We start from the raw sequence: 56,240 nt of genomic DNA on the forward strand, positions 1-56,240 counted from the left end.
AACTCGCCGGGTTCGAGGCCCTGGCCCGCTGGCGTCATCCCGACCGCGGCCTGGTGCCGCCGTGCGAGTTCATCGACCTGGGCGAGAAGAGCGGCCTGATCCGGCACATCGACTTGGTCATCATGGCGGATGCCTGCGCGCTGCTGCGCCGGACGGCCGGCGGCCGCCCCCTGCCCTTCCTGAGCGTCAACCTGTCGTCGCAGCATTTCACGGACATGGATGTGGTGACGGGCTTGGCGGAGCGGCTGGCGACGACCGGTTTCCCCGCCGAACGGCTGAAGGTCGAACTGACCGAGACGGCGCTGGTCCACGATCCCCACCAGGCCTACGAGGTCATGTGCAGGATCAAGGACCTCGGCGTGACCCTGGCGCTCGACGATTTCGGGACCGGTTACTCCAGCCTTTCCTACCTGCACAAGTTCCCGTTCGACGTGCTCAAGATCGACCAGTCGTTCGTCCGGGCGCTGGGCGAAGAGGGACGCACCCATCACATCGTCGAAACCATCATCACCCTGGCCCGCCGCATGGGCATGGAGGTGGTGGCGGAGGGAGTCGAGACGGCCGACCTGATCCGGCCGCTTCGGGAACTGGGATGCACGTTCGGCCAGGGCTATCATTACAGCCGGCCGGTCCCGGCGGACGTCATGGGCGGGATGCTCGACCAAAGGCGTTGATCGGGCATCCCGCCCATGACGTCCGCCGGGTACCCGATTTGAACCCAGGCCCGTCCATAATTTCAGCGCGTCCCGCCGCCCGTTTCCAGGAAAATGCCTGGGCGGAACCAATGGGGAGGCTCGGACATGGGAATCGCTGGTAGGATTCCGCCGATGCTGCTGGCCGGCCTGATGATGGCCTCGTCGGCGTCGGCGGCGGACATGACGCCGGCCGACCGGGCGCCGGTCGGACGGGTGGTGCGACAGGAAGGCAGCACCGTGATCCTGCGCGACGACATCCGGTCCCCGTTGCTGATCGGCACCTCGGTCTTCACGTCGGACGTGATCGAGACAGGCTTCTCCTCCCGGGTCACGGTCCAGTTCAGAGACGGCAGCAGCCTTGTCACCGGGCCGGAAAGCCGCGTCCAGGTCTCGGACTACACGATCGATCCGCAGGGCGGGCGGACGTCGGCGCTCTTCTCCATGCTGTCCGGCATCGTCCGTGCCGTGGTCGGTCAAGCGGGGTTGGGCAGCTTCGCGGTGCAGACCGACACGGCGGTCGCGTCGGCCCGCTCGACCGAATGGACGGCGGAGATCACGCCGGCCGGCACCGCGGTGCTCGGCCTGGAGGGAGTGGTCGAGGTGCGCAGCCGTTCGACTGGGGCGGCCGTCACCCTGGCGCCGTCCCAGGGGACCGACGTGGCGGCGGGACGTGATCCGACGCCGCCCGTCACCTGGGGAGCGCCCAGGGTGGACCGGACCCTCCGCCTCGTCGGCCCGGCCAACCGTTGAGCGATGGGCAGGCGGAGTTCCTGGCTGCTGGCGGCGCTCGCCGTCCCGCTGGTCCTCGCCGGGCTCCGGCTCGCCGATGCCGAACCCGGATGGCTGCAAGGGCTTGAAGGCCGGAGCCTGACGCTGCGCTACGGGTTGCGCGGGCCGCTGAAGCCCTCGGGCACCGTGGCGCTGCTGATGATCGACGACAGGACGCTGGCGGAGCATGGCCGCTGGCCGCTGTCCCGGCGGCTGATCGCCGACGCCGTTCGCCGGCTGGCGGCGGACGGCGCGCGCGTCGTCGCGATCGACCTGCTGTTTCCCGAACCCGAGGCGCCGCTGCCGGCCGAGGTCGCCGACATCCTGGACGACGCCCGCAGCCGGATGCCGCGGTCCGCGGACGGGCTGGCCGTCCGGATCGACCGACTGCTCGAAGCCGCCGACCCCGACGGTGCCCTGGCGGCCGCGCTGGGATCCACCGGGATCGGCGTGCTGGGCTTCGCCTTCGGCTTCGACCCGGACGGCACCGCACCGGCCGGCGGTGCGGTCCCCGACGCGCTTCGGAATGCCGCGTTCCGCGTGGTGCGGGAACCGGCGATCCCGGACCACCGCGACGACCATCCGGCATCGGTCGTCGTTCCGGTGCCCGTCCTGGCCCGGTCGGCGGCGCTCGGACACCTCACCGTGCGGATCGAGGCCGACGGCGTGCTGCGCCACGACCAGTCCGCGATCCGCTTCGGCGACGCCTGGTATCCGAGCTTGCCGGTCGAGGCCGTCCGGCGGTATCGCGGCCTGGATGCAGACGATGTGGCTCTCCATGTCGGGCACGGTATCCGGGTCGGACCGGACTTCGTCGCCACCGACCGCCGGATGAGGCTGCCGGTCAACCATTACGGCCCGCGCGGGACCATCGAGACCCGCTCGCTGGCCGACCTGTTGGCCGGTCGAATCCCGCCGGGCAGCTATCGCGGGCGGATCGTGCTGATCGGCGCTTCCGCCCAAGGCGTCGGCGACAGCTTCCACACCCCGTTCGGCCGCGCGCTGCCGGGCGCCGAACATCTCGCCACGGTGATCGACAACCTGCTGACCGGACGGACGCCGAAGGATCGATCCTCCCTGCTGCCGGCCGATATCGCCGCGATCCTGGGCGGCGGGCTGCTGGGAGCAGCGCTCGGGTCCGCTCTGGCGCCGGTCGCCGCGACGGCCGGCACGGCGATCCTGGTCGCCGGCTGGCTCGCCGCGACGGCGGTGCTGTTCGCCACGGCGGACCTGTGGCTAGCAGTGACCTCGCCGGTGCTGGCGGCGGGGCTTGGCTTCGCCCTGTTCGCCGCACGCCGCTCCCAGGTCGGCGAGCAGGCGCGGCGCCTGGCCGAGCGGCAGCGGCGCAACCTGATGCGCTATTTTTCGCCGGCGGTCGCCGAACGGCTGATGAACAGCAACCGGCCCGGACTGGAGGACCGGATCCAGCCCGTGACCATCCTGTTCGTCGATCTGGTGGGGTTCACCGGGATCAACGAGCGCCTGTCGCCCCGTGAGGCGATGGACGTGCTGCGCGGATTCTACGGCCATGTCGAAGCGGCGGTGCTGGACCGGGGCGGCGTGGTCGACAAGTTCCTGGGCGACGGCGCGATGGCCATATTCGGCATCCCCGAGCCGACACCCCACGACGCCGGGGACGCCCTGGCGGCGGCACGGCAGATCGCCGACGGTATGGAGGACTGGAACCGGGAGCTTGCGTCCGTGGGCCTGCCGGCGCTGACCGTCGCGATGGGGCTGCACCTGGGGCCGGTCCTGATCGGCGACACCGGCGGCACGAGGCAGTTCACCTTCACGATCATCGGCGACGCGGTGAATGTCGCGAGCCGCCTGGAAGCCCTGACCCGCGAACTGGGCGTGACGATCGCGGCCTCCGACGCGGTGATCGAGGCGGCGCGCTCCACCGCCGGGAGCGCGGCGGTGGAGGGCTTCGTCGAACTGCCGCCCCGGCCGTTGCGCGGGCGGGAACGTCCGATCGGCGTCTGGAGCTGGCCGGCCCCGGTTGGAACGGCCGCGCCGCACGGCCTGTTATCGCCACCGGATCAGACCCGGTGAAGGACAAGAAAGATGACGGAAACCCTGCCCGGCGACATGCCGGACGATGTAGACCAGTGCGTCCAGCAGGTGCTGGAGACCGCCTGCCGCCAGGAGATCATGATCGCCACGGCGGAAAGCTGCACCGGCGGCCTGCTCGCTTCCCTGCTGACCGACATCACCGGTTGCTCCCATGCCTTCGAACGCGGTTTCGTGACTTATACCAACGACGCAAAGAACGAGATGCTGGGCGTTCCGCCGGCGCTCCTGGAAGATCCCGGCCCGGTGTCGGAAGAGGTCGCCCGCGCCATGGCGGAGGGTGCCATCGCCAATTCCCGCGCCCATCTCAGCATCTCCATCACGGGTTTCGCCGGCCCCGCCGGTCCGGACGACGAGCCCGGTCTCGTCCATTTCGCGATGGCGCGCAAGGGACTTCCGACCCGGCACCGGGTGGAGCATTTCGGCGATCTCGGCCGCGGCGGGGTCCGCCTGGAATGCGTCCGCACCGCCCTGTCGATGCTGCGCGCGGAACTGGAAGGCGTCGGCGGAACTCGGCAAACCGTGCCCCAGACCTCCTGAAAGCCGAAAGGGTTAACCATCCCGGATCGGTTGACCCCCCTCCAGACCGCCTCCAGAGTGGAAGCCATCCTGAAACCGATCGCTGAGGCAGTCCGCTGTTTCATCATGCGGTCAGGGCAAACCCGTGACCACAAAGGCAAAATCGGCACGGGAACATAGCTTTCCTTGAGGGAGGAAACGGAATGACAGTCTTTCGCAGGGCATCGTGCGCGGCGGTGCTGGCTCTCGCCTTCGGCATGTCCCAGCCGGCGCAGGCCCAGGAGACGTTCAAGGTCGGCATCGTCACCTTCCTGTCCGGTCAGGCGGCGGAGAGCTTCGGCGTTCCCGCCTGGAACGGCGGCAAGGTCGTGATCGAGGCGCTCAACAAGGGCGAGGCGCCAGCCCCTTACGACAAGGTCGGTTTCGGCGGCATGACCATCGAGACCGTCGTGGTCGACGAGGCCGGCGGCGCCACCAAGCAGGTGCAGGAGTTGCGCAACCTGTACCAGCGCGAGAACGTGGACGTGGTGATCGGCTATGTCAGCTCCGGCGACTGCCTCGCCGTGGCGCCCGCGGCGGAGGAACTGAAGCGGCTGCTGATCCTGTACGACTGCGGCACGCCCCGGATCTTCGAGGACGGCAAGTACGAATACGTGTTCCGCACCGCCTCCCACGCCACCATGGATAACGTGGCCCTGGCCCGGTACATGAAGACCCAAGGGGTTAAGGCGGGCACCGTCAGCGCGATCAACCAGGACTATGCCTGGGGCCACGACTCCCGGAACGACTTCCTGGCCGCCATGGAGCAGCTCTATCCCGGCTTCAAGGCGGAGGCCGACCTGCTGCCGAAGTTCGGCGCCGGCCAGTACGGCACGGAGATCTCGGCCCTGGTCCGCCAGGGCTCGGACGTGGTCCATTCCAGCCTGTGGGGCGGCGACCTCCAGGCCTTCATCCTCCAGGCGGGCCCGCGCGGGCTGTTCAAGCGGAGCCAGGTGGTGCTGAGCGCCGCCGACCACGTGCTTCCCTCCCTGGGCGACAAGATGCCCGACGGTACGATCATCGGCGCCCGCGGCGCCTATGGCCTGCTGGCCCCCAAGAGCGACCTGAACGACTGGTTCTGGAAGGTCTACCAGGACGCCTACGACGTCTATCCGGTCCAGGCCCCCTACCGCATGGTCCAGGCGATCCTGGGCCTGAAGGTCGCGGTCGAGAAGGCGATGGCCGAGAACGGCGGCACCAAGCCGACCAAGGAGCAGATCGCGGCGGCGCTGAAGGGCTCGGAGTGGCATTCCCCGGCCGGCACCATCCGCATGGCGCTGGGCGACGGGCACCAAGCGATCCAGCAGACCGCCATCGGCCGCACCCGCTTCGACGAGGGCCGCAAGATGGTCGTGCTGGACGACATCCAGAACTTCAAGGCCGAATGCGTCAACCCGCCCCCCGGCCAGAAGAGCATCGAGTGGATCAAGGCAGGCTTCCCCGGCGCGCAGTGCGACTGACGCCGCGCAGCTGAAGGCGCCTTCCCATGGATCTCGCACTGACCATTCTCCTGGATGGGCTGATCTACGCCTCGTGGCTCTTCATCGTGGCGCTCGGCCTGACGCTGGTATTCGGCGTCCTCAAGATCCTCAACATCGCCCATGGCAGTCTCTACGCCATCGGCGCCTACGCGGCGGCCAGCTTCGTGGCGTTCTTCGCGTCGCTCGGGCTGGCGCCGGAATGGTCGCTGGTCGCCATGCTTCTGGCGGCCGTCGCGGTCGCGGTCGTCGTCGGCCCGCTCCTGGAGCGGGGCCTGCTGCGGCTGTTCTACGGCCGGGACGAGGTGCTGCTGGTGCTGGTCACCTACGCCCTGTTCCTGATGCTGGAGGACGTCACCAAGCTGATCTGGGGGGTCAACCCCTACTACGTCTCCGAGCCCTACACCCTGTTCGGCGATGTGGAGTTCGGCTCGCTGTTCTATGTCGGCTACGACCTGATGATGATCGTCCTGGCCGTGGTCTGCGGCCTGGGCGTCTGGTTCGGCCTGAACCGAACGGTGACCGGCAAGATCGTGCTGGCCGTGATCCACAACGAGGAAGTCAGCGCCAGCATGGGGGTGAACGTCAACCGCGTCTATGTCGCGGCCTTCACCGTCGGCGTCTTCCTGGCGGCGCTGGGCGGAGCCTTCACGGCGCCGATGATCTCGGTCCAGCCGGGGCTCAGCGTGGGCGTGATCATCCTGAGCTTCGCCGTCGTGATCATCGGCGGGCTGGGCAGCATCGAGGGGGCGGCGATCGGCGCCGTGGTGGTCGGCCTCGCCCGCGCGGCAGCGGTCCACCTGATGCCCGACGCGGAGCTTTTCAGCATCTACATCGTCATGGCGGCTGTCCTGATCTTCCGACCGGAAGGCCTGTTCCAGCGCGTCTCCGCCCGCAAGATCTGACCGGCGGGAGCCCCTTTCCGATATGAGTGACATGACGCGCCGACCCTTTCTTCCGGCAGCCCTGGCAACATCCGCGACCGTCGCGGCGCTGCTCGCGGCCGGACTTCTCATGCCGCGCTGGCTCCTTTTCCTGGGGACCATCGCCGCCTCCTACGGCATCGTGACGCTCGGCATCGTGCTGCTGATGCGGAGCGGCGTCGTGTCGTTCGGCCAGGGACTGGTCTATGCGGCCGGCGGCTATGTCGCCGGCCTCGCCCATACCCGGCTCGGCATCACCGACGCCGTCCTGCTGATGCTGGTCGGCGGAACGGCGGCGGCGCTGGCCGGCGCCGTGGTCGGGCCGCTGCTCGCCCGCTACCGGGGCATCTTCTTCTCCATGCTGACCCTGGCGCTCTCCATGGTGCTCTACGGCGCCCTGGTGAAGTCGCCCGCGATCGGCGGATCGGACGGCTTCAATGTCGGGCGGCCGACGATGCTGGGCTGGACGCCGCCGGACGCCTATGCGGACTATTCCATCTACGCGCTGGCGATGGTCGTGACCGGCATCTTGGCCTTCCTCGCCACGGTCTATTTCCGCTCGGCCCGGGGGCTGGTGTCGCTGGCGATCCGCGACAACGACCTGCGGGTGGAATATCTGGGCGCGTCCGTCCAGGCGGCCATCGCGGTCAACTTCACCCTGGCCGCGGCGCTGGGCGGGATCGGCGGCGCGTTGACGGTGATGGCGCTCGGCCACATCGATCCGAACTTCGCCTATTGGACCACGTCGGGCGAGTTCGTCTTCGTGGCGATCCTGAGCGGTCACCATGGGGTGGTCGCGGTGTTCATCGCCTCCGTCCTGCTGGAACTGGTCCGGTCCTTTTCCAGCCTGTACTTCCCGCACATGTGGCAGTTCTCCCTGGGCCTTTTCCTGCTGCTGGTGATCCTGTTCCTGCCGCGCGGCATCGGCTCGCTGTGGTCCAAGCGGGCCGCGACGGCGGGACGGAGCCGCGCGCCTGCCGTCCGGTCCGCCCGCGGGGAGGCCGTGCCATGACCTCGGTCCTGTCCGCCCATGATCTGGGCAAAAGCTTCGGTGCCGTCGTGGCCGCGTCGGGACTGTCGATGGAGGTCCCCGCCGGCCAGCGGGTCAGCCTGATCGGCAGCAACGGTGCGGGAAAGACAACATTCGTCAACATGGTGACCGGGTACCTGAAGCCGGACAGCGGGCGAATCCTGCTGGAGGGCCGCGACATCACCGCCCTGGCGCCCCGGCGGATCAGCCGCATGGGAGTCAGCCGGTCGTTCCAGATTCCGCAGCTCTGCATCGAGTTGACCGCGCTGGAGAACATGCTGGTGGCTCTCGCCGCCTCCGATCCGGGCGGCCGCCTGTCGTTCTGGAAACCCGCCCATGCCGACGACCAGCGGATCCGGGCGGAGGAACTGCTCGACCGCTTCGGCCTCGCCGAATACGCCGACCGGCCGGTTTCCGAACTGGCCGGCGGCGTGCGCAAGCTGCTGGACATCGCCATGGCCCTGACCGGCCGCCCGCGCCTGCTGCTGCTGGACGAACCGACCAGCGGCGTCAGCGCGGAGGAGAAATTCCCGATGATGGAGACGGTGATGGGGGCGCTGGCCCGCGAATCCGTCACCGTCCTGTTCGTGGAGCACGACATGGATATCGTGACCCGGTACGCCGACCGCGTGGTCGCCTTCTTCAACGGCCGCATCATCGCCGACGACCCGCCCGACCGGGTGCTGGACGATCCCGAGGTGCAGCGGTACGTCACGGGGACCGCCCGGTGACCGGCGAAATCCTGGCCGTGGACGGAATCCACGTGACCATCCAGTCGGTCACCGCGCTGCGCGGGTTCGGCATGACCGTGGCGCCCGGCGAGATGATCGGGCTGGTCGGCCGCAACGGTGCCGGCAAGACCACCATGATGCGGACCATCATGGGCCACCTGGCCCCGGTCCAGGGGCGGATCAGCATCGACGGGACCGACCTGCGCACGGTCGCCCGCCACCACCGCGCCGACCTGGGCATCGGCTACATGCCGGAGGACCGCGGGCTGATCCCCGCCCTGACAGTGGAGGAGAACATCCTTCTGCCGACCTGGGTGACCAAGCGGCTGGACGACCGGCAGCGGCTCGACTTCGTCTACGGCATCATGCCGGAGTTGAAGGCCATGCGGGAGCGCAAGGCGCTGCTGCTGAGCGGCGGCCAGCAGAAGATGGTGGCGCTGGGCCGCGCCCTGGCGGTCGGCACCCGCCTGCTGCTGCTGGACGAGCCGTTCGAGGGCGTGGCCCCCGCGCTGTCGCAGCGCTTGTCGGAGGTGATCTCCGCCCTGAAGGGCAAGGATCTGGCGGTGGTGATTTCCCAGTCGGATCTGAACCATTCCCAATCCCTGTTCGACCGCGAATACATCATCGAGCGTGGCGCCAACGGGACCATGCGGGAGAAGGCGCACTGATGGCTTGGCCCGACGATCCATTGCCGGCGACCCGGATGGAGGCCCATTTCGGCGACCGGGTCGTCCGCTGCTTCACCGGGCGTCCCGGCAGCCTGATCGCCATGCTGGCGGATGCCGTTGATCGCAACCCGGACGGCGACGCGGTCGTCTGCGGCGACAGGCGCCTGAGCTACCGCCGGCTTGGCGAGGAGGTGGACAGCCTGGCCGCCGGCTTGTCGGAGCGCGGCATCCGGCCCGGCGACCGGGTAGCGCTTCTGCTGGGCAACCGGGTGGAGTTCGTCACCTCGCTCTACGCCGTGGCAAGGCTCGGCGCCATCGCGGTGCCGCTGAGCGTGCGGGAGCAGAAGCCCGGCCTGGAGTATGTGCTGGACGACTGCGGCGCCGCGATGGTGATCCACGAGGCGGACCTGACGGACCGGCTGCCGGACATCGCGGGGCTGATGCGGGTCGCGGTGCCGACCGAGAGGCTGCATTCCCCCGCCCCGCCGCCGCCCATGCCGACGGTGCGGGAGGAGGATACCGCCGTCATCCTCTATACCTCGGGCACGACCGGCAAGCCCAAGGGGGCGATGCTGACCCATCTCGGCATCTGTCATTCCGCTCTCCATTACGAAACCTGCATGGGCCTGACCGCGCGGGACCGCTCGGTTCTGGCGGTCCCGGGCAGCCACGTGACCGGGCTGATCGGCATGGTCGCGGCGATGCTGCGCGTCGCCGGCGCGCTGCTGATCCTGCCGTCCTTCAAGGCACGCGACTTCCTGGCCCTGGCGGCGGCGGAGCGCATGACCCACACCATCCTGGTGCCGGCCATGTACAATCTATGCCTGCTCCAGCCGGACTTCGCCGAATTCGACCTGTCCGCCTGGCGGATCGGCGCCTTCGGCGGCGCCCCGATGCCGGACGCGACCATCGCGGCGCTGGCCCGCACGGTGCCGGGCCTGACCCTGATGAACGCCTACGGCGCCACCGAGACCACCTCGCCCGCCACGATCATGCCGATCGGCCACACGCCCGGGCGGCTGGACAGCGTCGGCCGCGCGGTGCCCTGCGCCGAGATCCGCGTGATGGACGCCGAGGGGCGCGAGGTCCCGGCCGGCGAGACGGGCGAGCTGTGGATCCGGGGTCCGATGGTGGTGAAAGGATACTGGAACAAGCCCGAGGCGACCGCCCAGGGCTTCACCGCCGGGTTCTGGCATTCCGGCGACATCGGCTCGGTCGATGCGGACGGTTATGTCCGGGTATTCGACCGCATGAAGGACATGATCAACCGCGGCGGCTACAAGATCTTCAGCGCCGAGGTCGAGAACGTGCTGAGCCACTTCCCCGGCGTCCAGGAGGTCGCGGTCGTCGGATACCCCTGCCCCGTCCTGGGCGAACGCGTCCACGCCTTCATCGCGGCGGAGGCCGCGATCGACACGGCGGCCTTGCGGGCGTTCTGCGCGGAGCGCCTGTCGGACTACAAGGTGCCGGAGGGCTTCACGATCGAGTCCGGCACGCTTCCGCGCAATCCGAACGGGAAGGTGATCAAGCGGACATTGCGGGAGAGGCTATTGCATAACGCGGGGTCATAGCCCCGCCTTCGTTCTGAATTTGTTCTAAATCCGCGTTTATGTCAAGGCGTTTTCGGGTGAATGGGAACGACTCGATGGCGATCCGTTTCCGAAGCGACGGCGCGATGCTGTCGAACCCGAAGCTACTGGGCGACCACCCAGTTTTCCGTCCGCAGGCCGGCGTAGCAGGCGAAGTCACCGACATTGTTGGTCACCAGCGTGACGTCCAGTGCGATCGCATGGGTCGCGATGAGCTTATCCAGGGCATCGCGCTTACGGTCGGGGGCTGAGAGACGGACTGGACCATAGGCCCGTCCTGCAGCCTGATCAAACCCCATGACCGGAATATCCTGAACGAGGATCTCGAGAGCAGCCTCATTCTGAGCCATTCGATCACCCGACACGGACACACCGTAAGCCAGCTCAGCATATGTGATGGCCGACATGACGACCTCGCCGACTTTACACTGGGCGAAACGTTGACCGACCGAGGGTGGATGTTTCTTTATCAGGTAGATGCAGATGTTCGTGTCGAGCATGAACTTGGGTTTCACAGCGTGTTTCGCTCACTCTCGCTGTTGTCGCCCCGACCTTCCGCCATGAAATCGTCCGAGAAGGCGCTGAACTTCTCCATCACCGTGTCCAATTTGCGTGCCACCGGACGAATGCGAAGTTCATCACCGACCCGTTCGATTTCCACATCCATGTCATTCCTATCAAATGCCATGTCAGAGGGAATTCGAACCACCTGCGAGTTGCCGTCTTTGAACACTTTCGTGATGTGCATGGCTGTGTTCCCGATACGGAAGTTCGAGTGGTGAAGCTAAGCACATGGACGCTAGCACAAGTTCGTCCGCGTTGTCGCCGATGCTACACGACCGCGACCAGCCGGCGGATCAGCACCGCCGCTCCTTCCGCCGCGGCTCCGCAGAAGGCGGCGAAGTCCATGTGGCTTTCGGCGCCGGCGAGATCGCTGAGGGAGCGGACGACGAGGCAGGGGATGCCGTAGCGCTCGGCGACCTGGGCGACGGCGGCGCCTTCCATCTCGATCGCCAGCGCTTCGCCGAAGTCGCGGTGAAGGCGTTCGCGGGTTGCTTCGCAGTTGAGGAAGGTGTCGCCGGTCAGGATCGTGCCGAAGTGGATCGTTGGCACGCGCGGCTCGGCGCCGGTCGCCTTGGCATCGAAGGCAGGCAGGGCGATGTTGTTCAGGGCGGCCCGGACCTTGTCCTCCAGGGCGGGGACCAGGGCGTAGCCATGGGTCTCGTCGAAACCGGGAAGCGGCGGGACGCCGGGCTGGTAGGGGCGGATGCGGCCGTCGACCAGGGCGCCGTAGTCGTGCTGGACCAGGCGCGTCGCGACCACCACGTCGCCGATGCCGAGCTTCGGGTCGAGGCCGCCGGCGACGCCGGAGAACAGCAGGGCATGGCAGCCGAAGATTTCCGCCAGCAGGGTCGAGACCACCGCCGCGTTGACCTTGCCGATGCCGCTTTCCACCATCACCGTGGGCCGGCCTTCCAGGGTGCCTTCGCGGAAGGTCAGCCCGGCCAGGGTCCGCGACGCCGTCTCGGTGAAGCTGGAGCCGAAATGGGCGATCTCGTCGGGGATGGCGCAGATCAGGCCGAGGGGGTTTGCGGTCATGTCGGTGTTCCCGGGGTCGAAGGCGGCTGGTTATCAGTCATACCGGCTTTTATAGTCCGCTGTCATGGATGACATGGTTCAGAACGATGCGCTGCTGCCGCCGAACTTCCTCGGCTGGTTCTCCAATCGCGGCTGGTCGCCGCATGCCCACCAGATCGAGATGCTGCGGGCCGCCCGCGACGGCGCCGACGCGCTGCTGATCGCTCCCACCGGCGGCGGCAAGACGCTGTCCGGGTTCCTGCCCAGCCTGATCGACCTGTCGGAACGGCCCCGCGACGGACTGCACACGCTGTACATCTCGCCGCTGAAGGCCCTGGCGGTCGATATCCAGCGCAACCTGGAAAGCCCGGTCGCCGAGCTGCGCCTGCCGATCCGGACGGAGACCCGGACGGGCGATACCTCCGCCGCCAAGCGCCAGCGCCAGCGGTCGAAGCCGCCGCAGGTGCTGATGACGACTCCGGAGAGCCTGGCGCTGATGCTGTCCTATACGGACGCGGAGAAGATCTTCAAGGGGCTGCGCTGCGTCGTAATCGACGAGTTGCACGCCCTGGCCGGGACGAAACGCGGCGACCTGCTGGCGCTGGGACTGGCGCGGCTGGCGAAGCTGGCGCCCGGCGGGCGGCGCGTCGGGCTGTCGGCGACGGTGGCTCACCCGGACCATCTGATCGCGTACCTGTCGAAGACCGGCAAGGCCGGGGGCGGCGACGTGCGGACCGTCACGGGCCGGTCGGGAGCCCGTGCCCAAGTCGATATCCTGACGACCCGCGAGCGGCTGCCCTGGTCCGGCCGCATGGCGGTCCACGCGCTGGGCGAAGTCTATGAGCAGATCCGCCGGGCCGGCACCACGCTGGTGTTCGTAAATACCCGCGCGCAGGCCGAACTGGTCTTCCAGGAGCTTTGGAAGATCAACGAGGACGGGCTGGCGATAGCGCTCCATCATGGCAGCCTGGCGGCGGAGCAGCGCCGCAAGGTCGAGGCCGCCATGGCGCGCGGGGCCTTGCGGGCGGTCGTCGCGACCTCGTCCCTGGACCTGGGAATCGACTGGGCCGCCGTCGATCTGGTCGTGCAGGTCGGGGCGCCCAAGGGAGTCAGCCGGCTGCTCCAGCGGATCGGCCGGGCCAACCACCGGCTGGACGAGGCGAGCCGCGCCGTGCTGGTGCCGGCCAACCGGTTCGAGGTGCTGGAATGCCGCGCCGCCGTGCAGTCGATCGCGACCCATACGCTGGACGGCGACCCACCGCGCCCCGGCGGGCTGGACGTTCTGGCCCAACATATCCTGGGCATGGGCTGCGCGGCCCCGTTCGATGCGGATGACCTGTATGCGGAGGTGATCTCGGCGGCGCCCTACTCCGCCCTGACGCGCGCGGATTTCGACGACGTGCTGAACTTCGTCGCGACCGGAGGCTACGCGCTCGGCAGCTACGACCGGTTCAAGCGGCTGGCGCGGGACGAGGCGGACGGGCTGTACCGGGTCGCCGGGCCGGTCGTCGCCCGCCAATACCGAATGAATGTCGGGACGATCGTCGCGGCGGTGACGCTCAAAGTCCGGATGGGCCGGTCCCAGGTGCTGGGCGAGGTCGAGGAGTCCTTCGTGCAGTCGCTGATACCGGGCGACACCTTCCTGTTCGCCGGGCAGCTGCTGAAATTCCTCGGTATCCAGGAGACCTATGTCAATTGCGCGCGGGGCGGACAGGGCGACCCCAAGGTGCCGGCCTATGCCGGCGGCAGGATGCCGCTGTCCACCCATCTGGCCGATGAGGTCCGGGCCATGCTGGCGGACCCCGGCGTCTGGGGCGATTTGCCGGCGGCGGTGCAGGAATGGCTGCGCCTCCAGCGGCTGAGGTCGGTGATGCCGCCGCGGGAAGGGCTTCTGGTCGAGAGCTTTCCGCGCGGGAAGCAGCATTTCCTCGTGGCCTACTGCTTCGAGGGGCGCAACGCCCACCAGACGCTGGGCATGCTGCTGACCCGGAGGATGGAGCGCGCCGGGCTGAAGCCGCTGGGCTTCGTCGCGACCGACTATGTGTTGTCGGTCTGGAGCCTGCGGCCGGTCCGGGACGTGGACGCCCTGTTCGACCAGGACATGCTGGGCGACGACCTGGAAGCCTGGATGGACGAGTCGAGCATGCTGCGCCGGACCTTCCGGAACGTGGCCGTGATCTCCTGCCTGATCGAGCGGCGGCATCCCGGCCAGGAGAAGACGGGGCGGCAGGTGACTTTCAGTTCGGACCTGATCTACGACGTGCTGCGCAAGCACGAGCCGAACCACGTGCTGCTGCGGGCGACCCGGGCGGATGCTGCGGGCGGGCTGACCGACGTGCGGCGGCTGGCCGACATGCTGGCCCGCGTCAACGGCCGCATCACCCACCGCGCGCTGACCCGGGTGTCGCCGCTGGCCGTGCCCGTGCTGCTGGAGGTCGGGCGCGAGCAGGTCTCCGGCTCGGCCCTGGACGACCTGCTGGGCGAGGCGGAACAGGAACTGATCGACGAGGCGATGCCGGAACTGAGGGGCGGCCGGGCGCTGGACCAGGGGATGCTGCCGATATAGCCGGGCCCATCCCTGTGGTTTGCAATTGACGCGCCCTCCCCGATCGGCGACACCTATGCCGGAACCTAAAGTGAACATATCGGGTTTTCCGTGAATTCGCCAGAGAGTTTAATCCTGAACGGCGTGCCGCTGGTGGCCGACCTGTCCGGGGCGCTGCTGTGGCCGGAGAGGCGGCTGATGGTGGTGGCCGACCTGCACCTGGAAAAGGGCTCCGCCTTCGCCCAGCGTGGCCAGTTGCTGCCGCCCTACGACACGGGAGCCACGCTGGCGCGGCTGGAAGCGCTGGTCGAGAGCCGGCGGCCGGAGACCGTCATCTGCCTGGGCGACAGCTTCCACGACCGGCGCGCCGCCGAGCGGCTTTCCCGTCCCGACGCCGAACGGATCGCTCGGCTGACGGCGGGCCGCGACTGGATCTGGGTGACCGGCAACCACGACCCGGAGCCGCCGGCGCATCTGGGCGGGCGGATCGAGGATACGGTCGTCCTGGGGCCGCTGTGCTTCCGGCACGAGGCGACCGCCGGGGCCGGGGGCGAGGTTTCCGGCCACTATCACCCGGTCGCCGCCGTGCGGGTCCGGGGCCGGCGGGTGCGGGCGCGGTGTTTCGCCGGCGACGGGCGACGGCTGATCATGCCGTCGTTCGGCGCCTATACGGGCGGGCTGAACGTGCTGGACCGCGCGCTGGTGCCGCTGCTGGGCCGGCGGTTCCAGGTCCATATGATGGGCAGGGAGCGGCTGTTCGAGTTTCCCAGCGCCCGGCTGGAGCCGGACCTGGAGCGGGTGTCCTGAGCAGCGGGAGCGGTCCGGCGGACGGCATGGATTGATCCGGCGCCGAAGGGGTATAGATCGCTGGAGCGGGCGCCCTGCCCCGCCGCCGTTCCCTCCCCGCCTGCAAAGTCCCCATGACATCGCGATCTCCCGTCATCGTCTGGTTTCGCCACGATCTGCGCCTTGCCGACAATCCCGCCCTTCACCGCGCGGTGGAGAGCGGAGCGCCGGTGATTCCCTTGTATGTGCTTGATGATGGCGGTGCCGACGGCGTGAGGCCGCCGGGAGGCGCCGGGTCCTGGTGGCTTCACCATAGCCTGGAGAGGCTGGGTGCGGCGCTCGCCCGGCTGGGCTCGCCGCTGGTGCTGAGGCGGGGGCCGGCCGGGCAGATCCTCGATCGCCTGATCGCCGAGACCGGGGCCGGCCTTGTGGTATGGAACCGCGAATGCGAGCCGTCAGCGGCCCGGCGGGATGCTGCCGTACGGGAGAAGCTGGCGGAGTGCGGCGTCGCGGTCGAGAGTTTCAACGGCGGCTTGCTGGTCGAGCCCGAGCAGGTCCGGTCCAAGGCCGGAACGCCCTTCAAGGTCTTCACGCCGTTCTGGAAGACGCTTTCCACCGCGCATGATCCGGCGCGCCCGCTGCCCGCCCCCGCGGCGCTGAAGCCGCCGGGAAGTGCGGTGGCTTCGGATGTCCTGGCCGCCTGGGGATTGCTGCCGACCTCGCCCGACTGGGCCGGCGGTCTGCGGGACGACTGGACTCCCGGGGAGGAGGCCGCGGCGGGGCGGCTCGCGGATTTCCTGGACGCGATCCTGCGGGATTACAGGACCGGCCGCGACCGTCCCGGCCGGGACGGCACCTCACGGCTGTCGCCGCACCTGCACTGGGGCGAGATCTCCCCCCGCCAGGTCTGGCACGCGGCGCGGCATCGGGCCGAAGCGGCGACCGGGCTGGAACCTGCGGTGGAGGCCTTCCTGCGCGAGATCGGCTGGCGGGAATTCACCCACGGGCTTCTGCTGACCAACCACGACATGAGGACGGAGCCGATGGACAGTCGGTTCAAGGCCCTGCCCTGGCGGAACGACGATGCCGGCCTGAAGGCATGGCAGCGGGGGCGGACAGGGTATCCGATCGTCGATGCCGGGATGCGCCAGCTCTGGCGGACGGGATGGATGCACAACCGGGTGCGGATGATCGTCGGCTCCTTTCTGGTCAAGGACCTGCTGCTGCCGTGGCAGTCGGGGGAGGAATGGTTCTGGGACACGCTGGTGGATGCGGATGCCGCCAACAACAGCGCGAACTGGCAGTGGATCGCCGGCTGCGGCGCCGATCCCGCGCCGTTCTTCCGGGTGTTCAACCCCGTCCTCCAGGGCCGCAAGTTCGACCCCGACGGCAGCTATGTGCGGCGGTACGTGCCGGAACTGGAACGGCTGCCCGACCGCTACATACACGAGCCCTGGAGCGCCCCGGCCGAGGTTCTGGCGAAGGCCGGCGTGACGCTGGGCCGGACCTATCCAAAGCCGATCGTGGACCATGGTGCGGCACGCGACCGGGCGCTGGAGGCCTTCCGGGCGGTCAAGGCGGCGGGGAAAGTCGCTCCCCCGGGCTGAGGCCGCAAATGTCAGCATTTGTGATAGTCGAGGGCGCGTCATGTCAACATGCCCCCCCGGGAGGAAGGCCGCAAATGTCATGATCCGCATCGACGGACGAAGGTCGCGGAGGAGCATCCGCCGGACGCCGGCTGGCTCACCGGGAACTCCTGCCGTCGGGGAACATGATCGAATGGTGTTGATGGGGCAGAAGCATACAGGAAGTTAGGACAAAAATCCACTCATGACTTCTACTGCAAGTCTCGACGGGGCGTGCCTACCCGGGCCGGGGCAAGTATGCGCTTGATCCGGCAGACATCGACGGATCGAGCGCGCTGGCGCTTCCCGAAGGGTTGCGATGCCTTATCAGCAGGTGAATATTGATGATCAACCTGTCATTATCGGTGACATCATGCCCATTCAAATCGCCAATCCGAAGGTTATCGAGAAAATCGACCGGCTTAGCCGCCTGATGGGTCTGGGCAAGACGGCGACGGTCGAAGCGGCGGTCGACCGCATGCTGGCGGAGATCGCGACGGAATCACAGTCCGATCCGTGGGCCGGCATAGTCGCGATAATCGCCCAGTTGCACCGGATTCCTCCTCGACCGGACGCCTTCGAAGCCGTCGAGTATGATGACGCCGGACTGCCCGGATGAAGGCCAACTTCATCGCGGTGGACACTTCCGCCTTGATTGCCATCGAACTTGAATCAGCACCGTATCCGTGATCGAAGCCAGGATGGTAGCCTATGGAAGGCTGGGGCAACGGGCGGTGGTGCTTGATGATTTCCTGCACGCACCGGCTTTCGAGATCATCCCGCCGCGGGCCGAGGAAATGGAAGCGGCATGGAAAGCTTTCGTCGCTTTCGGCAAAGGAAGCGGACACCCGGCAGCCCTGAACTTCGGCGAAGTCTTCGCCTATGCTTTGGCAAAGGTTCGGAGGATACCTTTGCTTTTCAAGGGCAACGATTTTTCGCATACCGATGTGACTTCAGCTATCACGGTCCAATGACGATCTGATCGCTTCGCCAATTCCGCCACCATCGCCGCGATGCGACGGCCACGGATCAACTTTCGGTCCGGCGCGGAGCGGTGGGGACCCGAGCCGGCAAGCGCAGGTCGAGCGGTGGGAGATAGCCCCGACGGCTTGGCGGATTTGAAGACGATCGAAGTCGGGCGTCAGGGGACGCCCCCCGTGAATGGCCCTCTGTCCCAGCGGCTTATCCATACCATTGCGATGGGGCAAGAAAAGGTTTATATCGGCTGCATTGAACCATTGTACTGGCTCAAACAGCGTCAATGACAGCCGCGACCATCACCCTGCAACTTCATCACCACGGGGCGTGGCACGATGCGGCCGTCCTTGACGTGAAGGACGCCGGGCAGGGGATCGACGGGGCGTCCGCGTTGTCCTACGAGTTGGATTACTTCATCGAATGGGGAGCCGTGCCGCTGGCGGATGATCTTCCGCTCTTGGATTATCGCGCCCTGTCGGTCCAGGCGCCCGTCGATCTCGAATTTCGCAGCGCCGCCCATTGGCCGGCATTCCTCCTCGACCTGCTGCCGCAGGGCCATGCGCGCCGGCGGCTGGCTACGGCATTGGGGTTCCAGTCCGCCGATGGGACCGCGCTCGATTTTCCGCTGCTGCTGCGGGGAGCCGGATGTCCGGTCGGGAACATCAGGGTCAAGGAAGCTTGGGAGCAGGAGTGCCGGCGTCTGGAAGGACAAGTCTTCCAGGGATTGGAGACCGGGGATGTGCTGCGGCGCACCGATCGCTTCCTGGACGCTGCGGACCGTTTCGCCCTGATAGCATCTGGATCCAGCGGCGTTCAGGGCGAATGGCCAAAGGTGCTGCTTACCAGGAGCATCGATGGGCTTTGGTATCCCGATCCCCTGGTGAACGACCAGGACGCATCGGCGCATGCCATCGTCAAACTGAGCCGGGCGCGCAGCCGGGCCGACCTGCTGATCCTGGCGGCGGAAGCTCCTTACCTGGAGGTGGCGCGGGAGTTCGGGCTCCGGGTGGCGAACCCGCTGGTCGGCGGCGACCATGTCCTGATGATCCCGCGGTTCGACAGGCGGGTCCGGACAGGCGCCCGGGGTCCGGAGACGGTCCGGCTTGGACAAGAAAGCATCGTTTCAGCTGCCGGGGTCGCTCAGTTCGGATACCTTGCGGCGCATGAGGAATATCTGGGGGTGATCAAGCGCTTCTGCTCCGAGCCGGCGGCCGAGGTGACGGAATACGTGCTGCGCGACGTGCTGAATCTGGCGATGGGGAACCCGGACAACCACGGGCGCAATACCGCGCTTCAGAAGGCGCCGGATGGATGGATCGGGCTTTCTCCGCTGTTCGACTTCGCGCCGATGCGGCTGGACCCCGGCGGCATCGTCCGGGCGACCCGATGGGCTTGCCTGGGGCGGAACGATCTGGTTCCCGACTGGCGCGCGGTCTGCGGCGCGGCAGCCGAAGGGGTGATGGCACCGGAGGATCTGATGGCGGCGCTCGCCGCGAAGGAGCAGCTCGTAAGGGCGCTTCCCGGGATCGCCCGCCGGCACGGCGTCAATGAGGAGGTGATAGACGGGGCGCTCGGACGGGCGGGTGAGATCGCCGACGGCTTGGCGGAGTTGAGCGGGAGCGGCCATGCCCCGCGTTAAGGCCGTGAGCCGGGAGGAGGCACTGGAGGCGCGGCGCCTGCTGGCGGAGCGGGCAAGCCAGGGAGAGCTGAGGTTGCCCGAAGCGGTCGCCGAGGTGCGAAGGACCATGGGCCTGACGCAGGAGCAGTTCGGCAAGGTGTTCAGGCTGACGCGGCGGCAGGTTTCCGAGCTGGAGACCGGGGCGGGAAACCCGACTGTCGAGACGCTGAACCGGATCGCACGGGCGTTCGGGTTCACGGTCGGGTTCGTTCCCCGGAACATGGGGACCGGAAGCAAGCCGTAAGGCGGCGCCGGTCCCCTGCCCTGTCGCGCCTTATGCCTTCAGCAGCTTGGCGTGATGGGCGATGTGGTCGCCCATGAAGGTCGAGATGAAATAGTAGCTGTGATCGTAGCCGGGCTGGCGGCGGAGCGTCAGCGGAGTCCCGGACTTGGCGCAGGCTTCTTCCAGCAGTTCGGGCTTCAGTTCCTTCTCCAGGAACTGGTCGGAGGTGCCCTGGTCGACCAGGATCGGGGACTTCCAGCCACCCTTCTCGGCCAGCAGGGAAGCGTCGTACTGCTTCCAGGCCTCGCGGTCGGGCCCCAGGTAGCCGCCCAGCGCCTTTTCGCCCCAGGGGACGCGGGACGCGGAGACGATGGGCGAGAAGGCGGAGACCGAGCGGTAGCGGTCGGGATTGCGGAACGCCATCACGAGCGCCCCGTGCCCGCCCATGGAATGGCCGAAGATGCCTTGGCGAGCGGGGTCGATCTTGAACTCCGACGCGATCAGGCCAGGCAACTCGTCTCGGATGTAGCTGTACATGCGGTAGTTGGTCTTCCACGGGTCCTGCGTGGCGTCCACGTAGAATCCGGCGCCGGAGCCGAAGTCGTAGCTGGCGTGCTCGCCGGGCAGGTCGAGGCCGCGCGGGCTGGTGTCGGGGGCTACGATGATGACGCCGTGCTCGGCCGCATAGCGCTGGGCGCCGGCCTTGACGGTGAAGTTCTCCCACGTGCAGGTCAGGCCGGACAGATATGTCAGCACCGGCAAGGGGCCGTCGGCCGCCTGGGGCGGAACGAAGACCGCGACTTCCATGTCGGTGCCCGTGCTCGCCGAGCGATGCCGGTAGATGCCCTGCGTGCCGCCGAAGCAGGCATGGCTGGAGATGCGGTCCAAACTCATCGGGCGTTTCCCTCGTATTCCGTTTGTCTCAATAGCCTGGTCGTTACCGGCGCCCGCATGGTGGGACGCTGGGCCGTGGGGGTCAAGAGCGTACCCACGTATGTATCGATACAAGAGGGGTGACACGCGTTTGGACCGGGCGTAGGCTTTACTTGGAAGGGCGAACAAATCACCCTCCGATCTGCTGCACCTGCGATATAATCCGGCTTGATTTAAAAGTATCAGAAGAAACGGATCAGGGAGGATGCGGAAATGAACAAGTTCACCAGACGGGACACGTTGAAGATCGGCGTCGGCGCGGGAGCGCTGGCTGGCGCGGGGCTCCTGGGCTATCGCCCCGCCTTCGCGGAAGTCATGGCGGCCGACGTGCCGGCCCCGAAATTCGCCGTCGAGAAGGGAGCCGAGCTGCGCGTGCTTCGCCCGGCCAAGTTCGTGCAGGGTGACGAGACCCAGTTCCTGGCGAACACCGAGAAGTTCACCAAGGAGACCGGCGTCAAGGTCCGGGTGGACAACGAGAGCTGGGAGGATCTGCGGCCCAAGACGGCGGTCGCAGCCAATATCGGCAGCGGGCCGGACGTGGTGCTGGCCTGGAACGACGACCCGCACCAGTATCCCGACAAGCTGATCGACCTGACCGAGGTCGCGGAATATCTCGGCAAGAAGTATGGCGGCTGGTACCCGATCGCCGAGCGCTATGGCAAGGGTTCCGACGGCAAGTGGATCGCCATGCCGATCGGCGCTTCCGGCGGCGCCATCGTGTACCGCAAGTCGTGGGTCAACGAAGCCGGATACGACGGGATCCCGACCGACATCGACAATTTCCTGACGCTGGCGAAGAACCTCAAGAAGAACAACCATCCCATGGGCTTCGCGCTGGGCAACGCGCAGGGCGACGGCAATACCTGGACCCACTGGCTGGTGTGGTCGCATGGCGCCGCCATGGTGGACGAGAACAACAAGGTGATCATCGACAGCCCCGAGACCATCGCCGCGCTGGAATACGGCAAGCAGCTGGTCGACCAGTTCATTCCCGGCACGCTGTCCTGGCTGGACCCGTCCAACAACAAGGCGTTCCTGGCCGGGGAGATCAGCCTGACCTCCAACGGGATCTCGGTCTATTATTCGGCCAAGAACAGCCCCGATCCGGCGATCAAGGCAATGGCGGAGGATATCCACCACGCCCGCTTCCCGATCGGGCCGGTAGGGCAGCCGACCGAGGCCGGGCTGCTGGTCAACACCATGGTGTTCAAGCACACCAAGTATCCCAACGCCGCCAAGGAATACCTGCGCTTCATCTTCGAGAAGGAGCAGTACGCGCCGTGGCAGACGGCCAGCATCGGGTACTGGAGCCATCCGCTGGCAGCCTATGCCGGCAACCCGATCTGGACCGAGGACCCGAAGCACGCCGCCTACAGCGAGGTGATGAAGAACATGCTGTGGTACGGCTATCGCGGCAGCCTGGGCTATGCCTCGGCGGCGACGCTGGCCGACTTCATCATCAACAACATGGTGGCCCAGGTCTGCTCCGGGCGCGCCACGCCGAAGGAGGCCGCGGCCGAGGCGCAGCGGCGTGCGGAGCGGTATTACAGGACCTGATTGATGGCCCATCAGAACGTGGCTGGTCCCCGGGCGGCAGGTGCCGCCCGGGAAAGGCGTATCGCGCGGCCCCGGGATTCCTGGATCGTGCGAACCTTCGACAATCCCGCCGTCCTGTCGTTCCTGTTCATGCTGCCGGCGGCGACGCTGCTGCTGGTGTTCCTGACATACCCGCTGGGGCTCGGCATCTGGCTGGGGTTCACCGATACCCGGATCGGGCGGGCGGGAGTCTTCATCGGGCTGGAGAACTACCAGTCGCTGTTCCGCGACAGCATGTTCTGGCTCGCGGTCAGCAACACCGTGCTCTACACGGTGATCGCGACGATCGGGAAGTTCGCGCTGGGGCTCTGGCTGGCGCTGCTGCTGAACAACCACCTGCCGGCCAAGGCGCTGATCCGGTCGATCATCCTGGTGCCCTGGATCGTGCCGACCGTGCTGTCGGCGCTGGCCTTCTGGTGGATCTACGACCCGCAGTTCTCGATCATCAGCTGGGCGCTGACCGAGATGGGGTTGATCGACCAGTATATCGACTTCCTGGGCACGCCCAACAACGCGCGGGCCTCGCTGATCGCGGCGAATATCTGGCGCGGCATCCCGTTCGTGGCGATCTGCCTGCTGGCGGGGCTCCAGACCATCTCGCCGAGCCTGTACGAGGCGGCGGCGCTGGACGGGGCGTCGGCCTGGCAACGGTTCCGGCACGTCACCCTGCCGATGCTGATGCCGATCCTGGCGGTCGTGATGACCTTCTCGATCCTGTTCACCTTCACCGACTTCCAGTTGATCTACGCGATCACCCGGGGCGGGCCGGCGGGAACCACGCACCTGATGGCGACGCTGGCGTTCCAGCGGGCGATCCCGGGCGGGCAGTTGGGCGAAGGGGCAGCCATCGCGGTGGCGATGATCCCGTTCCTGGTCTTCGCGACGCTGTTCAGCTACTTCGCGCTGGCCCGGCGGAAATGGCAGCACGGAGGCAGCGATGACTGAGGTGCACCATGGCTGAAGAACGCGTCGGGATGGACTATCTGAACACGTGGCCGCGGAAGCTGGTCACGGTCTATGCGCCGCTGTCGGCGTTCCTGATCATCCTGCTGTTCCCGTTCTACTGGATGACGGTGACGACCTTCAAATCGAACGAGGAGCTTTACAACTTCAAGGACTATAACCCGCTGTGGATCCATTCGCCGACGCTGGACAACGTCAAGCGTCTGCTGTTCGAGACGGATTATCCGCAGTGGCTGATGATCACCATGACGGTGGCGGTGGTCGCGACCTTCATCAGCCTGTTCGCCAGCGTGCTCGCCGCCTACGCGATCCAGCGGTTGCGGTTCCGGGGCGGACAGACGGTCGGGCTGATGATCTACCTGGCGTACCTGGTGCCACCGTCGATCCTGTTCATCCCGCTGGCGACCATGGTGTTCCAGTTCGGCCTGTACGACAGCCCGCTGGCGCTGATCCTGACCTACCCGACCTTCCTGATCCCGTTCTGCACTTGGCTGCTGATGGGGTATTTCAAGTCGATCCCCTACGAGCTGGAGGAATGCGCGCTGGTGGACGGAGCCTCGCGCATCCAGATCCTGTGGAAGATCACGCTGCCGCTGGCGGTGCCGGGGCTGATCTCCGCCGGGATCTTCGCCTTTACCCTGTCGTGGAACGAGTTCATCTATGCGCTGGCCTTCATCTCGTCGGTCGAGAAGAAGACGGTGCCGGTCGCGGTGCTGACCCAGCTGGTCGAGGGCGACGTCTACCACTGGGGCTCGCTGATGGCGGGCGCGCTGCTGGGGTCGCTGCCGGTTGCGGTGATCTACTCGTTCTTCGTCGAGCACTACGTGTCGAGCCTGACCGGGGCGGTGAAGGAATGAGGTGAGGCCGCGACGATCCCGTGCGGGCGCTGTTGATTCCCATGTCGTCCGGGCCGTCCGGGCCTGGACGACACGGAAAACAGCGCGGGAAGACACCACCATGTCGGAACAGGCACTCAAGGCTCTTCTGATCGAAGAGCTTCAGGACACCTACAGCGCCGAGACTCAGATCACCCAGGCGCTGCCCAAGATGGCCGACGCCGCGTCGTCGCAGGAGCTGAAGCAGGCGTTCCAGACGCACCTGCAGGAAACCCAGGGTCAGGTCAAGAGGCTGGAGCAGGTCTTCCAGATCCTCCAGGCGGATCCCGGCGGCAATACCTGCGAGGCGGCCCAGGGCCTGATCGAGGAAGCCGAGGAGATCATGTCCCAGGGGCATCCGCCGGAGGTGCTGGACGTGGCGCTGGTCATGGCCGCCCAGAAGGTGGAGCATTATGAGATCGCCAGCTACGGGGCGCTCCGCACCCTGGCGGAGACCTGCGGGATGACCGATGTCGCCAACCTGCTGGAGCAGACGCTCAACGAGGAGAAGGCGACCGACCAGAAGCTGAACCAGCTGGCCGAAGGCGGGATCAACCAGCGGGCGTTCAAGGCGGCCTGACGCCGCGCGGACTGTTGCGATCGCTCCCTCCCCTGCCTCCAGGGGAGGGAGTTTTCTTTTCTGGAGATCAACGTGGAACGCTTCAAGGGAAAGACCGTCATCGTCACCGGGGCGGGTTCGGGCATCGGTGCCGCGACCGCGCGCCGCTTCTCGGAAGAAGGTGCCGCCGTCGTGCTGTGCGGCCGGACCAGGGACAAGCTGGAATCGGTCGCCAAGGACCTGCCGGCCGACCGCACCCTGGTCCATGCGGCCGACGTCGCCGACCGGCAGGCGGTCGAGGGGCTGGTGGATGCTGCCGTCGAGCGGTTCGGCCGGCTGGACTTGATGGTCAACAACGCCGGTATCGCGCCGACCGGCCCGATCACCGAGGCGTCGGTAGAGGACTGGCATGCCGTGATGGCGATCGACGTGAACGGCGTCTTCTACGGCTGCCGCGCGGCGGTGCCGCACTTGGTCAAAACCGGGGGCTCGATCGTCAACGTGTCTTCGGTGTCCGGGCTGGGCGGCGACTGGAACATGAGCTTCTACAATGCCGCCAAGGGCGCGGTGACCAACTTCACCCGGTCGCTGGCGCTGGAGCTGGGCGCCAAGGGCGTGCGGGTCAACGCGGTCAACCCGTCCCTGACCTTCACCGACCTGACGGCCGACATGAAGGATGACGCCGAGCTGATGGTGAAGTTCAAGGAGCGTATCGCCCTGGGACGCGCGGCCGAGCCGGAGGACATCGCGCCGGTGATCGCCTTCCTGGCGAGCGACGATGCCAGGTTCGTCACCGGGGTCAACCTGCCGGTCGACGGCGGGCTGAGCGCGTCGAACGGCCAGCCGCCGCAGGCCTGAGGCCCGCGAGAGGCGTTATTCGGGAACGGCCATGCCGCGCTGGACGGCGGGCCGTGCCCCGACCAGGTCGTGCCAGCGCTTCAGATGGGGATAACGCTCGAACAGGGCCGGGGATGTCTGGCCGGCGATGGCGACGAACGGGTAGACCGAGATGTCGGCGATCGTGTACTCGCCATCGACCAGGTATTCGGTCCGGCCCAGCTGGGTCTCCAGCGCCTGGTAGCAACGGTGCAGTTCGGACTTGAACAGCTCGATCGCGTAGGGAAGCTTTTCCGGCGCGCGGACCGAGAAGCGGAACATGTCGACCGAGGTCGGGCCGACGTCGCTGACGCCGAAGGCCAGCCAGTTCCACACCTCCGTCCGGGCGCAGCCCTCGCAGGGGAGGAAGCGCCCGCTCTTCTCCGCCAGATATTCCAGGATGGCGCCGGACCCGAAGACGCGCCGGGGAGCGCCGTCGGTGTCGGGATCCACCATGGCGGGGATCTTGCCGAGCGGGCTGATCTCCAGGAACTCGGGCTTCATGTTGTCGCCCTGCATGAGTTCCACCCGGATGACCTCGTAGGGCAACCCGACCTCCTCGAGCATGATCGAGGCCTTGTGCCCATTGGGTGTCGGGTAGCTGTAGAGCGTGATCATCGCGCGGTCTTCTCTCCAAGCAGACTGGAACGGGCGTCTCCCGGCGCCCGCCGGCCCCTATGTTTGGCGCAATTCGCCCCGGAAGGCCAGAGGCGAGGAGAGCCCGGGGCGTTCAGATCGCTTTGGAGTGCCGCATCGCCGCGGTATCGAGGTAGGGATCGAAGGCCGCGGCGACCGCCCGGACCAGCGGCCTGACCTCGTCCGGAATCGTGATCCGATGGCCGTCGACGCGGGCCAGCCCGTCGGCGGCGAGCGGGGCCAGCTTTTCCAGGTCCGGCTCGAACAGGTCGGAGGCGACGCCGTGGCGGGCCGCGACGGCGTCGAGGTCGACCGACAGGTCGCACATCAGACGCTCGATCAGGTCGCGGCGCAGCCGGTCGTCGGCGCTCAGCCGCTTGCCCTTGACGATGGGCGGGCGGCCGGCGCGTACCGCCTCGGCATACCGCTCCATCGCCGGGTCGTTCTGGACATAGCCGTCGGGCAGCGCGCCGATCGAGGAGGCGCCGAAGCCGATCAGCACGTCGGCGCCATCCGTCGTGTAGCCCTGGAAGTTCCGCCGCAGCGTGCCGTTCCGCTGGGCGATCGTGATCGGGTCGGACTCCAGCGCGAAATGGTCCAGGCCGATCTGGTGATAGCCGTTGTCGGCCAGCACGGCCGCGATGGCGTCGAACTGCTTCCACCGGCCGCGGGCGTCGGCCAGGACGGATTCGTCGATCAGCCGCTGGTGCTTCTTCATCCAGGGGACATGGGCATAGCCGAAGACCGCCAGGCGCTCCGGCGTCAGGTCCATCACCCGCTCTGCGCTCTCCTCGCAGCTTTCCGGGGTCTGGTGCGGCAGACCGTACATCAGGTCGAGATTGATGTTGTCGATGCCGTTGCGGCGGAGCGCCCGGACCGCGGCTTCCGTCACCTCGAAGGGTTGCACCCGGTTGATGGCGGCCTGGACGGTGGCGTCCAGGTCCTGCACGCCCAGGCTGGCGCGGTTGACTCCGGCGCGGGCCAGCGCTTCGGGAGCTTCAAGGGTCAGGGTGCGCGGGTCGATCTCGACCGCGATCTCGCAGCCGGGAACGAGGTCGAAGCGGGAGCGCACGTGGGCCATCAGACGCTCGAAATCGGCCGCCCCGATCATGGTCGGGGTGCCGCCGCCGAAATGGACGTGGCGCACCGGCATGGTCCCGGGCAGCGCGTCGGCGACCAGGTCGATCTCCCGCATCAGCAGGTCGAGATACTCGGCGATCGGATCGTAACGGGCGACGATCTTCGTGTGGCAGCCGCAGTACCAGCACATGGATTTGCAGAACGGGACGTGGAAGTACAGCGACAGTTCCTGTCCCGCGGGAAGCCCGCCCAGCCACGCCAGGTATTCGCCCGCCTGGACCTGCGGACCGAAATGCGGCGCGGTCGGGAAGCTGGTGTAGCGCGGGACCCGGAGGCCGTCGTATTTGGCGATGAGATCTGCGTTCATGCCGTAGAGACTGCGCGCCGATGGGCTGTCCCGCCTTGATTTGGGTCAAAAGGAACGAAACAGCCGGTGTCCGGAGGGCGTAGTCCGGACGCCTAATGATGCGGCGGCGAAGCCAGGATGGCGTCGAGATCGGCGGCGGTGAGGTCGGACGCGTCGAGAACGGCATCGAACCAGCGGTCAAGGTCGGCTACCGTCGCCGCGCGGATGCGGCGCTCGGTATCCTCCGGCACGGCGACGCGGCGGCGCTCGACAAGCCGGAGAAGCGCTTCCGCCCGGCCTTTCGCCTCGCCCTCTTCGCGTCCCTCGGCCTTGCCCTCTGCCAACCCCTGGGCGAAGACCTCGCTGAGGTAGGGGTGTTCCTTGATGTTGAACTGGATCGCCATGGTCTCCAACTCCTCCTTGACGACCGGGGTCGCCCTGCGCAACTGGGACAGGATCAGCAGCTTGGCCGCGGCGTCCGAGCGCTCGCGCCGGGGCAGCGGGGCGAGGCGGGCCAGGATGCACCGGACGCGCTCCCTAATATCGTCGCATCGGCACAGGATTGCCAGCACCGCGTCCTCGGGCGCCGGGCTGTCGAGCAGCGGCCCGGCGTCCAGGTCGGCGATGTAGCGCACCTCGTAGCGGAAGGTCAGGTTGGGGTGGCGGATGCCGGGTGGGCCGTCCTCGCCGCGCTCGCCGAGATGGAGCACCAGCTGGGTCACCGGGGCGCCGCCATGGTGCCGGGAGATCAGGGCGTAGTATTCCAGCATGCGCCAAGCCATGTCCTCGCGGCCGACCTGGAACTCCACGTGGAACAGGCCGCCGCCGTCCAGCTCGGCGACCATGTCCGGGCGGCGCTGGCGCACGGAGGAGAACTCGGCCGACAGGAAGCTGGCGACCCGGTCGCCGGCCAGCATCCTCAGCAGGGCCGGGGCGCCGGCCCAGACCAGTTCCTTGACCGTCGCATCGTAGCTGTTCGCCATGCCCCTGCCCGCCCCCTGCCGCATGCCGGGGCATGCCCGACGGGCAATCCATCGCGGTTCCGCACGCGCCGGTCCATGCGGTGCGGTGACGCGGGTCGCCGCGCCGATCGAGAGGGCGTCAGACCCGGCGGAGCGTCGGGCGCCCAGCGGGATCGCGATCCCGTTCCAGATGCTCGCGCAGCAGCCTGATGTTGCGGCTGTTCGCCTTGAAACCGATGTCGAACAAGGTGCCGATCACCGGGATCGAGCCGACGGCCCAGTCGATGCCGACATTGCCCAGCATGCGCAGCACCGTGCTCCGGGGGACCCCGAGGCGGGCGGCCTGGAACACCAGGTATGCGGCGACCACGCCGGTGGCGCTGTCGCCGACCACCGGGAAGATGCTGGCGATGCCGTCCAGCCCGATCGGGATACGGGTGCCGGGAATGCGCCAGCGGCTGTCCAGCAGTTCGGCCAGACGCTCCAGATGGGCGATCTGGGCGTCGCGGTCGCCTGCACTGTAAGCGGTGGAGGCCATTTCGGATTACTTGTACTTTATGATGACGTAGATGGCGTGAATGATACCAGGGATGTAACCCAGGATCGTAAGAAGGATATTGATCCAGAAGTGCAGACCGATGCCGACCTGAAGGAAGACGCCGACCGGCGGTAGCAGGATGGCAAGCAGAATTCTAAGAACGTCCATTGGTCAGCCTCTCGGATCTCTATTTCGTCATTGCAGCGTCAAAACACTATTTGGTGCGCTTCGTTCCTTCCGTCAGGATCTTGAAATTGACCGGGAGCATCCCCCGGCACCCGAAGCTTGCATGAATTTGCGTTGCTTGGTTCAATGGACCGGTCATTCTCCAGCAGGAGGCCCTGATGCGCGTCCGCTCCGCTCCGACCGCCGGCCTTCTGGCCCTTGCCCTCCTGCTCGGGTTCCCGGCGGGCTCGCCATCTGGTGCCGCCCAGGCCCAGGAGCGGCCGGTCGACCTGGAGCTGGTCCTTGCGGTCGACATCTCCGGCAGCGTCGACGAGGAGGAGGCGGCCCTCCAGCGCGACGGCTATGTGACGGCGCTGATCGACGACCGGGTCGTCTCCGCCATGGGCGGAGGGCCGTTCGGCGCCGTCGCGGTCACCTATGTGGAGTGGGCGGGCGAGGATCATCAGCGCGTCGTGGTTCCCTGGACACTGATCGGCAACCGGGAGGATGCCAGGAAGTTCTCCGACGCGATCGGCTCGGCCCCCCTGTCGACCGCCCGCTGGACATCGCTGAGCGGCGCCATCGACCACGCCGCGACGCTGTTCGACGGCAACGGCTTCGAAGGGGTGCGGCGGGTGATCGACATCTCGGGCGACGGCGTGAACAACCGCGGCCGTCCCCCATCCCTGGCCCGGGACGAGGCGGTCGCGGCCGGCATCACGATCAACGGCCTGCCGATCCTGAACGACCGGCCCAACCCCTGGGGCGGGCCGGCCCCGATCGACCTGGACCGCTATTACGAGGAGAACGTCATCGGCGGCCCCGGCGCCTTCTACATCGCCGCACGCGACTTCGACGATTTCGCCGCCGCCATCCTGAGCAAGCTGATTCGCGAGATCGCCGGGATCGGTTCCGGCGCCGGCTGAGAATGGTTGATCTTACTAATCGATTGTTAGGCTCTGCCCCCTAGGGTCGGGCGGAAGGCTGGCGTGGGCTTGTCCACGGGCCGGGCTGCCGGGGTGCGCCATGAAGGAATTGCGTTGCATCGTCTTCACCGAGCGGGAAGTCGTCGGTGCCGTCATCGACCGCCGCCGCAAGCGCGGCGAGGCCCTGCCGGCGGGGACGGTCGAATCGGTCACGTTCAAGACCGGCGAGTCCATCGAGACGGTCATGGAGATCAAGGACGATTACGGCAAGGTCACGTCCGTCGACCTGCCGGAGACGGAAGTCGCCGCAGCCCTGATAGGGTTCTGCATGGGCCGCAGGATCCCGCTGCCGGTCGATGCGGAAAAGACGCTCTACGTGATCAAGGACGCAGCCACCCTGATCATCACCATGAATTTCAACAAGACGCCGCGGCTGGTCCGCACGGCGGCCGGCAAGAAACGCCGCACCGGCGGTCCCGGCACGGATCTCGTCCGGTCGCTTCTGTAGTGCCTGCGCCTTGACACCGGCGCCGGCGCGGGACTAGAACAAAAAGCGAACATAATCCGGAAACAGCCAGCGGACCCAAGCACATGCCCGATTCATCCAAGGCTGCCAGGGCAGCGGCGCTGGCCGAACTGCGCGGGCGCATCCTGCGGATGGAGGGGATCGGCGGGGCCGACGGCGACCGTCTGCTGCCGCTCGGCGTTCCGGAGATCGACCGCGTGCTGCCGGACGGCGGGCTGCCGCTGGGCTGCCTGCACGAGATCGTCGGGGGCGACGGTCCGCCGGGCGCGGCGGCCAGCGGATTCGGCGCCGCCCTGCTCGCCCGGATCGCCGGGCACCAGGGTCCCGGAGGAAACTCCGGGGGATGCGGCCAGGTGGTCTGGATCACCCGGAACGACGACCTCCATGCGCCGGGATTGGCGCCCTACGGTCTGATGCCCGACCGGCTGATCACCGTCCGCGCCCGGCGGGACGGCGACATCGTGTGGGCGATCGAGGAGTCGCTGCGCTGCCGGTCGCTGGGAGCGGTGCTGGGGGAAGTCTCCGACATCGACATGGTGGCCAGCCGCCGTCTCCAGCTTGCGGCCGAGAGCGGCGGCGTCACGGCCTTCCTGCTGCGCGGCGCCGGCCCCAGGCTGGCGGCGACCGCGTCGGTGACCCGCTGGAGCTTAAGGCCGGCCGCCAGCCTGCCGCCTGCCGACGAGCCCGGCCTGGGAGCTCCCCGCTGGCGGGTCGGCCTGATGCGCTGCCGGGGCGGCCGGCCGGGAGAGTGGCTGGTCGAATGGAACGGCGCTGGCTTCACGGCGGTACCGGACTCCGCCTCCGCCCCGGGACCAACCTCACGCCCGGCGGCCGGGCCCGAGGCGGGCCTGAGGCGTCAGCGCAGTTCCTCCAGCGTCTGGTAGAGGCGCGCCCGGTCCTGGAGGGCACCCTTCTCCAGGTCCATTTCCGCGACGGCGAGCTTGACCACGTCATCGACGCTGACGATGCCGCACAGCACGCCGTGGTCGACCACCGGCACATGCAGGATATGCCAGCGCGTCATGCTCTCCAGCACATGGCGCACGGAGTCGTCCGGCCCGCAGGTCTTGACCGTCTTGGTCATGATGGAGCTGACCGGCGTGTCGAGCAGGTCGGCCCCGCTGAGATGCCGGATCCTGCTCTCGCGCTCGGCCATGGCATAAACGATGTCGCGCACCGCGACGATGCCGTCGACATGCTTGCCGTCCTCGCTGATCACCACGCAGCCGACCCGATGCAGCTTGAGCAGGTGGGCGACTTTGGAGATGTTGTCATTCGGGCGCACCGTCACGACGGTCCGGCCTTTCAGGTCCAGAAAGGTGCTGATCTTCATGGCTGGTCTCCTTCCCATGACGGCGCGACTGCGGGTCTTTGAAAACTGAAAACTACCGCCGTATTGCCCAGCGGTCCGCATCGCTCCATTACTGTGAGATCATCATCTCACCTTTGGCGAGATTGGAGTTTGACCTGGATCAAGCTTCCGAACACTACCCCTAAAGAGGCAATGGGATGAAGCCGAGGCGCAGGGGGATGCCGGGGGACCGCTTTGCGGGCAAGCCGGACAGCGGCCGCAGGGGATCCGGGCAATAATTTTATTACCATGGGCTCGATGCCATGCTCAGATTCGGCAACGCCCAGCCTTGCGCGACCACCCCGAAAGAGTACATTTTAACCTCATTCTTCTAATTGATGATCGGGGTTGGAGATATGGTCAGACATCTGCGCAGGCTGCCGCTCTCCGCCAAGGTGACCGGCATCGCGCTCCTCTGCATGGTAGCGCTGACCGTCGTCCTTGAAGTGATACTGCTCTCGGCGCTGCACGGCAGCCTCGGCAGTGACGCGGCGCGGCGCCAGCGGATCACGCTGGAGGTCGCCTTCGGAGAAATTCGCGCGATCGGCACCGAGTACCAGCTGAAGGACGGGATCCTGACGGCCGGGGGCGTCACGCTGAACGGCAATCTGGACCTGGTGGACCGCGTCCAGCGGCTGGCAGGCGGCGTCGCCACCATCTTCGCAGGCGACGTCCGCGTCGCGACCAACGTGCTGAAGGCGGACGGCACCCGGGCGATCGGCACCAAGTTGGCCCAGGGGCCGGTGTACGACAGCATCTTCCGTGACAAGAAGGATTATTTCGGCGAGGCCGACATCCTGGGCCGGCCCTATTTCACCGGGTACCGCCCGCTGCTCGACCGGAACGGCGCGGTCGCCGGCATCGTCTTCGTCGGCGTCGCCAAGGACGACGTCTTCCAAGCCTTCGACGACACCATCACGACCGCAACGGTCTATATACCGGTCGGCATGATGCTGTTCGGGCTGATGCTGTGGTTCTTCCTGAACCGGGCTATCCATCCGATCGTCAGGCTGGAACGGGCAGCCATCACCCTGGCCGCGGGCGACGACCAGGTGGAGATCGTCGCTACCGACCGGACCGACGAGATCGGCCGGCTGGCGCGGGCCCTGCTCAACCTGCGCGGCACGGTCGGGGACGCCTTCGCCCGCCGGCAGGTGATCGAGCAGCTAGACCTGCCGGTGATGACCGCGTCGGGCACCGACTTCCTGATCGAGTACATGAACCCCGCGGCGACCGAGGCGCTGCACAAGGTCGCCCACAATCTGGTCATCCCGGTCGACGGGTTGGTGGGGCGCAGCATCGACGTGTTCCACCAGCGCGACCCGCAGCGGATCCGCGCGATCGTCTCCGACCCCGACCGGCTGCCGCACCATGCCCGGATCCGGCTGGGCGACGACTGGATGGACCTGAACATCAGCGCGATGCGCAATGTCCGGGGCGAGTACAAGGGCCCGCTGCTGACCTGGCGCCTGATCACCGACCAGGTCACCGCCGCAGCCGATTTCGAGAAGTCGGTCGGCGCGATCGCGACCGCCGTCCGGGACGCCACGGCGAACGTCGAGACGTCGGCGCGCACCACGTCGGAGCAGGCCTACACGGCGTCTTCGACCGCAGAGGCCGTGGCCGACGCGGCGGGTGCCGCCACGGCGTCGGTGACCTCCGTCTCGGCCGCCATCGAGGAGCTGACCTCCAGCATCGATACCGCCCGCGGCGAGGCGAGCGCCACCACCGCCGCGATGGAGGCGGCCTCCCACGAGGCGCGCCGGACCAACGACATCGTGGTCAGCCTGTCCCAAGCAGCCTCCGCGATCGGCACCGTCGTGGACCTGATCGCCAACATCGCGGCGCAGACCAACCTGCTGGCCCTGAACGCGACCATCGAGGCGGCGCGGGCGGGAGACGCCGGCAAGGGCTTCGCCGTCGTCGCCCACGAGGTCAAGTCGCTGGCGACCCAGACCTCCAAGGCGACCGACGACATCCGGCGCGAGATCGACCAGATCCAGGGCACCACGCGGGAGGCGGTGAACGCCATCGGCGCCATCGTCCAGACCATCCACGAGATGGGCGCCCGCGCCGGCGCCACCGCCGCGGCCCTGGAGCAGCAGGCCGCCGTGGCCCTGTCGATCAGCCGCGATACCCAGCAGGCCGCCACCCAGACCGTCGCGGTGAACACCGACATCCGCCGGATCTCCGAAGTCGCGACCCAGTCCGGAGAGGAACTGGCCGGCATGCTGACGGTGGTCCAGAGCCTGTCGCAGAAGTCCGACGAACTCGCCGGCGCGATCGTCACCTTCGTCGAACGGCTGAAGCGCTGAGGAGCCGGGCCGCCAGCCCGGTCCCACGTGGGTTCGGTCAGTACCAGAGCCCGGTCAGGCGATGGCGCGGCTGGGCCGGGACGATGCGGAATCGCCCGGCGACGGGCGCGCCACCCTGCGCCAGGGCGTCGATCCCCGGCAGCGACGGACGCCCGGAGAGCTGTCCGCGCAGGTCCATCAGCCGGCGGATGCGATCCTCCGTCGGCGGATGGGTGCGCAGCAGCGACGGGCTGGGATTGCGCCGGTTCGGCAGCATCAACGACTCCCACAGGCCCCTGCCGTACTGCTCCAGCTTCCTCAAGGCGCCCGCCAAGGCCAGGGGATCGCCGGTCAGCAGGGCGCCGCCCAGGTCGGCGTCGTATTCCCGCGTGCGAGACAGGGCCAGTTGGAGCAGCGCGCCGATCGTCGGCGCCAGGACCAGCAGCAGGATCAGTCCCCAAGGGATCGTGACGGCGCCGGCGATAAGCAGCGGCAGGTTGAATAGCAGGAGGATCTGGCCGAACAGCGACATCATGCGGGTCAGCCGGCTGACCGTGTCGGCCAGCCCCATCAGCCACAGGTCGCCATTGGCGATATGGGTGATCTCGTGCCCCAGCACCCCGGCCAGCTCGCGGGCGCTCAGCGAGCGTACCAGCCCGTCGGTTACCGCGATGACGGCATCGCCGCGGGTCCCCATGGCGAAGGCGTTCAGCGTCGGACTGGGAATCCAGTAGAGCTGCGGCGTGCGCGGCAGCCCCGCCCGCTCCGCCAGCTCGTTCAGGATCGCGGTGACCTTCGGCATGTCCCAGGCACGGACCGGCACCGCGCCGTACATGCCCAGGACCATCTGGGGCGACAGGCGCGGCGCGAAGGCGAGGCTCACGCCGCCGAGCACCAGCGCCCACAGCCCGCCCTCCGGCCCCGCGACGATCCAGCCGCAGGCGACCAGCAGCCCGATCATGCCGGCGAGCAGCAGGACGGTATGCAAGCGGTTGGCCGAGCGATGGCGGTGGGAACTGGGCAAGGGAGGCGGCATGCGGCGGATTTCCGTTCCGGAGCGGGAACGCCAGATCCTTGCGGAGAACTCCTTGGAACCTGACTCCTTCCAGACTTTGGATCACCGCCGGATCGGGTCAATAACCCGAACGACCCCCCTCAACCCCGCCGAGGGTTATACAGGCTCATGGCCTCCGGCATCTTGGCCTCCAGCGCGGCGATACGCGAATCCGGCGCCGGGTGGGTGGACAGGAATTCGGGTGCGCGCTGCCCGGCCGCCTGCATGTTCTGCCAGAGCTGGACCGAGGCGCGCGGATCGTACCCGGCACGCGCCATGTTGAGCAGGCCGATGCTGTCGGCTTCCAGCTCCTGGTTGCGCGAATAGGGCAGGATCAGGCCGTACTGGATGCCGGCGCCGAGCAGCCCGGCGAGCTCGTTGGCATAGCCGATGTTGCCGATCTGGAGCGCAGCCCCCAAAAGCTGCTGGCCCATGCTGGTCGCCTGCGCGGAACTCAACCGCTCGCGGGCGTGCTCGGCTTGGTTGTGCCCGATCTCGTGGCCGACCACGGCGGCGAGCTGGTCGACGTTCTCCGCGATGGCGAACATGCCTTCGTAGACGCCGATCTTGTTGCCCGGCAAGGCGAAGGCGTTGGCCTCCTGGCCCTGGAAGACCACCATTTCCCACTGGCCCGGGTTCTCGCCGACGGCGCTCAGGATGTTGGTGCCGACCTGCTGGAGCGCCCGCTGGTAGGTGGCGTTCTTCGACACGGGCGTTTCCGACCGGATCTGCTGCCAGCTCTTGAGACCGAGCTGCTGCACCTCCTCCGCCGAGACCAAGCCGAGGCCAAGGCCCGTCTGGCCGGCGCCGACGCAGCCGACCAGTGCCGTCCCGCTCACCCCCACCAGCGCCACCATGAAGCCCCGCCGGCTCATGGAGGTGTGTGATTCATGGTGGTTTCCGGAGCCGTGGCACACACACATGAACGCTTACCCCCTGCAATTCCTTGAACTTACCGGATGAGATGATATCCGGCTTCGTGATCCTGATGAGTTCGGCCGACCTACGGCGCACCGATCGAAACCGCTGTGCCGGTCCATTACTCCCGCTGAATTGCACAACGGCGCGCCGGACGCCAGTGTTCCGGCGTTTCACGCCGAGGCTTGGCACCGACGGGCCGCAGCGACTTCTACTTCTTCCCCAGCGCCTGTTGCCGAAGGGCGGACAAGGTCGTGCGGGTGCTGATCACCTCCGGGTCCATGCGAAGCTCGATCACGGCCGCCTTGCCCGAAGCCACCGCCGCCTCGAACGCCGGGGCGAAGTCCTCGGTCCGCTCGACCGCGGCGCCGAAGGCCCCGTAGCTCTGGGCCAATGCCGCGAAGTCGGGGTTGGTCAGGGCGGTGGCGCTGACGCGGCCGGGATAGTTCTTTTCCTGGTGCATGCGGATGGTGCCGAACATGCCGTTGTTGAATACCAGGATGATCGGGGCGGAGCCGGTGTGCATGGCGGTCGCCAGCTCCTGCCCGGTCATCATGAAGCCGCCGTCTCCGACATAGCTGACGACCATGCGCTCGGGATGGACCAGCTTGGCGGCGACCGCGGCCGGGACCGAATAGCCCATGGCGCCGCTGGTCGGGCCGAGCTGCCGGCCGGGACGGCGGTAGGTCAGGAAACGCTGCGCCCAGCCGGAGAAGTTGCCGGCGTCGATCGTGACGATGGAGTCGTCCGGCAGCCGGTCGCGCAGCCAGACCGACACCGCGCCCAGGTCCAGCGCGCCGTCGTACGGCGCCGGCTCCAGCCAGTCCAGATAGTCGCGCCGGCAGGATTCGGCCCATTCCCGCCAGCGGTCGGACTTTACGGGTTCCAGGCGGGCCAGCGCCGCGGCGAAGGCCGCCGGACCGGACTGGATCGGCAGGTCGGGGCGGAACACCCGGCCCAGCTCCTCGGCGGAGGCGTGGACATGGACCAGGGTCTGGCGGGTTTCCGGCAGGTCGATCAGCTCGTAGCCCTGGGTCGTCATCTCGCCCAGCCGGGCGCCGATCACCAGCAGCAGGTCGGATTCCCTGACGCGGGCCAGCAGCTTCGGGTTCGGGCCGGTGCCGAGGTCGCCGATCCAGGACGGGCTGGTGTTGTCCAGAACGTCCTGGCGGCGGAACGAGGAACAGACCGGCAGGCGGGAGGCCTCGGCGAAGCGCTTCAGGTCGGCGCAGGCCTGGTCGGTCCAGCCGCTGCCGCCCACCAGGACCAGCGGCCGCTCGGATGCGGCCAGCAGGTCGGCGACCCGTGCCAGGTCGTCGGCGCCGGGGTGGGCCTGGACTTCCGTATAGCGCCCGGTCGGCGGAACGGCGACGCGGTCGCGCAGCATGTCCTCCGGCAGCGCCAGCACGACGGGGCCAGGCCGCCCGGAGGTCGCGACATGGAAGGCGCGGCTGACGAATTCCGGGATGCGGGCGGCATCGTCGATCTGGGCCGCCCACTTGGCGACCGGCGAGAACATGCGGCGGTAGTCGATCTCCTGGAAAGCCTCGCGCTCCGCCTGGTCGCGGGCCACCTGGCCGACGAACAGGATCATCGGCGTGGAGTCCTGCATGGCGGTGTGGACGCCGATCGAGGCGTTGCAGGCGCCGGGGCCGCGGGTCACGAAGCAGATGCCCGGCCTGCCGGTCAGCTTGCCGGCCGCCTCGGCCATGTTGGCCGCCCCGCCTTCCTGCCGGCAGGTGACGAGATCGATGTCGGGAGCGTCGTAGAAGGCGTCGAGGACGTCCAGGTAGCTTTCGCCCGCGACGCAGAACGCCCGATCGGTGCCATGGACGCGTAGCGAATCGACGAGGATCTGCCCACCTGAACGGGGCTTGGAAGTGCTCGACATGACCTATCCTGGAAGTGACGGAACCGTTTGCGAGAGGCTCGGAGTTTCGAACCCTCCGCCCGGCTTGTCAACGCTACCCGGCCGGAAGGCCGCGAACGCCATCAACCCTATTGCAATCCCGCCTGTCCGGCGCTTATCTCCCGGCAGGATCAGCCACAGCCACGGGGAGGGTTCCCGAATGGTCAAACTGACACGCGATCAGGTCATCGAAATCTGCGGCCGCATGGACGACCTGCGCATCGCCAGCATCATCGGCACCGGGGCGACGGCGGCCGAACTCACCGAAGCCCGGACGTGGCTCGCATCGGACGATTACCTCGGCGGCGACCTCGGCAAATCGGCGAACGGCCGCGTGGCGCGGCTGGTCGAGCTGCTGCGCACCGACGAGGCGGAGTGGGACGACCGCTGAGCGCCGGGCGCCGCGGGCCGGGATCACCCGGCCTTGCGCTGCTCCAGGGCCTTGAACGCGCTGGTGAAACCCTTGAACGAGATCTGCGCCGCGATCCGCTGGTCGGGCGGGATCTTGAAGGCCACGACGCCGCGCGTGCCGTTGCGGAACATGGTCAGCACCTGGTCCCGCAGGGTGGCCCGGACGACGCAGAAATTGGGGTTGCAGTCCTGGATCGGCATCTCCAGGGCCGGACGGGCGTCGATCTGGAGAACCATGCCCGCCTCCTTGACCGCCTGGGGCGCCAGATTGAATCCCAGCGACGGCGTGTCTGCGCCGGGCCGGAAATAGACCGCCACGCTCAGCACCCCCAGGTTGGTCTCGCTCGACACCACGTTCTGGGTGATGATGCATTTCGGAAAACCTTCCGGCGCGCGGTCGGCGCATTGCAGCTTCCAGTCGTCGAACCGCTTCTCCTCGGCGGCGTCGGCCGGGCCGGCGGAGGCAAGGGCCGCCAGGGCGAGCAGAGCGGCGCCGAAACTGAACCGGATGCTGGGAACCATGCAAATCCTCCTTGAAGCGCCTCGGGCAGGCGGTGCCGGTCGTGCCCGCAGGCACGATCGGCGCTGGACCCGCGGCTGGACAGAACCCATAGTTCGAGTGACGTGGTGCACGCAACGTTTAAGGTGAACGGCCGGTGGCGATTAATCGGACTTTGTTGGGATGCGCGGGCGCCGCGCTCGCCCTCTCCGTGGGTCTCGGAGGTTTCGGATCGGCGGCGCTTGCCGCGAAGGACGAGCTGGTGATCGGCGCCGTCCAGTTTCCCGGCACGTTCCACCCCAGCATCGACGCCATGGCCACCAAGAGCTACATCCTGGGCACCGCGCGCCGGCCCTTCACCACCTTCGACCAGGACTGGAAGCTGATCTGCCTGCTCTGCACCGAACTGCCGAGCCTGGAAAAGGGAACGGCGGTCGAGGTGACCCGTCCCGACGGCACGCGGGCGATCGACGCCACCTTCACCATCCAGCCCGGCGCCACCTGGGGCGACGGCAAGCCGCTGACCACCCGCGACGTGCTGTTCACCTGGGAGGTCGGGCGCCATCCCCTGAGCGGCGTCACCAACGCCCAGCTGTTCTCCAAGGATATCGTCGGCATCACCGCCGTGGACGACAAGACCTTCACCGTCCACTGGGACAAGTACCGGTGCAGCTACGACTCCATCAACGACCTGCTGGTGCTGCCGGAACACCTGGAGCGCCCGGTGTTCGAGGCCGATCCCGCCCAGTACCGCAACCGGACCCTCTACGACACCGACCGCACCAATCCGGGCCTCTATTTCGGCCCCTACCGGATCAGCCGGGTCGAATCGGGCGCCTACGTCGTGCTGGAGCCCAACCCGACCTGGTGGGGCGACAAGCCCGGCTTCAAGCGGATCGTGGTGCGCACCATCGAGAACACCTCGGCGATGGAGGCCAACCTGCTGTCCGGGGAGGTCGATTACGTCGCCGGCGAGGTCGGGCTGTCCATCGAGCAGGCGCTCGCCTTCGAGAAGCGGCACGGCCAGCGGTTCAAGGTCGTCTACCAGCCGGGCCTGTTCTTCGAGCATATCGACCTGAACCTCGACAACGGGATCCTGGCGGACGTGCGGGTCCGCCGGGCGCTGCTGAGCGCGATCGACCGGGACGCGATCTCCCGCCAGCTGTTCGGCGGCAAGCAGCCGGTGGCCCATACCGGGGTCAATCCGCTGGACCGGTTCTACAGCGAGGACTTCACCCGTTACCCCTTCGACCCGGCCGCAGCCGTCAAGCTGCTGGAGGAAGCCGGCTGGACCGAGTTGCGCGGCGGCATCCGGCACGATGCCGCCGGCCGGCGGCTCAGCCTGGAATTCCAGTCCACCGCCGGCAACCGGACCCGCGAGCTGGTCCAGCAGGTGCTCCAGGAGCAGTGGCGGAAGGTCGGCGTCGAGGTCAGGATCAACAACCAGCCGGCCCGCGTGCTGTTCGGCGAGACGATGCGCGAGCGCAAGTTCCCGGCCATGGCGATGTTCGCGTGGCTGAGCGCGCCCGAGAACATCCCGCGCACGATCCTGCACTCGACCATGATCCCGACGCCGGAGAACGGCTTCTCCGGCCAGAACTACGTGGGATTCCGCGATGCCGAGACCGACAGGATCATCGACGACCTGGAGGTGACCTGCGGCGAGGCCGAGGCGCGGCCCCTGTGGACGCGGCTGCAGCAGATCTATGCCGAGCAGCTGCCGGCCCTGCCGCTCTATTTCCGGTCCGACAGCTACATCATGCCGCCCTGGCTGGACGGCGTGCGCCCGACCGGTCACCAGTACCCCTCGACGCTGTGGATCGAGCAGTGGCGCTCGAAGTGACCCGGGCGGGGATGGGCCGCCGCTGATGCTGCGCTTCGTCTCCGTCCGGCTGTTCGAGGCGCTCGTCGTCCTGCTGATCATGTCGTTCCTGATCTACGGGCTGATCGGGCTGATGCCGGGCGACCCGATCGACCTGATGATCAACGCAGATCCCAACCTGACGGCGGCCGACGCGGCGCGGCTGCGGGAGCTCTACGGCCTGGACCAGCCGATCTGGGAGCGCTACCTGAACTGGCTGTCCGCGGCGCTGCAGGGGGACCTGGGCTATTCGCGGCTGTTCTCCCGCCCGGTGCCGGAGGTGCTGGCGCCGCGCCTGGCGAATACCCTGCTGCTGCTGGGTATCTCGTTCGCGCTGTCGCTCGCCATCGCGATCCCTCTGGGGGTCTTCGCCGCCCGCCGGCCCTACGGCGCCGCTGATACGGCGATCAACCTGGCCTGCTTCGCCGGGATCTCGGTGCCGCCGTTCTGGCTGGCGCTGCTGTTCATCATCCTGTTCGCCGTCGTCCTGGGCGTGCTGCCGGCCGGCGGCATGGCCCCGGTCGGCGGGACCGGCGGACTGTGGGAACGCCTGCCCTACCTGGTGATGCCGGTCGCCACCCTGACGCTGGTCAGCGTCGGCGGCTATACCCGGTTCGTCCGGGCCGCCGTGATCGAGCAGCTTCGGCAGGACTATATCCGAACCGCCCGGGCCAAGGGCGTGCCGGAGCGGTCGGTGGTCTGGCGCCACGCGCTGCGGAACGCGATGATCCCGGTCGTCACCATCGTGGCGCTGGGGTTCGGCACCCTGTTCTCCGGCGCGCTGGTGACGGAGACGATGTTCGCGTACCTGGGCATGGGCAAGCTGATCTATGACTCGATCCTGGGGAACGACTACAACATCGCGCTGGTCGGCCTGCTGCTCGCCACGCTGATGACGCTGGCCGGCAACCTCCTGGCGGACCTGGGCTATGCGGCCCTGGATCCGCGCATCACCTTCACCGAGACGCGCACGTGACGGCTTGGCGGCGCTTCCTGCGGTATCCGGCGGCGGTCCTGAGCCTGGTGCTCCTGATGCTGCTGGCGGGGGCCTCGCTGGCGGCGCCGCTGGTCGAATCCGCGCTCGGCGTGGATGCCAACGCGGTGAGCCTGTTCGACCGCTTCGCGCCGCCCTCGCCGCAGAACTGGCTGGGCACCGACGAACTGGGGCGCGACGTGCTGGTCAGGCTGCTGTATGGCGGCCGGGTGTCGCTGTTCGTCGGGCTGGCCGCCGCGGTGGCCTCCGCCGTGGTCGGGACGGTTATCGGGCTGCTGGCCGGCTTCTTCGGCGGGCGGCTCGACGCGCTCCTGATGCGGGTGACCGACGGGGTGATCGCCTTGCCGCTGCTGCCCCTGCTGATCGTGCTGGCCGCCGTCGATCTGGGCAAGCTGGGAGTGCCGGCCGGGCTGGCGCAGTCCGAACAGGTCAGCCTCTACCGGATCATCGTGATCGTGTCCCTCGCCGGCTGGACGACGGTGGCGCGGCTGGTCCGCGGAGCCGCGCTGAGCGTGCGCCAGCGCGAGTATGTCCGGGCCGCCACCGCGCTGGGGGCCGGGAACCTGCGGCTGATGCTGGTCCATGTCCTGCCCAACGTCGCCTCGCCCATCGTGGTCGCCACGACGCTGTCGGTCGGCAACATCATCCTGCTGGAGTCGGTGCTGAGCTTCCTCGGCCTGGGCATCCAGCCGCCGCTGCCGAGCTGGGGCAACATGCTGACCAACGCGCAGGAGCTGATCTGGTCGGCGCCGATGCTGGCGATATATCCGGGGCTGCTGATCTTCGTGACCGTGATCGCCTTCAATTTCGTGGGCGACGGGCTGCAGGACGCGCTCGATCCGCGGGCTGACGTCTCCCGGCGCTGACATCCGCACGCCGTTAAATGCCTTTGGATTGACACTTTTCCGCCCCGGGAAGCGTTGAACCGCCTGAAGCTTCGGCAGCAGTCGAGCCAGAGGGAAAAGGAGCACGTCTGATATGGGGCAGAAGACGATCAATCCCCCTGTCTTCTGGGGAGCGAGCCTCATCATTGTGGCCTTGCTCGCAGTCGGCGTCATCTATCCGCACGAGTCGGAAGAAATGTTCGCCGCCGTCCAGTCCTCGATCATCGAAGGGTTCGGGTGGCTTTATATCCTATCCGTCGCGGCATTCGTTTTCATTTGCATCTACCTGGCCTTGAGCCGATCCGGCAACCTGAAGCTCGGGCCTGACGACTCCGAGCCGGATTTCAGCTATCCGTCGTGGATCGCCATGCTGTTCGCGGCGGGCATGGGCATCGGGCTGATGTTCTTCGCGGTGGCGGAGCCGATCCAGCACTATGCCACCCCGCCGGAGGCCGAGCCCCTGACGATGGAGGCCGCGCGCGAGGCGATGGTGATCACCTTCGTCCACTGGGGTGTCCATGCCTGGGCGATCTACGCGATCGTCGGGCTGTCGCTGGCCTATTTCAGCTTCCGCTACAATCTGCCACTGACGATCCGATCGGGGCTCTATCCCCTGTTCAAGAACCGGATCAACGGGCCGATCGGCAACGCGGTGGACATCTTCGCGATCTGCGGAACCCTGTTCGGCATCGCGACGTCGCTGGGCTTCGGCGTGCTCCAGATCAATTCGGGGCTGAACTACCTGCTGGGATGGCCGGTCGGGCTGTCGGTCCAGATCCCGCTGATCGCCGTCATCACCGCCTTGGCCACCCTGTCGGTCGTGAGCGGCCTGGACGTGGGCATCCGCCGGTTGTCGGAGCTGAACCTGATCTGCGCGATCCTGCTGATGGTGTTCGTGCTGGCGGTCGGCCCGACGACCTTCCTGCTGAAGGCCTTCGTCCAGAACATCGGGACCTACCTGGACCATTTCTTCGTCCGGACGTTCACCCTGTACGCCTATGAGCCGAAGGGCTGGCTGAGTTCCTGGACGCTGTTCTACTGGGCTTGGTGGATCGCCTGGTCGCCGTTCGTCGGCATGTTCATCGCCCGGATCTCGCGCGGGCGGACCGTGCGCCAGTTCATCGGCGGCGTGCTGTTCATCCCGACGGGCTTCTCGTTCCTGTGGATGACGGTGTTCGGCAATACCGCCATCTCGCTCGACCTGGGCGTAGCGGCCGGGGCGATCACCCAGGCCGTCTCGGCCGACGTGTCGGTGGCGCTGTTCCAGTTCTTCACGTACCTGCCGCTGCCTTCGGTCACGTCCACCCTGGCGGTGCTGCTGGTCGCGATCTTCTTCGTCACCTCCTCGGACAGCGGATCCATGGTGATCGACACCATCGCGGCCGGCGGCGCCGATAACACGCCGCTCTGGCAGCGGGTCTACTGGTGCGCCCTGGAGGGCACCGCGGCGGCGCTGCTGCTGCTCGCGGGCGGGCTGACCGCCTTGCAGACCATGACGCTGATCAGCGCCCTGCCCTTCACCTTCATCATGATCATGCTGGCCGCCGGCCTGATCCGGGGGATGCAGGCGGACCTTGCCCGCGGCAGCACGGCCCCCGCCGCCGTGCCGGCCACGGGGCTGTCGTGGCGCCAGCGGCTGGAGCTGAGCCTGCACACGCCGCACCGCGACGACGTCGCCCGTTTCCTGACCGGGACCGTGTCGCCGGCGCTGGAGATGGTCGCGCAGGAGATGCGGGGACGCGGCCTGACCGTGATGGTCGGCGCAGACGGGGACGACGGCATCGCGCTGACCGTCCCGGCGACGGAGGTCCGGAGCTTCGTCTACGGCGTGCGGCCGATCCGTCAGCTCCTGCCGGCCTATACGGCGGCGGAGGCGGCCTCGACCGAGGAGCGGCGGCCGCACAGTTGGGCGGCGCGGACCTTCTTCTCCGACGGCAGCCGGGGATACGACGTGATGGGCTTCACCCGCGAGCAGATCGTCAGCGACGTGGTGGCGCAGTACGAACGCTACCAGGCGCTGACGCAGTCGAAGGCGACCGCGCTCTACATCACGTCGCCCGATCCGGCATAGGGAGGCCGTCGAGGGCGCGAACCCGCGCAGTCGCCTGAAGGCTAGGCTAGGCGAGGCCGTCGTGGAGAAGCTTCACGCCGGCCACGAACAGGAGGGCGTAGCTGACCCGGTAGAACCAGACTTCGGCCACCCGCCGGGTCAGCCACAGCCCCATCCAGATGCCGACGGGCGCCAGCGGGGCGAGGATCAGCGAGGCCGAGAGGTTGGCCCCGCTGATCTGGCCCAGCCAGAAATACGGGATCAACTTGACGAAGTTGACCACGCCGAACAGGACCACCGTCGTCCCGGCGAGCATCATCTTCTCCATCCGCTGCGGCAGCAGGTATATCAGCAGCGGCGGGCCGCCGGCATGGGCCAGGAAGCTGGTGAAGCCCGAGACGCCGGACCAGAACAGCCCCTTGGCTCGGGACGGCGGCGATGCCTCCGCCAGCTTGCGCTGGAGCAGCGGCTTGAGCCACTGGTTGATCGAGAACAGGATGGCGATCAGGCCGATCACCGCCCGCACGGCGTCGTCATCCAGGTGGCCGAAGGCCAGCACGCCGATCCCTATCCCCAGGATCGCACCGGGCAGGATCACCCGCATCTGGCTGCGGCTCCAGATCCCGCGATAGGCCCACAGGCCGAACAGGTCCATCAGGCACAGGATCGGCAGCATCAGTCCGGCGGCCTCCCCCGGCGGCATCACCAGCGTCAGCATCGGCACGGCCAGGACGCCCAGCCCCGAGAGACCGCCCTTGCTGATGCCGGAGACCAGGACGGCGGGGACCGCCACCGCGAAAAAGGCCGCATCGGCCATCATCCCCGGAAGGAGGACCGGTAGCGGCTCCACCCGGCGGAGCGCAGTTCGCAGGCCGGGCAGGTGCCGCAGCCATAACCCCAGTCGTGCCGGGCGGTGCGGTCGCCCAGGTAGCAGGTGTGGGTGTCCTCGACGATCAGGTCCACCAGCGCCCGGCCGCCGAGCCCATCGGCCATCTCCCAGGTCGCGGCCTTGTCGATCCACATCAGGGGCGTGTGGACGACGAAACGCTGGTCCATGCCCAGGTTCAGGGTGACCTGGAGCGACTTCAGCGTGTCGTCGCGGCAGTCCGGGTAGCCGGAATAGTCCGTCTCGCACATGCCGCCGACGAGATGCCGGATGCCGCGCCGATAGGCCACCGCCGACGCGAAGGTGAAGAACAGCAGGTTGCGGCCGGGCACGAAGGTGCTGGGCAGGCCGTTCTCCTGGTAGCGGATCTCCGCCTCGCCGGTCAGCGCGGTGTCGCTGACGGCGCCCAGCACCGACAGGTCCAGCATGTGGTCGTCGCCCAGGCGGGCGCTCCATCCCGGAATCCCGCCGATGAGCTTGTCGCGGAAGCGAGCCCGGCAGTCGAGCTCGACCCGGTGGCGCTGGCCGTAGTCGAACCCGATGGTTTCCACATGGGCGAAGCGGTCCAGGGCCCAGGCGAGGCAGGTCGCGGAATCCTGGCCCCCGGAGAACAGTACCAGCGCCTTCTCGTCCGTCATGCTTCCCCCGGATATGTCTGGGTTGGTGGGCTCGGCGCTCACGGGATGCCGATCAGCTTATGGGTCTGGAGGCTGAGGCGCCAGCGCGGATGGTCCCGGCAATAGGCCACCGCGCGGGCGGTGTTGGCGACGCGGTCGGGACCGTCCATCGGCTGGAGCCAGAAGTGGCGGAACGGCAGGTCCTCCAGCCCGGCGGGATCGAACTGGGGCTGGGGAAAGACCAGCTTCAGCTCGTGGCCTCGGCGGAGCACCCAGTCGGCGCCGGCCTTGGGACTGACGCAGATCCAGTCGACGTCGGGCGGCGGCTCCAGGGTTCCGTTGGTCTCGATCGCGATCTCGAACCCTTCGGAATGGACGGCGTCCACCAGCGCTGCGTCGAGCTGGAGCAGCGGCTCGCCGCCGGTGAAGACGACGTAGCGGTGAGACGTGCCGGGTCCCCAGGTGCGCGCGATGGCGCCGGCCAAGTCGGCGGCGATGCCGAAGCGGCCGCCGCCCTCGCCGTCGGTTCCGACGAAGTCGGTGTCGCAGAACCGGCAGGCGGCGGTCGCGCGGTCGCGCTCGCGGCCCGACCACAGATTGCAGCCGGCGAAGCGGCAGAATACCGCGGCCCGGCCGGCATGGGCGCCCTCGCCCTGCAACGTCTTGAACAGTTCCTTGACGGCGTACGCCATCCCATCCTTCCAGCTTGTCCCGAGACAGGGTTTTGCCCTGCGGAAAGCCGCAAGTCCAGGACGGCGGAGCCCGGAACGGTCACAGCCTTGCCATGTGCCCGGAGCGGGGCGAGGATGGGGTATAGTTCCGGTGCGTGATGATCAGGGGGCTCACCTTTCTCGGAGTGGACGCCGATGTCCGGGGCGGCGTAAAGGGCATCAACGACGGCGCCGCCGCGGAAGTAAGAACAATCGGACAGGGAGAAGACATGGTCAGTTTCGCAGTGCTCGGCTGCGGCCGGATCGGCCGGATGCATGCCCGCAACATAAGATCCCATCCGCGCGCGGAGCTGGCCGGCGTCTACGACGTGGCACCGAAGGCCGCCGAGGAAGTTTCCGCGGAGCTGGGCGCCAGGGTGCTGGGATCGGTGGACGAGGCGCTGGACGATCCGGCGATCGACGCCGTCTTCATCGCGTCCACGACCGACACCCACGTGGACCTGATCACCCGCGCCGCGAAGGCCGGCAAGGCGGTGCTGTGCGAGAAGCCGATCGACCTCGACATCGCCCGCGTCGAGGCCTGCTGGCGGGAGATCGGCAAGCTGGACCCACTGGTCATGATCGGCTTCAACCGCCGGTTCGATCCCTCCTTCAGGGCGCTCCGCGACCGCATCCAGGCGGGCGAGCTGGGCAAGGTGGAACAGGTCGTCATCACCAGCCGCGACCCCGCCCCGCCGCCGGCGCAGTATATCCGGGGATCGGGCGGGCTGTTCCGGGACATGACGATCCACGACTTCGACATGGCGCGCTACCTGGTCGGCGACATCGTCGAGATCCAGGCGATGGGCGCCACCCTGGTCGATCCGATGATCGCCGGGGAGGGCGACATCGACAGCGCCATGATCGTCCTGCGGGCGGCGTCCGGCGCGCTGGTCCATATCAACAACAGCCGGCGCTGCGCCTACGGCTACGACCAGCGGATCGAGGCCTTCGGCGAGAAGGGCATGCTCCAGGCCCACAACCGACGGCCGACCACGGTGGAAGCCTGGGGAGCCGAGCGGACCCAGGCCCGCGACCCCGTGCTGAACTTCTTCATCGAGCGCTATTTCGAAGCCTACATGGCGGAGATCGACCATTTCGTCGACTGCGTCGAGACCGGAGCGAAGCCCCTGGCCGGCTTCGCCGAGGGGCGGGAGGCGCTTCGCCTCGCCGATGCCGGGCTGGAGTCGCTGCGCACGGGCGGGGTCGTTCGGCTGGAACGTTGACGCGCCGTCCGATCGGCGCGCAAAACGGGTGAAGAAGAAACGCGGGAGGGAAAACCATGGAAAAGACGATCCGGCTGACGGCCGCGCAGGCGGCGGTGCGGTATCTGGCGGCCCAGCGGTCGGAGGTGGACGGGGCGGAAGTGCCGCTGTTCGCCGGCTGCTGGGGGATCTTCGGGCACGGCAACGTGGCCGGTCTGGGCGAGGCCCTGTACCACGCCCGCGAGACGCTGCCGACCTTCCGCGCCCACAACGAGCAGGGCATGGCCCTGGCGGCGGTCGCCTTCGCCAAGGCCAGCAACCGGCGCCGCATGATGGCCTGCACCACCTCGATCGGGCCGGGAGCGTCCAACATGGTGACCGCCGCCGGCGTGGCGCACGTCAACCGGCTGCCGGTGCTTCTCCTGCCCGGCGACGTCTTCGCCAACCGGCGCCCCGACCCGGTCCTCCAGCAGATCGAGGACTTCAACGACGCCACCGTCAGCGTCAACGACTGTTTCCGTCCCGTTTCCCGCTGGTGGGACCGGATCACCCGCCCGGAACAGCTCCTGACCTCCCTGCCCCGCGCGATCCAGGTGCTGACCGATCCGGTCGACTGCGGCCCGGCGACGATCTGCATGGCGCAGGACGTCCAGGCCGAGGCGTACGACTATCCCGAAAGCTTCTTCCGGCCGCGGACGCACCGGATCAGGCGCCCGGCCCCGGACGCGGAGGAATTCGCCCGGGCGCTGGACCTGCTAGCCAAGGCGGAACGCCCCCTGGTCATCGCGGGCGGCGGCGTGCTCTATTCCGAGGCGAGCCGGACCCTTCAGGACTTCGCGGCCAGGCACGGCATCCCGGTCGCCGAGACCCAGGCGGGCAAGAGCGCCATGCCATGGGACCATCCCCAAGCGGTCGGCTCCGTCGGGGTCACCGGCAGTTCGGCGTCCAACGCGCTGGTGCGGGAGGCCGACGTGATCCTGGCGGTGGGCACCCGGCTCCAGGACTTCACGACCGGCTCCCGGGCCCTGGTGCCGGGCAATGCCACGCTGATCCAGCTCAACCTGCAGGCGTTCGACGCGGGCAAGCACCGGGCAGTGCCCCTGGTGGGCGACGCCAGGCGGACGCTGGAGGACCTGACGGCGGCCCTGGGCTCCTACCAGGCGTCGGCCGGCTGGCGGGAGCGGACGGCGGCGCTGGTCGAGGAGTGGAACGGCGCGGTCGATCGGGCGACGTCGCCGACCAACGCCCCGCTGCCGACCGACGCCCAGGTGATCGGCGCCGTCAACCGCGCGGCCGAAGCCCGCGACATCGTGGTCTGCGCCGCGGGCGGACTGCCGGGCGAGCTGCACAAGCTCTGGCGGGCGGGCTCTCCCAACGGCTACCACATGGAATACGGCTTCTCCTGCATGGGCTACGAGATCGCCGGCGGGCTGGGCGTCAAAATGGCCCGGCCGGACCGCGAGGTCTTCGTCATGGTCGGCGACGGCAGCTACATGATGATGAACTCCGAACTCCAGACCTCGGTCATGCTGGGCCGCAAGCTGATCGTCACCGTGCTGGACAACCGAGGCTTCGGCTGCATCAACCGGCTTCAGCGGGCCTGCGGCGGCGAGAGCTTCAACAACCTGATCGAGAACGTCGATCATCGGGCGAACGACGGCTGGATCGACTTCGCCGCCCATGCCCGCAGCCTCGGTGCTCTCTCGGAGAAGGTCGCCGGCATCGCGGAGCTGGAACAGGCCCTTCAGCGGGCCCGCCAATCCGACCGGACCTATGTGGTGGTGATCGACACCGACCCGAATCCTACCACCGAGGCGGGCGGCGCCTGGTGGGACGTGGCTGTGCCGGAGGTGTCGGAGCGCGCGCAGGTCGGGGAAGCCTTCGCCGCCTATGCCGATGCCCGCCGGAACCAGGCCCAGGGCTGAACCCGAACCAGGAAAGTGGAAGCCTCGATGACCGTCAAGCTGGGCACCAACCCGATCGCCTGGAGCAACGACGACCTGCCCGAACTGGGCGGCGACACCCCGCTGGAGACCTGCCTGCGCGAGACCCGCGAGGCCGGCTTCACCGGGACGGAGTTGGGCAACAAGTTTCCCCGGCAGCCGGAGGCGCTGAAGGCGAAACTGGCGGAGTACGGGCTGGAGTTCGTCTCCGGCTGGTACGGCGCCGAACTGCGCAAGCGTACCGTGGATGAGGAGATCGGGGTCATGCAGCCCCATCTCGACCTGCTGGCGGCCTGCGGCTGCAAGGTCATGGTCTTCGCCGAGACGTCGGACACGGTCCAGGGCCGGCGCGACGTGCCGGTATCGGAGCGGCCGGTGATGACCGAGGCGGAATGGCCGGTGTTCCTCGACCGGATCGCCAAGCTGTCCGGGTACATGGCCGGCAAGGGCGTCCGGCTCGCCTTCCACCACCACATGGGCACGGTGATCGAGAAGGCCCACGAGGTGGACAGGCTGCTCTCCGGCACGCCCGACACCGTGGGGCTGCTGTTCGACACCGGACATCTCACTTTCGCCGGCGACGATCCGGCGGCCGTTTCGAGGAAATGGGCGAAGCGAATCAATCATGTCCATGCCAAGGACGTCCGTCCGGATGTGCTGAAGCGGGCCCGGGAGGGACGCTGGAGTTTCCTGGATTCCGTGATCAACGGCGTCTATACGGTTCCGGGCGACGGGATGGTCGATTTCGAAGCGGCGCTCCGCCCCGTCGCGGACGCGGGCTACGGCGGCTGGATCATCTGCGAGGCCGAGCAGGACCCTGCCAAGGCCCATCCCCTGACCTATGCCCGCAAGGGCTACGCCCACCTTCGGGCGACCGCCGGGAAGCTCGGCCTCGCCGTTCAATAACGATAAGCATTCTTGAAGAAAAGGAGAACAGGGTGGAAGTCGATTGCGTTCTCGATGCGAAGGCATCGCTGGGGGAATGCCCGGTCTGGTCGGCCGAGGAAAGCGCCCTGTACTGGGTCGATATCCTCGCCCCCGCCCTGCACCGGCTCGACCCCGCGACGGGTGCGACCCGGACCTGGGAGATGCCGCACTCGATCGGCTCCTTCGGGCTGCGCGAGGGAGGCGGCGCCATCGTGGCCCTGCGCAACGGCTTCCACCTGTTCGATTTCGAGACGGGCGGGCTGACGCCGGTCGCCAATCCGGAACCCGATATGGCCGGAAACCGGCTGAACGACGGCAAGGTGGCGCCGGACGGCAGCTTCTGGGCCGGGACGATGGACGAGGAAACCATGAGCCGGCGCACCGGCTCGCTCTACCGGGTGGCGCCGGACGGAACGGTCCGCCACATGCTGGACGGGCTGATCGTCTCCAACGGGCTGGCCTGGAGCGCCGACGGCCGGACCCTCTTCCACTCCGACAGCAAGGGCAAGCTGATCTGCGCCTACGACCATGAGCCGGGCAGCGGCGACCTCTCCAACCGGCGCGTGATCGCGGAGCCTTCCGAGGAAGTCGGCCGGCCCGACGGAGCCGCCGCGGACATGGAGGGGTTCTATTGGAGCGCCGGCATCTCCGCCGGGGTGCTGAACCGCTGGTCGCCCGACGGCAGGCTGGACCGGCAGATCCCGATGCCGTGCGCGGCGCCGACGATGCCCTGCTTCGGCGGGCCGGACATGCGGACGATCTACGTGACGTCGTTGCGCCACAACGTGGCCGAGGACCGGCTGGCGGCGTTCCCCCTGTCGGGCGGGATTTTCGCGCTGCGGGTCGATGTTCCGGGCGTCCCGGTGGTGAAATTCAAGGGATAGGAAACATCCATGACGTTGAATGTCTGCATGGTCGGCTACGGCATGATGGGCGTCTGGCACAGCGAGGCCCTGAAAAGGACCGACGCCGTGCTGCACACCATCGTCGGCCGCAACCCGGACGGGGCCAGGGAATTCGCCGGACGCTACGGTTACCGAAAGTGGTCGGTGTCGCTCGACGAGGCCCTGGCTGACCCGGAGATCGACGCCGTGATCCTGGGCACGCCGAGCGACCTGCACGAGGAGCAGGCGATCAAATGCCTCGAGGCCGGCAAGCACACCCTGATCGAGATCCCCATCGCCATGAGCCTGGGCGGCGCGAAGCGCGTGGTCGAGGCGGGCGAGAAGAGCGGCAAGGTCTACGGCCTGTCGCACCCCATGCGCTTCCGCCGCGAGCGGGAGTCGCTGCTCGACCGCACCCGTGCCGGGGAGGAGAAGATCCGCCACATCGCCGGTCGCTTCTTCATCAAGCGGCTGGTCAATATCGGTGCTACCGGATACCAGCGGAGCTGGACCGACAATATCCTGTGGCATCATTTCTGCCACTTCGTCGATCTCGGCATGTACCTGTTCGACGGCGCTCCGATCCGGCGGGTCCAGAGCTACCTGGGCGACCTGCACCCGACGACGGGCATTCCCATGGAATGCATCGTGATGGTCGAGACCGAGGCCGACCAGTCGTTGCTGGTCCACGGCTCGTACCATGCGGCCTATCGCTTCTACGACAAGCTGATCGTCACCGACCGGGACACCTATTTCTACGACATACTGGCCGGAACGCTGAAGACGTCGGAAGGCACGATGGAGATCGAGGGCGAGCAGGACAACTGCACCCGCGTCACCCTGGATTTCCTGGACGCCATCCGCGAGAACCGCCCGCCCCGCGCGTCCGGCCCGTCCGTGCTGCCGGCGATGCAGGTGCTCCAGAAGGTCCAGGACGACTGGGACGCCCGCCACGGCGCCCGAGCCATTCCGGGCCGCCCCCTGCCGCGGGATTGATCCGCCGCGGACCGGCCCCGGCAGATGGGACCGGTCCACGGGCATCGCCGAACCTACCGGCGCTCGACCACCGCCGTGGCCGTGTAGGTCTTGCCGCCGACCGTGAAGCGGGCCAGCACGCCGGCCGGGCACTGCTGCGTCGCCTTCCGGATGTCGGCACGGTAGCGGTACTGTCCCTTGCCGGGGTCGGACATGTCGGGGGTCACGGCGGCGGTGCCGTACTGGACCGTTCCAGCCGCGTTGAGGATGGTCACGGACCCGCTCGGCGGGACGGTGCTGCCGCGAACGTCCCACTCGATCTCGTCGGCCGCGCGCTGGCGGCACTCCGCCCGCAGGATGCTGACGCGCGGCGTCTGGCTGGCGTCATCATCGCCCGACGCCGTGGCGCCGTAGGCGTATATGGTGCCCTTGCCATCCGGCGTCGGCACGTAGTAGCCCGCCACCACGATGTCCGATCCGACCTGGACGGAACCGGGCGCGATCTCGAAGCCGGCCGAGTTCTTGAGCGGGGATCCCGGCAGCCGGGGATCGTAGGCGACGGGCGGCGTGCCGGACTCCGGCGTCTGCTTGGGATACGCCTGGGCGTCGGACGAGACCGGCAGCAGGACGACCGGCATGCCCTCGACCTCGAAGCCGGTCCCGTCATTCAGCGTCACGGTCCCGATCAGGTGGTTTTCGGCAGGTTCGACATAGACCTGCTTGGCATAGATGCCGGAAACATCGCGCGTTCCCGTGACGATGGCGTGGCCGCCGATGAAGCCGGGATCCATCCGGCCGGGCAATGCCGGCCCGGTTCCCAGGTCGCCATGGACGAGGGAGGCCGTGGGCGAGGTCAGCTTCGTATCGGGGGTGACGAAGACGGTCAGCCCCATGACCTTGATCACGGTGGTGCCGTTCTCGACACCGGCGGCCTCGAGCGGGCCTTCGATCTCGATCACGCCTTGGCCGAAGCTTTGGGCCGGGGCGGGTGCCGCGTGGAACAGCACGGCGGCCATCAGGACGGGGACGCAGAAGGTGATGCGCATGACGGAGCCTTGATTGTTTTCCGAGTGTTGGTGACGACCGATCGCAGTGATCATCAGGACTGGCATCCCCGGGCGCCGAGACGGTGCCTGGAACGGAAATGCTCGGCCTTCGTGCTGAAGGTGGCGGCGCTGTCGTCGTGAAGGTCGTGGAACTGGCCGATCGTGTCGGAGTAGACGGTCTCGGCCAGCGACAGGAGCACCCTCTCGCTTTCCAGGCGCGCCTTGTCGGCGGTGGACCTGTAGCTGAGATAGGGCCTCGCCATCAGCCCGCCTGGCGTATAGACGTGGCAATCCCGGAATCCGTCGTCCAGGCCGAGCTTGTTTCCGCGATCCTCGCCCGACTCGGCTGCCCGGTTGCCGGCATCGTCCTGCCTGTCGTTCTCGGCCGCCCTTTTCGCATTCTCGCCCGGCTGTCGGGCGAGCTTTCGCGCGTCGCCCTCCCCGGCGCTCGCCGTCGCCGGCACGGCCAAGCCGGCGATCAGCAAGGCCGCGGCAAGTGTTACCGATCTCAGCATTCCCTGAATTCCTCCCTTTTACCGGGGGCTTTCCCCGGCACCCAAATCGATGACGAAACGGGAGGCCTGGTTATTTCCATTTTGGAAATTAATTATGCCCCGGCGGATGGGCAGCCGTATCCGTCGCGTTCGCGACCTGGACAGCGTCTCAGGTCGCTTCGATCCAGGTCCTGGCGAGCCCCCAGGCTGCGTGGGGCGGGTTCCCCGCCAGTATCCGAAGTGAAACCCCCTCTGCGGCACGTCACGCGTTGCATTGGACCGCCGCCAGGTCCGCCACACGACATGCCCGCAAAGCTGATTTCGATCAGGACGGCATCCCTTTGGTGCTGCCACTTCAGGCAAGTATATGTTCCTGAAAGTGCACTCTATTCTGGCACGCGCTGCTCCAGCATCCGGGGCTGAAGAAAATCAATCCCAATCAGGGAGGAAATATTTCCATGGGAAGAGTAGCAGCCACAGCCGTCTCGGCGCTCTGCCTGATGATCGGCATGACGCCCGCGGCGTACTCGAAGGACGACCGCGGAAGGGATGACCGGCGGGACGGACGGGATGGGATCGAGAGGCACGTGATCGGCAAGATCCTGCGGGCCGATTACGACGGATACAGCGACGATCTGCTGACGGCGGGCCTGGGAGCCGCGGGCTTCGCGGGGCCGCCACCCCAGGCGGCGAATACCTCCTCCCCGACGACCGAGGAGCTTCGCCGGATCGCGATCTACAACAATTACCGGGCGCTGGTGGATGTATCGGCCGGCGGCGGGTATGGCACGCTTTATGGGCCGCTGGTCGGAGCCGGCGAGAAGGCACAGGATCGCGACGGGAAGATTCCCGGAACGGAATACTTGGCGCTGCTCAACGGCGAGGACGGCGGCAACTCGCGGGTCACCGTGGCCGTGCAGATCCCGGACAGTTTCCGCCCCGACAAACCCTGCATGGTGACCGCGACATCCTCCGGCTCGCGCGGAGTCTACGGGGCGATCGGCACCGCCGGCGAGTGGGGACTGAAGAAAGGCTGCGCCGTCGTCTACAACGACAAGGGGACCGGCACCGGCTTCTTCGATCTGGAGAACGGCAAGGGCTACACGGTCCAGGGCGAGCATGTCGAGGCGTCCGGGTCGAGCAAGCCGCTGAACTTCCAACCGAGGATTCCGGAGCGCGAGCTGGACCGGTACCTGGAGGACAATCCGGACCGCTGGGCGATCAAGCAGGCCCATTCCCGGGAGAACCCCGAGGCGGACTGGGGGACGGACATCCTGCGCTCCGTCCAGCTGGGTTTCCATCTGCTGAACCGGCACTTCGCCGACGAGAAGGGCTTCAGGAGGATCACGCCGGAGAACACCGTCGTCATCGCGTCGAGCGTTTCCAACGGCGGGGCCGCGGCCCTGCGGGCGGCGGAGGAGGAC

Annotated in this window: 56 protein-coding genes (2 of these 56 only partly in view); 37 read left to right on the forward strand and 19 right to left on the reverse strand. The window is 67.8% G+C overall.

Annotation, left to right across the window (positions count from 1 at the left end; genetic code table 11):
- The 10 genes from JL101_RS14630 to JL101_RS14675 form a co-directional block, all read left to right on the forward strand.
- On the forward strand, positions 1–674 hold the 3' portion of the coding sequence (locus JL101_RS14630; protein WP_203095911.1) for an EAL domain-containing protein. 523 nt of this gene lie to the left of the window's left edge; 674 of the gene's 1,197 nt are visible here — the last part of the coding sequence; the start codon falls outside the window, past its left edge; the stop codon is at positions 672–674.
- A 126-nt stretch (positions 675–800) separates the two neighbouring features.
- Positions 801–1,445, forward strand: coding sequence for a FecR family protein (locus JL101_RS14635; RefSeq protein WP_203095913.1), 645 nt, complete (start codon positions 801–803; stop codon positions 1,443–1,445).
- A gap of 3 nt (positions 1,446–1,448) precedes the next feature.
- Positions 1,449–3,515 (forward strand): CHASE2 domain-containing protein, encoded by a 2,067-nt coding sequence (locus JL101_RS14640; protein ID WP_203095915.1) that lies wholly within the window; start codon positions 1,449–1,451, stop codon positions 3,513–3,515.
- A gap of 12 nt (positions 3,516–3,527) precedes the next feature.
- Complete coding sequence (locus JL101_RS14645) at positions 3,528–4,073, forward strand: CinA family protein (protein WP_203095917.1); 546 nt, start codon at positions 3,528–3,530, stop codon at positions 4,071–4,073.
- Between the two features lie 182 nt (positions 4,074–4,255).
- Positions 4,256–5,551, forward strand: coding sequence for an ABC transporter substrate-binding protein (locus JL101_RS14650; RefSeq protein ID WP_203095919.1), 1,296 nt, complete (start codon positions 4,256–4,258; stop codon positions 5,549–5,551).
- Between the two features lie 26 nt (positions 5,552–5,577).
- A complete protein-coding gene (locus JL101_RS14655) occupies positions 5,578–6,474 on the forward strand; it encodes a branched-chain amino acid ABC transporter permease (RefSeq protein WP_203095921.1) in 897 nt (298 codons plus the stop codon).
- A 31-nt stretch (positions 6,475–6,505) separates the two neighbouring features.
- The gene (locus JL101_RS14660; protein WP_203095923.1) at positions 6,506–7,504 is read left to right on the forward strand and encodes a branched-chain amino acid ABC transporter permease; all 999 of its coding nucleotides are present in this window, start codon (positions 6,506–6,508) and stop codon (positions 7,502–7,504) included.
- Complete coding sequence (locus tag JL101_RS14665) at positions 7,501–8,253, forward strand: ABC transporter ATP-binding protein (protein ID WP_203095925.1); 753 nt, start codon at positions 7,501–7,503, stop codon at positions 8,251–8,253. Before JL101_RS14660 ends, JL101_RS14665 begins: the two co-directional genes overlap by 4 nt.
- Positions 8,250–8,921 (forward strand): ABC transporter ATP-binding protein, encoded by a 672-nt coding sequence (locus JL101_RS14670; protein WP_228434841.1) that lies wholly within the window; start codon positions 8,250–8,252, stop codon positions 8,919–8,921. Before JL101_RS14665 ends, JL101_RS14670 begins: the two co-directional genes overlap by 4 nt.
- Positions 8,921–10,492: a class I adenylate-forming enzyme family protein gene (locus JL101_RS14675; protein WP_203095927.1), complete on the forward strand. Its 1,572-nt coding sequence runs from the start codon at positions 8,921–8,923 to the stop codon at positions 10,490–10,492. Before JL101_RS14670 ends, JL101_RS14675 begins: the two co-directional genes overlap by 1 nt.
- A gap of 122 nt (positions 10,493–10,614) precedes the next feature.
- Here JL101_RS14675 and JL101_RS14680 read toward each other — a convergent pair whose 3' ends face one another.
- From JL101_RS14680 to JL101_RS14690, 3 genes are all read right to left on the reverse strand, one after another.
- A complete protein-coding gene (locus tag JL101_RS14680) occupies positions 10,615–11,010 on the reverse strand; it encodes a type II toxin-antitoxin system VapC family toxin (RefSeq protein WP_203095929.1) in 396 nt (131 codons plus the stop codon).
- Between the two features lie 11 nt (positions 11,011–11,021).
- On the reverse strand, positions 11,022–11,258 hold the full coding sequence (locus JL101_RS14685) for an antitoxin (protein ID WP_203095931.1): 237 nt from the start codon (positions 11,256–11,258) through the stop codon (positions 11,022–11,024).
- A gap of 83 nt (positions 11,259–11,341) precedes the next feature.
- Positions 11,342–12,109, reverse strand: coding sequence for a 5'-methylthioadenosine/adenosylhomocysteine nucleosidase (locus JL101_RS14690; protein ID WP_203095933.1), 768 nt, complete (start codon positions 12,107–12,109; stop codon positions 11,342–11,344).
- Between the two features lie 73 nt (positions 12,110–12,182).
- On the opposite strand from JL101_RS14690, the gene JL101_RS14695 reads away from it, so the two are divergent.
- The 7 genes from JL101_RS14695 (at position 12,183) to JL101_RS14725 (ending at position 19,944) form a co-directional block, all read left to right on the forward strand.
- Positions 12,183–14,654 (forward strand): ligase-associated DNA damage response DEXH box helicase, encoded by a 2,472-nt coding sequence (locus JL101_RS14695; RefSeq protein ID WP_407697321.1) that lies wholly within the window; start codon positions 12,183–12,185, stop codon positions 14,652–14,654.
- A gap of 90 nt (positions 14,655–14,744) precedes the next feature.
- On the forward strand, positions 14,745–15,440 hold the full coding sequence (gene pdeM / locus JL101_RS14700; protein WP_203095936.1) for a ligase-associated DNA damage response endonuclease PdeM: 696 nt from the start codon (positions 14,745–14,747) through the stop codon (positions 15,438–15,440).
- 113 nt (positions 15,441–15,553) lie between these two features.
- On the forward strand, positions 15,554–17,026 hold the full coding sequence (locus JL101_RS14705; RefSeq protein WP_203095937.1) for a cryptochrome/photolyase family protein: 1,473 nt from the start codon (positions 15,554–15,556) through the stop codon (positions 17,024–17,026).
- Positions 17,027–17,363: 337 nt separating this feature from the next.
- Entirely contained in the window at positions 17,364–17,663 is a 300-nt protein-coding gene (locus JL101_RS14710; protein WP_203095938.1) for a type II toxin-antitoxin system VapB family antitoxin, read from the forward strand.
- A gap of 52 nt (positions 17,664–17,715) precedes the next feature.
- Positions 17,716–18,018, forward strand: coding sequence for a type II toxin-antitoxin system VapC family toxin (locus JL101_RS14715; protein ID WP_323374735.1), 303 nt, complete (start codon positions 17,716–17,718; stop codon positions 18,016–18,018).
- 287 nt (positions 18,019–18,305) lie between these two features.
- Entirely contained in the window at positions 18,306–19,661 is a 1,356-nt protein-coding gene (locus JL101_RS14720; RefSeq protein ID WP_203095940.1) for a type II toxin-antitoxin system HipA family toxin, read from the forward strand.
- Entirely contained in the window at positions 19,648–19,944 is a 297-nt protein-coding gene (locus tag JL101_RS14725) for a helix-turn-helix transcriptional regulator (protein ID WP_203095941.1), read from the forward strand. The genes JL101_RS14720 and JL101_RS14725 overlap by 14 nt, the downstream gene beginning before the upstream one ends.
- A 30-nt stretch (positions 19,945–19,974) precedes the next feature.
- Here the strand turns inward: JL101_RS14725 and fghA are convergent, their stop codons facing one another.
- Positions 19,975–20,817 (reverse strand): S-formylglutathione hydrolase, encoded by an 843-nt coding sequence (fghA, locus tag JL101_RS14730; RefSeq protein ID WP_323374660.1) that lies wholly within the window; start codon positions 20,815–20,817, stop codon positions 19,975–19,977.
- Between the two features lie 252 nt (positions 20,818–21,069).
- On the opposite strand from fghA, the gene JL101_RS14735 reads away from it, so the two are divergent.
- The 5 genes from JL101_RS14735 to JL101_RS14755 all read left to right on the forward strand — a co-directional run bounded on the left by JL101_RS14735 (position 21,070) and on the right by JL101_RS14755 (position 25,707).
- The gene (locus JL101_RS14735) at positions 21,070–22,413 is read left to right on the forward strand and encodes an ABC transporter substrate-binding protein (protein ID WP_203095943.1); all 1,344 of its coding nucleotides are present in this window, start codon (positions 21,070–21,072) and stop codon (positions 22,411–22,413) included.
- Positions 22,414–22,500: 87 nt separating this feature from the next.
- Positions 22,501–23,397, forward strand: a complete 897-nt coding sequence (locus JL101_RS14740) for a carbohydrate ABC transporter permease (RefSeq protein ID WP_228434842.1) — start codon at positions 22,501–22,503, stop codon at positions 23,395–23,397.
- Positions 23,398–23,405: 8 nt separating this feature from the next.
- Positions 23,406–24,272, forward strand: coding sequence for a carbohydrate ABC transporter permease (locus JL101_RS14745; protein ID WP_201079813.1), 867 nt, complete (start codon positions 23,406–23,408; stop codon positions 24,270–24,272).
- A gap of 100 nt (positions 24,273–24,372) precedes the next feature.
- A complete protein-coding gene (locus JL101_RS14750) occupies positions 24,373–24,870 on the forward strand; it encodes a YciE/YciF ferroxidase family protein (protein WP_203095948.1) in 498 nt (165 codons plus the stop codon).
- Positions 24,871–24,942: 72 nt separating this feature from the next.
- Positions 24,943–25,707, forward strand: coding sequence for an SDR family NAD(P)-dependent oxidoreductase (locus tag JL101_RS14755; RefSeq protein WP_203095950.1), 765 nt, complete (start codon positions 24,943–24,945; stop codon positions 25,705–25,707).
- Between the two features lie 15 nt (positions 25,708–25,722).
- On the opposite strand, the gene JL101_RS14760 is transcribed toward JL101_RS14755, so the two are convergent.
- From JL101_RS14760 to JL101_RS14780, 5 genes are all read right to left on the reverse strand, one after another.
- A complete protein-coding gene (locus tag JL101_RS14760; RefSeq protein ID WP_203095952.1) occupies positions 25,723–26,343 on the reverse strand; it encodes a glutathione S-transferase family protein in 621 nt (206 codons plus the stop codon).
- A gap of 112 nt (positions 26,344–26,455) precedes the next feature.
- Entirely contained in the window at positions 26,456–27,808 is a 1,353-nt protein-coding gene (gene hemN, locus JL101_RS14765) for an oxygen-independent coproporphyrinogen III oxidase (protein WP_203095954.1), read from the reverse strand.
- A 92-nt stretch (positions 27,809–27,900) separates the two neighbouring features.
- Positions 27,901–28,770 carry an RpnC/YadD family protein gene (locus JL101_RS14770; RefSeq protein WP_203095956.1) on the reverse strand — a complete coding sequence of 290 codons (870 nt, stop codon included), beginning with the start codon at positions 28,768–28,770 and terminating at the stop codon, positions 27,901–27,903.
- Between the two features lie 118 nt (positions 28,771–28,888).
- On the reverse strand, positions 28,889–29,287 hold the full coding sequence (locus tag JL101_RS14775) for a DUF4112 domain-containing protein (RefSeq protein WP_203095958.1): 399 nt from the start codon (positions 29,285–29,287) through the stop codon (positions 28,889–28,891).
- A gap of 6 nt (positions 29,288–29,293) precedes the next feature.
- Entirely contained in the window at positions 29,294–29,455 is a 162-nt protein-coding gene (locus JL101_RS14780) for a YqaE/Pmp3 family membrane protein (protein ID WP_202681301.1), read from the reverse strand.
- A 176-nt stretch (positions 29,456–29,631) separates the two neighbouring features.
- Here JL101_RS14780 and JL101_RS14785 point away from each other — a divergent pair, with 176 nt between their 5' ends.
- From JL101_RS14785 to JL101_RS14795, 3 genes are all read left to right on the forward strand, one after another.
- Positions 29,632–30,378 (forward strand): DUF1194 domain-containing protein, encoded by a 747-nt coding sequence (locus JL101_RS14785; RefSeq protein WP_203095960.1) that lies wholly within the window; start codon positions 29,632–29,634, stop codon positions 30,376–30,378.
- A gap of 100 nt (positions 30,379–30,478) precedes the next feature.
- Complete coding sequence (locus JL101_RS14790; RefSeq protein ID WP_203095962.1) at positions 30,479–30,886, forward strand: hypothetical protein; 408 nt, start codon at positions 30,479–30,481, stop codon at positions 30,884–30,886.
- Positions 30,887–30,969: 83 nt separating this feature from the next.
- The gene (locus JL101_RS14795; protein WP_203095964.1) at positions 30,970–31,788 is read left to right on the forward strand and encodes an ImuA family protein; all 819 of its coding nucleotides are present in this window, start codon (positions 30,970–30,972) and stop codon (positions 31,786–31,788) included.
- Here JL101_RS14795 and JL101_RS14800 read toward each other — a convergent pair.
- The gene (locus JL101_RS14800; protein ID WP_203095966.1) at positions 31,761–32,237 is read right to left on the reverse strand and encodes a CBS domain-containing protein; all 477 of its coding nucleotides are present in this window, start codon (positions 32,235–32,237) and stop codon (positions 31,761–31,763) included. The two genes, JL101_RS14795 and JL101_RS14800, sit on opposite strands and share 28 nt — an antisense overlap.
- Before the next feature lie 374 nt (positions 32,238–32,611).
- Here JL101_RS14800 and JL101_RS14805 point away from each other — a divergent pair, with 374 nt between their 5' ends.
- Positions 32,612–34,570 (forward strand): methyl-accepting chemotaxis protein, encoded by a 1,959-nt coding sequence (locus tag JL101_RS14805; protein WP_203095968.1) that lies wholly within the window; start codon positions 32,612–32,614, stop codon positions 34,568–34,570.
- 37 nt (positions 34,571–34,607) lie between these two features.
- Here the strand turns inward: JL101_RS14805 and JL101_RS14810 are convergent, their stop codons facing one another.
- The 3 genes from JL101_RS14810 to JL101_RS14820 form a co-directional block, all read right to left on the reverse strand.
- Positions 34,608–35,585, reverse strand: a complete 978-nt coding sequence (locus tag JL101_RS14810) for a zinc metalloprotease HtpX (RefSeq protein WP_203095970.1) — start codon at positions 35,583–35,585, stop codon at positions 34,608–34,610.
- Positions 35,586–35,704: 119 nt separating this feature from the next.
- The gene (locus JL101_RS14815; protein ID WP_203095972.1) at positions 35,705–36,478 is read right to left on the reverse strand and encodes a M48 family metallopeptidase; all 774 of its coding nucleotides are present in this window, start codon (positions 36,476–36,478) and stop codon (positions 35,705–35,707) included.
- 254 nt (positions 36,479–36,732) lie between these two features.
- Positions 36,733–38,412 (reverse strand): thiamine pyrophosphate-binding protein, encoded by a 1,680-nt coding sequence (locus tag JL101_RS14820; RefSeq protein ID WP_203095974.1) that lies wholly within the window; start codon positions 38,410–38,412, stop codon positions 36,733–36,735.
- 178 nt (positions 38,413–38,590) lie between these two features.
- Here JL101_RS14820 and JL101_RS14825 point away from each other — a divergent pair, with 178 nt between their 5' ends.
- Positions 38,591–38,821 carry an SAM domain-containing protein gene (locus JL101_RS14825; protein ID WP_201079778.1) on the forward strand — a complete coding sequence of 77 codons (231 nt, stop codon included), beginning with the start codon at positions 38,591–38,593 and terminating at the stop codon, positions 38,819–38,821.
- Between the two features lie 23 nt (positions 38,822–38,844).
- Here the strand turns inward: JL101_RS14825 and JL101_RS14830 are convergent, their stop codons facing one another.
- Positions 38,845–39,363 (reverse strand): invasion associated locus B family protein, encoded by a 519-nt coding sequence (locus JL101_RS14830; protein WP_203095976.1) that lies wholly within the window; start codon positions 39,361–39,363, stop codon positions 38,845–38,847.
- Positions 39,364–39,497: 134 nt separating this feature from the next.
- On the opposite strand from JL101_RS14830, the gene JL101_RS14835 reads away from it, so the two are divergent.
- From JL101_RS14835 to JL101_RS14850, 4 genes are all read left to right on the forward strand, one after another.
- On the forward strand, positions 39,498–41,183 hold the full coding sequence (locus JL101_RS14835; protein WP_228434843.1) for a peptide ABC transporter substrate-binding protein: 1,686 nt from the start codon (positions 39,498–39,500) through the stop codon (positions 41,181–41,183).
- 25 nt (positions 41,184–41,208) lie between these two features.
- Positions 41,209–42,177: an ABC transporter permease gene (locus JL101_RS14840; RefSeq protein WP_203095978.1), complete on the forward strand. Its 969-nt coding sequence runs from the start codon at positions 41,209–41,211 to the stop codon at positions 42,175–42,177.
- Positions 42,174–43,061, forward strand: a complete 888-nt coding sequence (locus JL101_RS14845; RefSeq protein ID WP_228434844.1) for an ABC transporter permease — start codon at positions 42,174–42,176, stop codon at positions 43,059–43,061. The genes JL101_RS14840 and JL101_RS14845 overlap by 4 nt, the downstream gene beginning before the upstream one ends.
- 112 nt (positions 43,062–43,173) lie before the next feature.
- A complete protein-coding gene (locus JL101_RS14850; protein WP_203095980.1) occupies positions 43,174–45,150 on the forward strand; it encodes a BCCT family transporter in 1,977 nt (658 codons plus the stop codon).
- 46 nt (positions 45,151–45,196) lie between these two features.
- Here JL101_RS14850 and JL101_RS14855 read toward each other — a convergent pair whose 3' ends face one another.
- From JL101_RS14855 to queE, 3 genes are read right to left on the reverse strand one after another with little or no spacing between them, the layout of a single operon-like run.
- Complete coding sequence (locus tag JL101_RS14855; protein WP_203095982.1) at positions 45,197–45,949, reverse strand: sulfite exporter TauE/SafE family protein; 753 nt, start codon at positions 45,947–45,949, stop codon at positions 45,197–45,199.
- Positions 45,946–46,653 (reverse strand): 7-cyano-7-deazaguanine synthase QueC, encoded by a 708-nt coding sequence (gene queC, locus JL101_RS14860; RefSeq protein ID WP_203095983.1) that lies wholly within the window; start codon positions 46,651–46,653, stop codon positions 45,946–45,948. The genes JL101_RS14855 and queC overlap by 4 nt, the downstream gene beginning before the upstream one ends.
- A 38-nt stretch (positions 46,654–46,691) precedes the next feature.
- Positions 46,692–47,324: a 7-carboxy-7-deazaguanine synthase gene (gene queE / locus JL101_RS14865; RefSeq protein WP_203095985.1), complete on the reverse strand. Its 633-nt coding sequence runs from the start codon at positions 47,322–47,324 to the stop codon at positions 46,692–46,694.
- Between the two features lie 248 nt (positions 47,325–47,572).
- Here queE and iolG point away from each other — a divergent pair, with 248 nt between their 5' ends.
- The 5 genes from iolG to JL101_RS14890 are packed head-to-tail and all read left to right on the forward strand — an operon-like array spanning position 47,573 to position 53,297.
- Positions 47,573–48,568, forward strand: a complete 996-nt coding sequence (iolG, locus tag JL101_RS14870; protein ID WP_203095987.1) for an inositol 2-dehydrogenase — start codon at positions 47,573–47,575, stop codon at positions 48,566–48,568.
- Between the two features lie 56 nt (positions 48,569–48,624).
- Entirely contained in the window at positions 48,625–50,472 is a 1,848-nt protein-coding gene (gene iolD / locus JL101_RS14875; RefSeq protein WP_203095989.1) for a 3D-(3,5/4)-trihydroxycyclohexane-1,2-dione acylhydrolase (decyclizing), read from the forward strand.
- Between the two features lie 27 nt (positions 50,473–50,499).
- Positions 50,500–51,396 (forward strand): myo-inosose-2 dehydratase, encoded by an 897-nt coding sequence (gene iolE, locus JL101_RS14880; protein WP_203095991.1) that lies wholly within the window; start codon positions 50,500–50,502, stop codon positions 51,394–51,396.
- Positions 51,397–51,428: 32 nt separating this feature from the next.
- The gene (locus tag JL101_RS14885) at positions 51,429–52,301 is read left to right on the forward strand and encodes an SMP-30/gluconolactonase/LRE family protein (protein ID WP_203095993.1); all 873 of its coding nucleotides are present in this window, start codon (positions 51,429–51,431) and stop codon (positions 52,299–52,301) included.
- Positions 52,302–52,310: 9 nt separating this feature from the next.
- A complete protein-coding gene (locus tag JL101_RS14890; RefSeq protein WP_203095995.1) occupies positions 52,311–53,297 on the forward strand; it encodes a Gfo/Idh/MocA family protein in 987 nt (328 codons plus the stop codon).
- A 53-nt stretch (positions 53,298–53,350) separates the two neighbouring features.
- Here JL101_RS14890 and JL101_RS14895 read toward each other — a convergent pair whose 3' ends face one another.
- Together JL101_RS14895 and JL101_RS14900 are read right to left on the reverse strand one after the other, a co-directional pair.
- Positions 53,351–54,322, reverse strand: a complete 972-nt coding sequence (locus JL101_RS14895) for a hypothetical protein (protein ID WP_203095996.1) — start codon at positions 54,320–54,322, stop codon at positions 53,351–53,353.
- 53 nt (positions 54,323–54,375) lie between these two features.
- Complete coding sequence (locus tag JL101_RS14900; RefSeq protein ID WP_203095997.1) at positions 54,376–54,837, reverse strand: hypothetical protein; 462 nt, start codon at positions 54,835–54,837, stop codon at positions 54,376–54,378.
- Positions 54,838–55,274: 437 nt separating this feature from the next.
- On the opposite strand from JL101_RS14900, the gene JL101_RS14905 reads away from it, so the two are divergent.
- Positions 55,275–56,240, forward strand: the start of a protein-coding gene (locus tag JL101_RS14905) for a 3-hydroxybutyrate oligomer hydrolase family protein (RefSeq protein WP_203095999.1). 1,104 nt of this gene lie beyond the right edge of the window; the window shows 966 of its 2,070 coding nt (coding positions 1–966); the start codon lies at positions 55,275–55,277; its stop codon lies beyond the right edge, outside the window.

This window comes from Skermanella rosea (genome assembly GCF_016806835.2).
GTDB lineage: Bacteria > Pseudomonadota > Alphaproteobacteria > Azospirillales > Azospirillaceae > Skermanella > Skermanella rosea.

Coding starts and splice junctions, on each gene's coding strand:
- JL101_RS14635 (WP_203095913.1), top strand. CDS start 801: ATGGGAATCGCTGGTAGGATTCCGCCGATGCTGCTGGCCGGCCTGATG.
- JL101_RS14745 (WP_201079813.1), top strand. CDS start 23,406: ATGGCTGAAGAACGCGTCGGGATGGACTATCTGAACACGTGGCCGCGG.
- JL101_RS14895 (WP_203095996.1), bottom strand. CDS start 54,322: ATGCGCATCACCTTCTGCGTCCCCGTCCTGATGGCCGCCGTGCTGTTC.
- JL101_RS14785 (WP_203095960.1), top strand. CDS start 29,632: ATGCGCGTCCGCTCCGCTCCGACCGCCGGCCTTCTGGCCCTTGCCCTC.
- JL101_RS14890 (WP_203095995.1), top strand. CDS start 52,311: ATGACGTTGAATGTCTGCATGGTCGGCTACGGCATGATGGGCGTCTGG.
- JL101_RS14650 (WP_203095919.1), top strand. CDS start 4,256: ATGACAGTCTTTCGCAGGGCATCGTGCGCGGCGGTGCTGGCTCTCGCC.
- JL101_RS14840 (WP_203095978.1), top strand. CDS start 41,209: ATGCTGCGCTTCGTCTCCGTCCGGCTGTTCGAGGCGCTCGTCGTCCTG.
- iolE (WP_203095991.1), top strand. CDS start 50,500: ATGACCGTCAAGCTGGGCACCAACCCGATCGCCTGGAGCAACGACGAC.
- JL101_RS14690 (WP_203095933.1), bottom strand. CDS start 12,109: ATGACCGCAAACCCCCTCGGCCTGATCTGCGCCATCCCCGACGAGATC.
- JL101_RS14770 (WP_203095956.1), bottom strand. CDS start 28,770: ATGGCGAACAGCTACGATGCGACGGTCAAGGAACTGGTCTGGGCCGGC.
- JL101_RS14805 (WP_203095968.1), top strand. CDS start 32,612: ATGGTCAGACATCTGCGCAGGCTGCCGCTCTCCGCCAAGGTGACCGGC.
- JL101_RS14685 (WP_203095931.1), bottom strand. CDS start 11,258: ATGCACATCACGAAAGTGTTCAAAGACGGCAACTCGCAGGTGGTTCGA.
- JL101_RS14750 (WP_203095948.1), top strand. CDS start 24,373: ATGTCGGAACAGGCACTCAAGGCTCTTCTGATCGAAGAGCTTCAGGAC.
- JL101_RS14850 (WP_203095980.1), top strand. CDS start 43,174: ATGGGGCAGAAGACGATCAATCCCCCTGTCTTCTGGGGAGCGAGCCTC.
- JL101_RS14695 (WP_407697321.1), top strand. CDS start 12,183: ATGGTTCAGAACGATGCGCTGCTGCCGCCGAACTTCCTCGGCTGGTTC.
- iolD (WP_203095989.1), top strand. CDS start 48,625: ATGGAAAAGACGATCCGGCTGACGGCCGCGCAGGCGGCGGTGCGGTAT.
- JL101_RS14760 (WP_203095952.1), bottom strand. CDS start 26,343: ATGATCACGCTCTACAGCTACCCGACACCCAATGGGCACAAGGCCTCG.
- iolG (WP_203095987.1), top strand. CDS start 47,573: ATGGTCAGTTTCGCAGTGCTCGGCTGCGGCCGGATCGGCCGGATGCAT.
- JL101_RS14815 (WP_203095972.1), bottom strand. CDS start 36,478: ATGAGCCGGCGGGGCTTCATGGTGGCGCTGGTGGGGGTGAGCGGGACG.
- JL101_RS14645 (WP_203095917.1), top strand. CDS start 3,528: ATGACGGAAACCCTGCCCGGCGACATGCCGGACGATGTAGACCAGTGC.
- JL101_RS14780 (WP_202681301.1), bottom strand. CDS start 29,455: ATGGACGTTCTTAGAATTCTGCTTGCCATCCTGCTACCGCCGGTCGGC.
- JL101_RS14855 (WP_203095982.1), bottom strand. CDS start 45,949: ATGATGGCCGATGCGGCCTTTTTCGCGGTGGCGGTCCCCGCCGTCCTG.
- JL101_RS14665 (WP_203095925.1), top strand. CDS start 7,501: ATGACCTCGGTCCTGTCCGCCCATGATCTGGGCAAAAGCTTCGGTGCC.
- queC (WP_203095983.1), bottom strand. CDS start 46,653: ATGACGGACGAGAAGGCGCTGGTACTGTTCTCCGGGGGCCAGGATTCC.
- JL101_RS14810 (WP_203095970.1), bottom strand. CDS start 35,585: ATGCCGCCTCCCTTGCCCAGTTCCCACCGCCATCGCTCGGCCAACCGC.
- JL101_RS14705 (WP_203095937.1), top strand. CDS start 15,554: ATGACATCGCGATCTCCCGTCATCGTCTGGTTTCGCCACGATCTGCGC.
- JL101_RS14775 (WP_203095958.1), bottom strand. CDS start 29,287: ATGGCCTCCACCGCTTACAGTGCAGGCGACCGCGACGCCCAGATCGCC.
- queE (WP_203095985.1), bottom strand. CDS start 47,324: ATGGCGTACGCCGTCAAGGAACTGTTCAAGACGTTGCAGGGCGAGGGC.
- JL101_RS14735 (WP_203095943.1), top strand. CDS start 21,070: ATGAACAAGTTCACCAGACGGGACACGTTGAAGATCGGCGTCGGCGCG.
- JL101_RS14710 (WP_203095938.1), top strand. CDS start 17,364: ATGCCTTATCAGCAGGTGAATATTGATGATCAACCTGTCATTATCGGT.
- JL101_RS14680 (WP_203095929.1), bottom strand. CDS start 11,010: ATGCTCGACACGAACATCTGCATCTACCTGATAAAGAAACATCCACCC.
- JL101_RS14640 (WP_203095915.1), top strand. CDS start 1,449: ATGGGCAGGCGGAGTTCCTGGCTGCTGGCGGCGCTCGCCGTCCCGCTG.
- JL101_RS14725 (WP_203095941.1), top strand. CDS start 19,648: ATGCCCCGCGTTAAGGCCGTGAGCCGGGAGGAGGCACTGGAGGCGCGG.
- JL101_RS14830 (WP_203095976.1), bottom strand. CDS start 39,363: ATGGTTCCCAGCATCCGGTTCAGTTTCGGCGCCGCTCTGCTCGCCCTG.
- JL101_RS14655 (WP_203095921.1), top strand. CDS start 5,578: ATGGATCTCGCACTGACCATTCTCCTGGATGGGCTGATCTACGCCTCG.
- JL101_RS14900 (WP_203095997.1), bottom strand. CDS start 54,837: ATGCTGAGATCGGTAACACTTGCCGCGGCCTTGCTGATCGCCGGCTTG.
- JL101_RS14675 (WP_203095927.1), top strand. CDS start 8,921: ATGGCTTGGCCCGACGATCCATTGCCGGCGACCCGGATGGAGGCCCAT.
- JL101_RS14820 (WP_203095974.1), bottom strand. CDS start 38,412: ATGTCGAGCACTTCCAAGCCCCGTTCAGGTGGGCAGATCCTCGTCGAT.
- JL101_RS14790 (WP_203095962.1), top strand. CDS start 30,479: ATGAAGGAATTGCGTTGCATCGTCTTCACCGAGCGGGAAGTCGTCGGT.
- JL101_RS14720 (WP_203095940.1), top strand. CDS start 18,306: ATGACAGCCGCGACCATCACCCTGCAACTTCATCACCACGGGGCGTGG.
- JL101_RS14660 (WP_203095923.1), top strand. CDS start 6,506: ATGACGCGCCGACCCTTTCTTCCGGCAGCCCTGGCAACATCCGCGACC.
- JL101_RS14800 (WP_203095966.1), bottom strand. CDS start 32,237: ATGAAGATCAGCACCTTTCTGGACCTGAAAGGCCGGACCGTCGTGACG.
- fghA (WP_323374660.1), bottom strand. CDS start 20,817: ATGAGTTTGGACCGCATCTCCAGCCATGCCTGCTTCGGCGGCACGCAG.
- hemN (WP_203095954.1), bottom strand. CDS start 27,808: ATGAACGCAGATCTCATCGCCAAATACGACGGCCTCCGGGTCCCGCGC.
- JL101_RS14795 (WP_203095964.1), top strand. CDS start 30,970: ATGCCCGATTCATCCAAGGCTGCCAGGGCAGCGGCGCTGGCCGAACTG.
- JL101_RS14825 (WP_201079778.1), top strand. CDS start 38,591: ATGGTCAAACTGACACGCGATCAGGTCATCGAAATCTGCGGCCGCATG.